Here is a 55,987-nt window from a genome sequence, read left to right as displayed (position 1 = left end):
GGCGGATGCCGAGGAGTCGGCCAGGTCCCATTCCATCATTTCGATGCCGGCGAATCCGGCTTCGGCGATCGCCTCCAATTTGTCCGGCAGAGCGCCACCCAAGGTGACCGTGCCCATGTGGTAGTCCACTTCGCTTACCTCCCGATGGCGGTACGGCACGTCACAGGAGTGAACGCATCCCCGCTGCTGAATCGAGCAGTGCAAGCCCGGCCTGAACCGGCGGTGTTCCGGCGAGCGGTTCAGGCGGTCTTTCGCAGATTCGGGAGTCATGCGCCGAGCATTTTTGATGCCGGCGGCCTATGACTCCCTCGTGCTTCCGTGGTCGGTGCATACGATCTCAACCAGGAACGGCGGGCAGGCGGAACTGCACCCAAGGATGCACCGGCCCCCGGGTCCAAGGGCGCGGGCGGGGGTCCGCGTACACCCTTGGATGCATTCGCCCTCCCGGGAGGCCCCGTCCTCGTAGCCTGAACGCCGTGACGCTGAGCTCCGGAAGAGTCCTCGCCCCCGTGTCGCGGCCCCGCGCTCCGCTGAGCCGCGGGCTCGGCCACGCGCGGCTGGGCCTGGTCGAGGCGCGGCCCGTCGTGCAGACCGTGTTCCTCCTGCGGTTCGCGGTGGGCGCCGCGCTCTCCTCCGGCGACCGGGCGAGCGGACCGAGGGTGGTGGAGGGGCTCCTCGCCTGGTGGCTGGCGGTGGTGGCGGCGTACCTCGTCAACGGCGTGCTGGACGTCAAGGAGGACCGCGCCAACGGGTCGACCCGTCCGATCGCCCGGGGTGATCTGCCGGAGCGGACCGCCGCGACGCTCACCGGGGTCGCCGCGGCGGGCTCGCTCGCGCTGTCCTGGTGGGTCCCCGGGCTGACGGTGTGGGTGGCGCTGTTCCTGCTGTTCGGCTGGCTGTACTCGGCTCCGCCGTTTCCCGCGAAGCGCTGGAGCACCAGCTGCGCCGTGGTGGTGTTCGGGCTCGGCTGGACCTCGTTCGCGGCGGGCGCCGTCGCGGCGGGCGGCGGACTGGGCGTTTCCGGAGTGGTCTTCGCGACGACGATGAGCGCGTGGATGGCCCTGGTGGGCGCGGTCGTCAAGGACCTCGGCGACGTCGAAGGGGACGCCGTGGGCGGGCGCCGCACCGTGGCCGTGCGCCACGGCGCCGCCCGGGCCCGCGCGGTCGGGGCGGCGGGCGCGCTCCTGGTCGGGGCGGGCGGGGTGTGGGCGGCGCTGGTCTGGGCTCCGCCGATGCTGGCCGGGGCGGTCCCGGTGGCGGTCGGTGCCGTCTGCGTGGTGGCGCGGATCGTCCGTACGGCGGGGGCCGGCGGCGACCGGGAGAGCCGGCGCAGCGCGTACCGGGTGTTCATGCGGACCCAGTTGGCGGCCAACGCCGCCGTGCTGCTCGTGGTCCTGCTGAGCGGGCCCGCGTGACGGGCGCCCGCGCGGCGGCGCTCGGGTCAGTGGCGGCCGAAGGCCTTGTTGACGGCGTCGATGCGGGAGACGGCGCCCAACTTGCCGTAGATGTTGTTGAGATGCCGCTTCACGGTCGCCGTGGTGATGCCGAGCCGGCGGGCGATCTGACTGTTGGTCATCGCCTGCGCCACCCCTTCGAGCACTTCCCGCTCCCGCGGCGACAACGCCTCGCCCACCCCGGCGAGCACCGGCACCGCCTCGGCGTCGCCCTCCGCGCCCCCGCCGTCGTCGGGGTGCGGCTGCGGGGTGTCGAGGGCGCGGGTGGTGACCCCGCCGTAGCCGACGGCGCCCGCGTAGAGCCGGCTTCCGGCGCTGGAGCGGAACGCGGTGCTGATCAGCAGCAGCGCGGGGGCCCGTCGCGCGGGCGCCTCGTACAGCACGGCGGCGTTGACGGTGGGCTGCATGGCGTTCCACAGGATCTCCACCGCACGCACCGACTCGGCGACCGCGATGCCCTGGTGGGCGCGGTCGGTGCCCACCAGATGCGAGTACCGCCAGGCCTCGGCCGACTCGACCGGCCCCTCGCCGGTCAGCCGCGCGACGCAGTCCTCCACGATGGCCTGCGCCTGGTCGCGGCACTTGGGCCACGCCTCCTTGCGCATGGCGAGGGGACTGCGGACCGCCCTCAGCGCCGTCTGGTACGCATGGATGACGTCGGGTATCGCGTCACGCAGAAACCGTGCCGCGGCCGGGTAACGCACAGGCCCTCCCTGCTACAGCCTTCTCTAACGAGCCGGATACGCGGTAGGACCAGGTCATAGCTCGTAGCTCAGTGTCACGACGTCCGACCGAACACGATACCGAACACCCCCACACGAGGCCCCGCCGCCCCGGTCACCCCCGCGCGCCGAACCCACGCCCGCCGAAAGGCCGCCCGCCCTGCTCCTTCGCAGGTCGGACGGCCTTTGGCCGGACGGATCAGACGTTGACGCGGAATGTCTGCGGTCTGATCCGGACCTGCGACGGAGCTCCGAGCAGGGCTCCGACCTGGGGTTTCTGGTTCGCACACGTTGACTCCCGGCAGCCGTCTACGGGTGTCCTGCGGACTGGCCGGGGATCCCGAGGCAGAGAAATCCATGGCACACGGGCGGGACCTGCAACGAGACTGCGCAGGTGAGCGACTCCTACCCGTGCCCTTGCTGCGGGCACCGCGTGCTGGACGCGATGCCCGGCTCGTACGAGATCTGCCCTGTGTGCTTCTGGGAGGACGACGGGATCCAGTTCCGCTGGCCGACCATGGGCGGCGGCGCGAACAAGGTCTCCCTGATCGAGGCCCAGCGCAACTACCAGGACTTCGGTGCCTGCGACGAGCACGGCCGCCGGTTCGTCCGCCCGCCGGCCGAAGACGAGCCGCTCGACCCCGCCTGGCGCCCCATCGACCCGACACGCGACTCCTTCGAGGACTGGGCGGCCAAAAACCGCGCCCCTTGGCCCGCCGACCGCTCGGTGCTCTGCTGGTGGCTCCCCACTTTCTGGCGCCGGGACCACCCCGCGTCATGACTTCCCACATCGAGACACTCGTCCAGCAGCTCGATGGCAAGCCCGACGAGTCATACGACGCCCGCGCGGAGCTGATCTGGATCGGCGCCGACGCCATACCCGCCGTCATCAGCGGCCTGCCTTCCCTCGGCGGCTTCGGTCAGCTGACCGCCATCGAGGTCTCCGAAGAGGTGGCGGACCCACGCTGCGGCCCCGCTCTGATCGCCGTTCTGGCAGGTGAACGCCGGCGGCACGTAAGGCGTCTCCGGCCCCGGCCTGGACTGGGAACTCGACTGGACCGCGCCCTGGGAGCACCTGGTCGAGGAGTCCCGCACGTGGTCCCTACTGGAAGCCTCCGAAGCCCCCACCGGCAGCAACATCTTCGTCGCCCCCACTTGGATCGACCGCACCGACCTGCACCCGGAAAGGTGACCGACGCCGTCCCAGCACCCCGAGAAAGTCGGCTACGGCCATGTGGTCGAGAGCTACGTGACGAGGATGTACGGCGGCCTCCCGCGCTATCTCGTACTGAACGGCGGGCGGTTCCTGGGCCCCCGGTGGTGGCACACCACACGCTTTACCCGGCACCTCATCGCTGACGCCGCCGCGATCAACGACGAGGAACTGGAAGCCCTCCTCGGGTACGAATGGCGCTCGCGTCTCACCGCCGGCTGGCTGATCGGCGTCGACCGTCGCGAACGGTTCCGAACACACATCGGCGACCTGCTCCTGGCCAGCGAGGTCTGCTACTCCGGCAGCGCCTACTGCTTCGCACTGGCCCGCTTCGGCACCCACGCCGACGCCGAGATCCTCACCACCTACCTCGACCACTACCTCCCGCGCACCGACCTCCACTACGACCAGCCCGCCGCCCTGGGCGCCCTCCTCCGCCTCGACGCCCACCTCGGCACCCGTCACGCCGACCGTTTCACGGAGCCCGATGGCCTCTGGGACGAGTGGGTCAAGGGCGTGGGACACCTCGGCTACCCCAGCCACGTCCCCGCCGAACAGCGCCGCTGGACAGACCTCCAGTGCGAGTTCGCCAACGGCTGGACCCGGCCGTAGCCGCAGCCGCCTGACTGCGGCTACGTGAAGTCCACATACGCCATGTGCTGGCCGCAAGTGCGGCACATGGAGAGGCAGGCGGTGAGCTGCAGTACGACATCCGGCTCACTGCCGCGCAGCACGCGGCAATCCGACGCGAAGGCAGGTGAGCACCCGACTCCCCTCTGTAGCATCATCTGACCAGGCGTTAGCAGCCCGCACGGAGACTGGGAGGTCGGACAAGGGATGACGAGCACGCCGAAACCAGCGCAGCCGATCAGCCCAGCCGCCTACGGAGCCCTGGCCGGCGCGCTTAAGTCGATCTTCTGGTACAAGCGCGACCTCGAACGATTCATCCGCTTGTGGGCCACAGACCACCCTTCACTGCTGGCCCACATGGACTTCAGCGGCTACAAATGGGCAACCGCAGATGAGTTCGTGGACCGGTTGATGGCAAATGAGAGCCAATACCGCGACCTTTCACTTCGAATGATGGCGGAGGTTTCTCAGCTGACGATCTTCCCTGCACTGAAACGGCACGAGAGCGCCGAATCACTGATCGCCGAGGCAAAGGAAGCAGTCGACCATCTCAGGGGACTGTTGGACCGCCAGCGCATTGCCCACGAGCAACAGTCGCAGTTCGATGACGAGCTTCTCACGTACCGCGCCGTGGTGGAGGCCCAGCATGGCTTTGAAGCTAGGCTTACCGCCCTCAAAGAACGCTTCCTCGAACTGGAGCGCATGGATAATCGCCAGAAGGCCGGCAGGCTCTTCGAGCCATTCCTGAATGACGTCTTCAGGCTGTTCGACATGGAACCGCGCCTGTCATACAGCCTGGAGTACGAGCAAATCGACGGCTCACTCACCTTCGACACGGACGACTACATCGTTGAGGCCAAGTGGTGGCAGGAGGCGATTCAGCCCCACCATCTCTACAGCTTCAACGAGAAGGTGAGGCGGAAGGGAAAAAATTCGCTTGGAATCTTTATTAGCGTAAATGGATTCACTAGCGGAGCCCGAGAAGCGTACAGGGAGAGTACACCATTCCTGACGATGGAGGGCCTAGATTTCTTCTATGTTCTCGACGGACGCCTCACGCTCGACGAACTTTTGCGACGCAAAAAGCGTCACGCGAATGAGACCGGAAGCTGCTACTTTCCGGCCACGATGTTCCCGGGCGAATAGCCGAAACAGCCCGTCGCCGTCAAGCCAGAGTCGACGGAAGGCCCTGCACCCACATTCAGGGTCCGCAACTAACGCCACCCGTCAAGTGACACCTGACAACTGCCGCGCAGGTACTGATGGAGAGCGCTGGCAGTTGTGTCGACAAAGGCGGCGGGGATGGCGTTGGCGTCGACCCAGCGGACCTTGGAGTGCTTGCGGGGTTCGCGGTTTTCGGGTTCGCCGGTCCATTCGTGGGCGGCGAAGACGACCGTGAGGAAGCCGTTGGGAGCTTCAACGCCCCAGGCGCCGTGGATGATGTGGGCGACCTTGAGGGACTCGGGCTTCACCGTGAGGCCGGTCTCCTCGTAGAGCTCGCGGACCGCGGTTTCGGTGATGGGCTCGCCCGGTTCGCTCTTGCCGACGGGGAGGTCCCACATGCCCTGGGCGAACTTGGCGTTCTCGCTGCGCTGGAGCAAGACGACGCGGTTGGTGGCCTTGTCGTGGACGATGACGGCGGCGACCAGCAGGGTCATGGATTCCAGTGCCGGCTTGAGGGCCTTCGGCTGGTCGTGGGTCTGCTGGGGCACGAGAGTTCCCTTCGTAGGGCGGGTTGTTGGGCATGTTAGGCGAGGGCCTCGCGGGCGCGGCGGGCGAGAACGGCGGCACCGGGCACTTTGCGGCGCTGGTAGAGCGCCAAGGTGGATCGGATAGACGTGATCGCCTTGCGGGTGCGGTCGGAGGTCATGCCCTCCATGAGGACCAGGGCCTGGGTCCAAGCGGCGACGGCTTCGTCGGCGCGGGCCTGGGCGGCGAGGCTGTCGCCGAGGTCTGCGTGGGTGAGGGCATGGACGCGCTTGTACTTCGCGGGGTCCCAGCGGGTGAGGGCGTCTCGGTGCTGCTGTTCGGTGCCGATGTGGTCCGCGAGGTCGGTCAGGGTGCGGGCGGTGTGGCTGGCGACGGTGCCGGCGGCCGGGCCGCTCACACGGGAGTAGCTGGGCTGAGGACCGTCGTCCCGTAGGAGGGCGTCCTCGGCGGCGAGGAGGGCGCGTGCGGCCGACGAGTTCTCGTCGATGGCGGCGTAGGCACGGGCGTGGGTGATGTGGAGGAGTGCTTCCGTCTGGCCGTCGACGTGGCCGAGGCCGCGCTTCAGGGCCCCTTCGACGAGGTCGACGCAGTGGTGGGGCTGCTTGAGGCTCAGGGCCTGGTGGGCGAGGGCGCGCATCATCCAGGCAGCGTGACCGTGGGGATCGGCTTCGCAGGCGAGCTTGTAGCCGACCTGGTAGTAGCGCTGGGCGGCGCCTTCCTGGCCGAGGTCGTGGTGCTTCCACCCTGCGAGGTAGGCGAGTTCGGCGACGGCTCCGAAGGCGGCCCGGCGTAAGGCTTCGCTGGGGAAGCGTCCGCGCAGCATGGGAGCGGCTGTGTCGGCGAGGTACGCGGTGACGGTGGTCAGGCCGTGCCCGCCGCCGAGGCGCTCGTCGGCGGCGCTGAAGGCTGCGGTGATCTGCCGTACGACGTCCACGTCCTCCGTGCCGACCATGGACGTGCCGGTGCGGGCGCGGAGCATGCGGGCGGTGGCTTCGTGGTCGTAGCCGAGCGTGGCGACGCCGGCGGTGGTGAAGGCCGCGATGGCGAGGAAGCGGCGGCGCTCGACGTCGGCGCGGCCCAGGTCGGTGGCGGCGAGGACAGGGTCGGATTCCGCCGGCGCATCGCCATCACCGGCCTGGAGGCCGATCTCGGTCTGGGTGATCGTGCGCCCCGCTCGGCGGGACAGCGCCTCGGCCAGGTACTGACCTACCCGGCCGGACGGGGCTCGGGTGCCGTTCACCCAGTGCGAGATGGCCGACTTGTTGGTCTGGAGGATCTCGCCGTTCTCGGCGGCGATGCGCCGCACGTCTCTGGCGAGGGCCTCGTAGGTGCAGTCGACCGCGTCGATGGCATCGCGCAGAGGGGAGTTGGGTTCTCTCTGCGCCGCCACGATCGCCTCCGCCCTGGAGCTGTAAACCGCGTATACCGCTTCAACTGCCTTCCACCGTACCCACTGAGCGTGACCAGCGGTTCACTTATCAGCAGCCGCCCGGAACGGCACGACCGTGATCCAGGCTCCCCCTTGGTCCGGGCGGCACCCCGAAGTTCCGTACGCCCACACCGGGCTCGGGCATTCCTGTGCCCGAGCCCGGCCGATCAGAGACGGAGACACGGTGACCACCATCGACACCACGGCCATCACGGTCGAACTGCCCGAGGCGTTCGACCCGCGCTGGAGCCGCCTGCCTGGTATCCAGGTCGACGGCCGGCGCATCACGATCGACCCGGCCGAGTACTTCTTCCGCTTCGAGTCGAACACCTGGCTCGTCGCCGACTGGGAGCTGGTCAAGTCCCAGCTCCTGGACGTGGACGCGACGACCGAGAGTGCGGTCGAGCAGCTCGCGCTCGACTTCATCAAGCAGCACAGCGAGTCCACCTCCGACGCCGCCCGCGTCGTGGCCACCGCGTACGAGGTGTACGCGTACCTCTTCCGCGAGGAGCACCTGGCCGGCCTCGGCCTGCCGCAGATCACCGCCGACCACCTGCGGATGCTCCGCGAGGCGGCCACGCTCATGGCGCTCAACAAGGTGGACCTGGACGGGCACATCTCCAACGTCGGCCCGTGCTGGTTCTTCCCCGCCGCCACCTCCGTCGTCTTCGACCTGGACGACGAGATGGGCGGGATGCTCGACGAGGTCTACCACGGCGGCTGGTTCAACGAGCACCGCCGGATCGAGTCCATCAAGGCCCACGCCGCGCTCGGCGGCCGGCTCGTGCACGGCTGCCAGTCCGTGCCGGACCAGTCCGGCGGCGTGGTCGCGCCCTACGGTGCCTCGATGGCGAACTTCCGTGACGACCTCGCCGCGTTCAAGGCGGGCTGGATCGAGCAGGTCTACGCCCACCGCGTGAACCCCGCCGCGTAACCCCACCCGATCAGGCTCCGGGGCGGGCCGGCACTCCTCGCCCGCCCCGGACGCCACCACCCATCCCCGGAGCCCTCCCGTGACCACGAACCCCAGCGCCGAACTCCTCGACAACCTGCTCACCGCGACCGGCCAGACCACCGCCGCACGGAAGGAGGTACGTGTGTGGTCCATGTCCGGCGTCGAGCGCGTGGCCTTTCCCGACGGCTCTACGGCCATCTTCAAGTACGCCAAGAAGCCCTTCGACTGCGAGGACCAGGCCCTCCGCCTGGCCCGTACCCTCGGCGTACTAGTCCCTGAGGTCCACGCCTCCGCCGTCCTGGACGGCTGGCTCGGCATGCTCATGGAGGACCTCGGACCGTCCGTACGCGAGGCCGACGACCTCGACGGTGTCGCCGCGGCCGTGATCCTGCACGGCACCCGTACGGCTCCGCCCTTGCCCGTCCTCGGCCAGGAGCGCCTGCGCGCACTTCCGGTCCGGGCGCTGGAACAGCTCGAACGGCTGCGCAAGGCCGACCGGTGGCAGGACGCCGGCGACGTCGAGGACACGCTCGACCGGATCGTCCAGGCCGCCGAGACCCGCTCGGCCGGAGCGACGCTGGAACCGTTCGGCTGGGTGCACTCCGAGTTCCACCCCACCAGCCTCCACATCGGCGAGCGCGGCTGGCGGCTCCTCGACTTCGCACGCGCCTTCACCGGCCCCGGCCTGCTCGACCTCGCCAGCTGGCACGGCACCATCGAGCCCCCACACCCCGTCCGCCTGCGCGTCTTCCTGGAGCAGTACGTCACCGCCGGCGGCACCCCCGACGCCCTCGTCCCGCGCGGCGGGCTCACCGCCGAGAACTGGGCCCTGGGCTGGCACCGCATGTGGGCCGTCGAGTGGTTCATGGAGCAGTCCATCCGCTGGATCAACGACCCGGCCACCGACCCCGCCTACCTCAAGGCCGTCCGCCGCCACCTCACCGACGTCCTCCACCTCCTGGAGATCTGACGTGCTCGCCCAGGCATCCCCCTGGCACGCCCACGCGCTCCAGCGCACCGCCGCTGGACTCGCCGAACCCCTCTCCGTACCCGCCCGGATGGAGTGGACCACGAGACCCGGCCAGGGGCCCGGGGCTGACGTCCTCGGCCCCGACCTGCGCGGCAAGCGACTCCTGGAACTCGGCTGCGGCCCCGGCCACAACGCCGCCCACCTCGCCACCCACGTCACCGGCGTCGACCTGGTCGGCCTCCAGGTCCGCCGCGCCCGCTCCCACTACGGCCGACTGAACAATCTCACCTTCGTTGCCGGCCACGCCCTGCACTACCTGCATGCCTCTGACGAGCAGTTCGACGCGATCTACTCCGTCTTCGGCGCTGTCGGCCTCGTCGCCCCCGAGCTCCTGCTCCCGGCCATCGCCCAGCGCCTCACGCCCGGCCGGGTGCTCGCCTTCTCCGTCCCGCACCCGCAGCGTGGCGGCCGAAGCCCTTCGGGTGACGACCGTCCTCGCCGCGACCACGTCACCCTTCCCGACCGCACCCGGCTCCCCATCGCCCGCTGGGAGTTCTCCACGGACCGGTGGGAGAAGCGCCTCAGCCAGGCGGGCTTCTGGCTCACTTCGGCCCAGGAGTTCCACGACCCCCGCATGGGCTACTGGCCCACCACCCTGCTGATCCGCGCCCGCAAGCTCTGACCAGCCATTCGCCCCGGCTTCCCCCGGAGGAACCGATGCGCCCGCCTTACCTGCTCCTCGACATCGACGGCGTCCTCATACCGTTCCCCAACGCGGACGGCTCGACCCCGGCCACCCACGCCCGCCACGACGTCGTCCCCACCGGCCGGAGCGCCGACAACCCGGTCACCGTCTGGCTCGACCCTGCCCACGGCCCCATGCTCATGGACGTGATCCGCACCGGCCTGATCACCCCGGTCTGGTGCACCAGCTGGCGCCAGGACGCCATCACCTTCATCGGCCCGCTCCTCGGCCTTCCAACCCTGTCGTACGTCGATCTCCCGCGCCCGCAGATCACCACCAGCCACCCCAACGGCTACCTGTGGAAGCGCGACCACGTCGACGCCTGGCTCGGCGACGCCCCCGCCGTCTGGATCGACGACGACTTCACCGGCCTCGACCATGAATGGGCGGCGGAGCGCACTGCGAAGGGAACAGCGACCCTCCTCATTCAGCCCGACCCGCGCCTCGGTCTACACCCCGAGCACCTGACCGAGGTCACGAAGTGGGTCGCGCAGTTACCCACAACCCGCGCCGCCTGACGACTGATGCCCTCGCTGCCACGAGCAGCGAGGGCATCAGAGTGTTGCTCGAGCGTGAGCCGTCTGCGGTCTGTGGCACGTATCGGCTGCGCTGATGTCGGAGTCGGCTGGAACACTGCGGCCGTGATCAACGAGACGACTCCAGACCTTCCTGATGCTCCCGCCGGCTCCCTGCCACCCAGAGCACAGGCAGAGCTCGCCAGCACCGCATGGGAGGAGCTGCCGCACGTCTGTACGGGCCAGCACAGTGTGCCTGACACACCGGACATCCTCGGCGCTGTGCTCGCCACCGACCCGGCCCGCCGGGGGCGGGCGGTGGAGGATCTGTACCGGCTGCTCCTCAATCGGGAGCAGGTGTCTCCGGCGACCGCTCCGGCGGCCTTGGTCCTCGCTCGTCTTCTCGACGATCCGCGCACCCTCGCCGAAGACCGGTGGGAGCGCAGGGCCGGTCGGCGGTCGCTTCGCGCCGAACTGCTGAACTGGCTTGCTTCGTTCGCCGACATCTCCCGTCTGGACGTCGAGGACGGCGTCGGCACGGCGCAGGATCTGGCTGCCGCCCGGACAGCGAGGCCAATACTCCACGACCGCATCGCGGATTTCTGCGACGACAACGATCCACTGGTGAGGGAGGCCGCGCTCGCGGCCACCGCCCTGCTCCTGGCCGACCCCGCCCTCGCCTCGGCCGTACCCCGGTACGCGCCCGCCGTGCGCGAGGTCCTTGCCGTAAGCGCGGACTCGTATTACCGGTGGATCGCCCGGGAACGGCTCGCTGCCTGGGGCGAGGACGTCACCGGTCTCGTCACCGCGGAGGAGGAGCGCCGCGCTGCCCTGGACCGGGCAGGCGAGTTGGCGGAGGACCCCTTCGGCGGCCAGGAGCAGGAGCAGGCGATCCGCTGGCTGGAAGGGAAACCCGAGGACACCGCGGCCCCGGAACGACTCGGCCGCCAGCGTGGGCACCGGACCGCACCCATACCGGCCGCCCTGCACGAGCCGACACCCGAGCTGCCCGTGGCCGCCCCGGGGAGCGAGGTGGGGTACCGCGGCCCGTGGCGGATCGCTCGGGAGGAGGAGCGCGCCGAGTGGACGTTCACGCCGTACGTAGGAGTCGGCCCCCTGCACTTCGGGATGACCTTGGAGGAGATCACCCGTGCTCTCGGCGAAGGACCGGCCGTCTCGTCCTACTCCCAACACGGCGAAGACCAGCAGCTCAACTACGCCGACTTCGCCGAGAGCGGGATCAGAGCCCTCTTCCACAACGGCCGCCTGGGGTGCGTCGCAGCAGACGCCCTCACCGGCCCCCAGGTGAGACTGGAAGCGGCCCCGCTGACCGGCTGCGCACCTTCCCACGTGGAGGACTGGCTCGTCCACCGCACAACACGGCCCGGCAGCCTGGCGTACAGCGTCGCCGGCGATCCGGTCTTCGCCGACCTCGGCCTGGCAATCCGCTCCCAGCGGGCCGGCGACGTCGTCCTGACCCGCCCCCTCTTCCTCCTTCACGACTGGCTCGACCTGTGGCACGCGCTACCCAGCGAGGAGTGGAACTGCTCCTGAAGCGTGGTCCGCCGGTCGGCTGGCTGCATAGGTCCTAAACGAGAGCGGTTGTTGGCGATGTTCAGGAACACTTCGTGATCACCGTCGTCTGGGATGTCGGCGAGAAGTAAGAGCACCTGCGACTGCGCACCGGGGGGCTGGATGGTGCAGAGCCTGTCAGAGCCAGGTCGCACCCTGGGCGCGTGCTGATCGATGGATACGAGGACGTCCCTCTCGTTGCGGCGGAGGATCTGCTGGCTCTGCCGGGGTTCTGGGCTGCCTACCTGCTGTGGATGTGCCAGACCGAGGAGAACGAACCGGATCCGCTGTGGTTCGGCGCTGACGAGGCCAACACGGACGCCGCGTACGAGGCCCTGACCGATGAGGAGCGCTGGCCGGTCTTCCGCATCCCGTTCGCCGACGGCCACAGCGCGCTCATCGTGGGCCGCAACTTCGCCGACGACCTGGGCACGGAGTACTTCATCTCCCACCCCGAGTGGGACCGGCACGGTCACCTGGCCACCATCGACGGGCACCAGGCCGGCCCTGGACTGTCCTGGCGCGAGCTCACGCACATCGCCGACACTCCCGACCCCAAGGCTCCCGGCGTCCACGCACCGCACACCCGCCTGCTGCTTCTGCTTCCGGCCCTCGGAGACAGCAACCTGCCCACTGCCGCGGCCACACTGATCGGCGACGCGCTCCTCCGGGTGGGCGTCGCCGAGGACCAGGCGCCTGAGGTGGCAGATGCCCTCCTCCACGACCACCCCTTGTGGGAGCCGGCGGAATGGGCCCTGCCCTCACCCTCCCCGCTCTCAGGTACCGCCCAGCACTTTCCCGGCATCCTGCACTGCGACGAGCCCCACAGCCCGCGGTGCGGAGTCCGACTCGCCCAAGGCATCACCCGCGAACACAGCGACCGGTTGGCCCGAGCACTCGGCACCTGGCCCACGCCGTAAGCACCTGCCCCGGGGCATTAGGCACGCGAGACGGAAAGAAGCAAGCATCGGCGCGCTACCAGAACTCAGCAACATGCTTCCTGTCGCCAACGGACTGTTCTCGGCGGTGACCAACAAACGCTGCTGCCTCTCGGCGACAAAGCCACTCGGCCTCACTTGAGTGCGAGGCCGACCGAAGCGACACACCTGTCCACCGGAGCGCGTGGGGAATCAGTGTGAGCAGTTTTGTGGCTGGCAAGCAGCCGGCCGTTGAATCGCCCGCATGTCCCCGCCACGACGTGTGGCGAGGACATCGGGCCGCGGTGTCAGCGGTGTCGACTGCGCTCTTCGGGCCTCGTGGCCACTGGTGTGGCCGGAGGGTGTGGCGTGGCGGACATGGGCGGCGATCCGCTGATCGTGCTTCGGCTGCGAGCCGCTTGCGTCCGCCTGTTCGGTTGAGCGGTGATGCGCCAGTTGAGGACCTCGGCGGGGTGCTCGGCGCTGTCGAGTTCCCGTTGGGTGCCCACCTCGGCCAGGAGGCGTCGGGGGCTATGGCCGGCGGTTTCGGCGTAGGCGAGGGTTGTGGTCAGGGCGGTCCAGGTGGGGTCGGCGAGGATCCGGTCGGCGTGGTCGGGGAGGGCCGCGTGAACGTCCTGTTCGAAGCGGCGGGCGGTCGCGGCTCGCGGTGCTCGGCGGGCCAGGTCGGCCAGGACGGGTGGGGCGGCCTGCTGGTAGCCCGCCTGGAGGTGGCGGAGGGCTTCCTCGGCCGCAGCGGACTGCTGCTCGTGGCCGCGCTGTTCGTGCCACTTGGCGGCGGCGCGGGCCAGGTGCACGGTGGCGAAGAGCAGGGCGATGGCGAGTCCGCCCGGCTCGTTGGAGGCGTAGGCGAGTTCCTTGGCGGCCTTGCGCAGGGCGGTGGCGGCCTCGTGGTCAGCGCGGGTGGCGGAGCGGCGGGCGCGGTTGAACGCCATCGCCGCTGAACGCAGTTCCGCCCGGTGAGGGCCGGTTGTGGCGCTGGCGATGTTGTACAGGGCGTCGCCGAAGGCGGCCAGGTGGCCCTGGGCGGCGGCATCGTCACCGGAGTCGAGGCCGGTGCGTGCCGTGTCTATGGCGGTGGTGGTGTGCCACCATGGGTCGGCAGGGTCCGCCATATGCCGGGGGCGGTCGGCCATGTCCTGGTCGGGGAGGCGTTCGCGTAGGCGGTTGATGGAAAGGTCGGGGGCGAGTTTGGAGCCGCCGTACCAGACAGGTTCGCCAGCCGCGTTGGTGTCGCCGGGGGCGGCGAGGCTGTAACCGATGACGTCGCCGGTCTCGGGGCCGAGGCGTGTTTTGACCTTGATGCCGAGAGACTGCAGCACGGTGAAGTAGTCGGCTTCGGTTCGTACCGCGGAGGCGACTGTGTACGCCTGCTCGCGCAGCCAGTGCCGTGCCGTGACCGTCTGGTACTGGCGCTCGGCCTTGGCGCGTTCGGCGCCGGTGGGGGTGCGGGGCGCGGTGAGGTCGCCGGACTTCAGGCGGCGCAGGCCGAACTCGGCCTCGATCTTGCGGCATTCGGCTTGGGCGCGCTGTCCGTCGCAGTGGGTGCGGGGACGGCGTCCGTCGGCGCGGACGGTGGTGGCCATGAGGTGGATGTGGTCGTCGGCGTGGCGAACTGCGATCCACCGGCATGCCTTGTCGTCGCCTTCGGGGGCGATGCCGGTGGCGTGAACGATGCGGCGGGCGACCTCGGCCCACTCGGTGTCGGTGAGGTAGCGGTCGCCGGGCGCGGTGCGGACCGGGCAGTGCCAGACGTGCTGGGGTGGTTTCTTGCCGCCCAGTTCGCGGGTGCGCAGGTCGACGTGGGTGTCGAGGCGCTTGGCGAGCTGGGTGTAGGTGGCTGCCGGGTCGCGGCCGGGGTCGGGGGCGCCGGCCATGTCCCAGGCGGCGACGATGTGAGGGTCGGTGTGTTCGTCGTGGCGGCCGGGGCCGAAGAGGTAGACGATCAGTCCGCGGGTGTCGGAGCCGGTGGAGACGTCAGGAACCATGCACGGTGCCTTCCGTCAGGAGCTGGTCGATCAGCCGGTAGCTGCTCTCGGCCGCTTGCTCGACGCGGTCCAGTACGGCCTCGGCGCGCTCGGGCACCGTTCCTCGGTGGATGGCTGCGGTGATCTGGTTGAGGTTGCCGCCGATGCGGTTCAGCGCGACCGTGTGCGCCTCGACGGCCTCGATCAGCGGGCGGACCGGGTCGTCCTCCGGGCTGCCGACCAGCCCCGCCTTGCCGAGGGCGACGGCGAGGGCGGCGTCGCCGACGAATCCGGCGAACTTCTGACCGCGCTGGTGAGCGGCGGCGCTGATCACACCGACCGCGGTCCGCGTGAAGCGGATGGTCTTCTCCTGGTCGCGCTTCTCCACCGTGCGCTTGCGGTTCATCAGCGCGGGCAGGACGGGGGCATCGAGGCCCCGCCAGGAAGGCTGCTCGACGGGCGGCCGGATATCGGCCGGCGGCTGAGTACGAGGGGCGACGGAGTCGGCTGCGGACGGGCAGCTGGTCTCGGCTATGCCCTCCTCCAGCTCGGGCGCCCCCTGGCGCTCGGCTTCCTCCTCCGCCACCCCTGGGGCGGGGGCAAGCGCGGACGAAGCCTCGTTAGAGGCTCGTTCGCTCCAGCTTGCTGCTGATCGGCGGGGCAGGCCGAAGAGCCCTTTGCGGCGGCGGGTGGGGGCGTTGTCGGTGCTCGGTTCGGGCATGGTGGTGCTCCGGTGGTTGTGTGGGGTGGGGCTTCGTCGCGTCCGTTGCATCCGTCCCGTAGCTGGTCAGGACAGGTACGGAGGCAGCCGCAGGTACGGAGTGATCCGTATCGGCGAGGAGCTCCGTCCCCGCGCTGACCTGCGCGGGGACGGATGCGACGGAGTGATACGGACCTGGGGGCGGTCAGCGGGTGCGTGCGGGGCCGGTTCTGCTACTGGGCGGGCCGACGGGGAGGGTGCCTGCCGACGGGGCCGGAGGCTTGCCCCATGTCGGGCGTACAGGTGGGGTGTACTGCGCCGGACCGGCAGCTGGGAGGGCGGGGTCGGGGCAGTAGCGGGCCCAGGCGTCGAGGAACTGGTTGCGGGCGTACGCCTTGGCCTGCCTGCCGTTCTCGAAGCGGTGGTTGGCCGGGCTGATGCCGAAGTCGCGCAGCAGGTTGGCCAGGTGGTAGGCGTTCAGGCCCTTCGTCCCGTACTCGGCCCACGGCGCCTCCGCGTCCTGAATGAGCGCGGCGAGCAGGTCCTGGCTGCGCAGCGCCTCCGTGTCGCCCTGTTGCTCGAACACGCGGCGGATGTCCCGCAGCAGCCGCGTCTTCAGCGTCGTCTGCTCGTCCTGGACCACCTCGTTCCGCGTCATCGCCAGGCAGGCCGCACGGGCCCGCGAGGGCCAGTGCCCGCCGGCCAGGTCGGCGACGATCACCAGGGGCTCCCAGGTGTCCGCGGCCCGGTCTTCGACCGGCATCGGTGGCACCAGGCGGTGCGCTGCCCCGCGCAGCGGGGTCAGCCATGCGGCCAGTCGGTCGCGCAGCGCGTTCAGTTCCGGGACGGAGTGCCGGGACCGGAAGGGAGCGACCTTCTCGCCGGGCTTGCGCTTCTGCATGCGGAGCACGACGGCGCGGTCCATGATCGTGTCCGGCAGGTCGCCGATGCCTGCCAGCGCAGCCATGGCGAAAGTCGGGAACGCGGTGGGCTTGTGGTCCGGGCCGGAGATCCGCCACGCGGGGCGGTTGCGCTGATGCCCGGCGTTCAGCAGACCCCGGAGGTCCTCCTTGTCCCCGGCCTTGGGGCCGAAGATGGTGTCGGCCTCGTCCACCAGCAGCGTCGGCGGGTCCTCGCCGATGATCCGGAAGACCACCGCCGGCGATGTGTTCACCGTCATCATCGGCCGGGACACGGTCTCGTGGAGCACGTCCAGGACACGCGACTTGCCGCACCCCTTGGTCGGCCCCACCACCGCCAGACGCGGCGCGTGCTGGAGAGCGGGCTGGATGTGGGAGGCCGCCACCCACAAGGTGACCGCAGTCAGTGCCTCCTCGCTCGGCAGTACGACGTACCGGCCGATCGCGGCGCGCAGCTCGTCCAGTACGGCGGTCCCGTCCTGGTCCCGGTCCGCCGTGAGGCCGGCGCGCTTGCGGTCCCCAGTTTCCGGTCCGGGTTCGGCAACCGTCCCCGCAGCACCGTGGTCCACCGGGACCGGCGGTCCGGGTTCGTCGGCCGACCGACCAGAACTCTCCGCCCGGTCCTCGGCTTCCGGACCGGGTCCACGGTCCGGGTTCCCGGTCCGGTCCGGTAGGCCGCTGAGCTGCGCGTTCTCCGCCGGTCCGGGTTCCTCGTCCGGGTTGACCGGAACTTCGGTCCGGGTTTCGGTCGCGGGTCGGTCCGGTCCCGGACCGACCGGACCAGCGGCACGGTCCGGTCGGTCACCGGTCCCCGGAGAGCCGGACCGGCCGTCCGCTCGGTCCGGACCGAACCACGGGATGCCCTGGCCGGGGACCGCAGCAGCAGGCCAGACGACCTTGTCGGATGTGTTCGAGGTGGCGGGGGACGTAGAGTCCTCCATCGACGTTCCTCTCAGGTGAGGGACGGGACGTGCAAGGTCCCGCCCTTCACCGGTTCGTTCGTTCAGGGATGGGCGACGCGCAGGGGAATCTCCGGCCCTCGGCGTTGGCGCGCCGGGGGCCGTTGTTGTGTCCGGGGCTGCCGGCGGCTCACGAGGCCAGGCCCCATTCCTCCTGGCCGTCGATCAGCGTGCGCTCGTAGCGCAGCAGCTCGGCCTCGGGGTAGAGCACCCGCTTGCCGATCTTGATGCCGCGCGGCCCCTTCTGGATGTGGCGCCAGTAGCGGACGGTGCTCTCGGCTGTGCGGTAGCGCTCGGCGACCTCGGAGGTGGTCAGGTATCGCATGCATTCCCATTCGGCTAGGTGGCGATTCGATCTGAATAGAGTTGTACCCGACGATCCCTGGTTACCCAAATCGGGAAGCCCATGTTTCAATTCGGATAGCTACGGTGGTGATGGAGGTTCGATGGCAGGCGACAGGCCCGAAGGCGGCGAGGTGCCGCTGCTCTACAGCGAGGGAAACGTGGCCGCGCGCGTGGCTCTGGAGCGCGAGGTCAGAGGATGGAGCACGACCGAACTGGCGGAGCGGGTGACCAGAGCCGGCGTCAAGATGAACCAGACAGCGGTCTGGCGCATCGAGAACGGCACCCCCCGCCGCCGTATCAACCTTGACGAGGCCCTCGCCTTCACCCGCGTCTTCGAGCTCCCCCTCGAAGAACTGATGTCGCCGCCCCTGGAGGGGCTCGACATCGCCAGCCGGCGGCTCGTCCAAGAGGCCGTCGAGGCGTTCTACGAGACCCGCGACGCCCGCGACCGCCTGCATCACGCAGTGGTCGCCATCGCCGACCACATCAAGGCCCACCCGGACAGCTCGCGGGCGATCCACGAGCAGTGCCTCCGCCTCATGGGCGACGAGCGCGACGCTCGCACGCTCAGCAACGACATCGCGGACGGCGGCCACTACTGACAACCGACACGAAGGAGAGACCACTTGGCCAACATCCAGAAGCGCCCGAACGGCAAATGGCGGGCCCGCTACCGCGACCTCGACGGCATGGAGCACGCCCGCCACTTCGACCGCAAGATCGACGCCCAGCGGTGGCTCGACGAGGTCACGGCCAGCATGGTCACCGGCCAGTACGTCGACCCGCGATCGGCGAAGAAGCCCTTCAAGGAGTACGCGGAGGAATGGCGGGCCATCCAGCCGCACCGGCCTTCCACGGCCAAGGCGGTCGCCCAGCACCTGCGCTGCTACGTCTACCCGGCCTGGGAGAAGCGGGCACTCGGCGCCATCAAGCCCGGCGACGTACAGAGCTGGGTCACCAGCCTGACCACCACGCACGGGCTGGCCGCCAGCACCTCACGGACAGTCTTCAACACGGTCAACGCCGTCTTCCGGGCGGCCGTCCGTGACCGCATGATCCCTCACAATCCGTGCGCCGAGGCGAAGCTGCCCTCGGTGCCACGGAAGAAGATCGTGCCGCTGGCCGTCGAGCAGGTGCGGACTCTGTCCGAGGAGATACCCGCCCGATACAAGGGCCTCGTGCTGCTCGGCGCGGCCACCGGGCTCCGCCCCGGCGAGCTCTTCGGCCTCCAGGTCCGCCACCTCGACCTGGTGCACGCAACGGTCTCGGTCGAGCAGCAGATCCAGCAAACCGCCAAGCACGGCGTGTACGTCTGCCCGCCCAAGACCGCGCGCTCGCACCGCACGGTCCCGCTCCCCCGCATGGCGGTGGATGCGATGAAGGCCCACCTGCGGGACTTCCCCGCCGACGGGCCCGAGAGCTGGATCTTCACGGGGCCGCAAGGCGGACCCGTGGTCTACACGCACTTCATGGACGCCTCCTGGCGGCCCGCCTGCGCGAAGGCCGGCATAGCGAAAGGCACCGGACCTCACGCCCTGCGGCATCACTACGCCAGCCTGCTGATCAAGCACGGCGAGTCCGTGAAGACGGTCTCCGAGCGCCTCGGCCATACCAACGCGGCCATGACGCTGAACATCTACACCCACCTGTGGCCCGACTCCGAGGAGCGGACCCGGGCCGCCGTCGACAAGGCGTACGCGGACTGCCCTCCAAACGGCGAGACGCTTGCCACTGAAGTGGCATAGCGGCTTCCCCCCCTCCCCCCCCCGCTGGCCGAAGCCAGCACGCTGCCGACTCGGTGCGGACGGTGAAAGCCGCCCGTCCTGCTCCGCTGCAAATTCCCCGCAGCGGAGCCTGAGACTCCCAGGACTTCGGCGACTCTAGTAGTACTCCCGGATGTATCCCAGCGCCTTCTCGAAGACTTCCTGGTCGCGGATCTTGAACTTAATGTAGAGCGCCTTGCGGAGCGCCTGTTGGACTAGGCGGTCACCTTCGTTTGTGTCCTGCCAGCCGTCAAAGCGGACGGTACGGACGACGGAGTCAACCTCGTCGACGACCTTCTCGGCGATGATCGGGGTCTCCTCGCCCTTGAGCGTCTCGAAGAGGTCGGTCAAGGCGGCCTTTCCACGCTCCTCGCGGGGCACCTCGGCGACGGCCTTCTCCGCTGCGACCGTGTCACGCGCCAGCGCGAAGAGCTCCTTGAGGAACTCCAGCGATGCCTGCTGAGAGTGGGTGTACTTCTCGCGCAGAGCATTCAACCGCTGGCCAAGCTCTACGAAGGCCGGGTTGCCGACGTGCTTGGCAATGCGGGCGGTGATCCACTTCTCGACCTCGACAGGGTCGATGTCCTTGCGGTTGCCGGTCATCAGGTCCTCGATAACCTGCGCGTCGAGGACGATGGTGTCCAGGTCGGTGCGGGGGACCTCGACGGTGACGTGCTCGTTTATGAGGTCAAGGGTCTTGGCGCCCAGCGTGTGCCAAACCAGTCGGCCGGTGACGTCCGCGGGTTGCACGGACTGGTAGACGTCGGTCAGCCAGCGGTAGTCCGCTTCGCATTCGGACAGGCTCGGGTCCGGGGACAGGGTCTCCCACAGCTGGGCAACGACGCTGTACGCGGCTCCGAAGGCGTCGCGGGACTCATCGGAGTCGATCGCGGTCTGCGCCTGGATCAGGCCCTCATAGCCGCCGACGGTGCGGTCGACACCCGGGAAGAACGCCAGAGCAGCCTCGATCGCGGGGCCGAGCTGCTCGCGGAGTACAGCGATGTTGGAGATGACCTGCTGGACAGACTTGTCGTCGAACTCGAAGGCCTTGGCGACGTCGTCGAAGATGCCTAGGTAGTCCACTATCAGGCCGTGGGTCTTCGCCGGCGGATAGACCCGATTCGTGCGGCAGATTGCTTGGAGCAGGGTGTGCTCGTACAGAGGCTTGTCAATGTACTGGGCATAGAGGATCGGGGCGTCGAAGCCGGTGAGCAGCTTCGCGGTCACAATGATGATCTTCAACGGGTCCGCCGGGTCGTTGAAGCGGGCGGTGATTCGCTCCAGCTCCTCCCGACCAGGTGTCCACTGCTTCCACGTCGGCTTGTCACCTCGGCTGGTGGACATCACGATCGTGGACGCGTCCGGGCCGAGCAGGCGGTCAAGCTCTTCCTTGTACGCCACGCAGGTGGCCTTGTCGTAGACCACGACTTGCGCCTTGAAGCCCTGCGGCTCGACCTTCGTGGTGAAGTGCCCGGCGATGTCGGCGGCGATCTTGCGGACCCGGTCGGGGGCCTTGATCAGCACCTCCAAGGAGGCGGCCTTCTTCGACAGGGTGGTGCGGTCTTCCTCAGAAAGCCCGTGGCGGTCGGCGAGCTCGGCGAAGGCCGCGTCGATCGACTCCTCGTCCAGGTGGATCTCCGAGAGGCGCGGCTCGAAGTGCAGCGGCAGGGTGGCGCCGTCCCGGATGGAGTCGGAGAAGGAGTAGCGCGAGAGATACCCGTGCTCGTCGGCCTCGTCTCCGAACCACATGAACGTGTTGCGGTCACGCTTGTTGATCGGCGTCCCGGTCAGCCCGAACAAGAACGCGTTGGGAAGCGCCTCGCGCATCTTGCGGCCGTAGTCGCCCTCCTGGGAGCGGTGAGCCTCGTCGACCATCACGATGATGTTGGCGCGCGCGTCCAACACACCGGGAACTTCGCCGAACTTGTGGATCGTGGTGATGATGATCTTCCGCGCGCCCGCAGCCAGGAGCTCCTGCAGCTCCTTGCGGGACTCCGTTGAGACGAGGTTCGGTACGTCCGAGGCATTGAACGTCGCGGTGATCTGGGTGTCCAGGTCGATCCGGTCGACCACGATGATCACCGTCGGTGAGGTCAGCCCTGCCGTTGCGCGCAACTTCTGCGCAGTGAAAACCATCAGTAGCGACTTCCCCGACCCCTGGAAGTGCCAGATCAGCCCTTGCTTGATCTGCCCGTGCAGCACCCGCTCCACGATCAGGTTGGTCGCCTGGAGTTGCTGGTACCTCGCGATCACCTTGATCTTGCGGTGCTTCTTGTCGGTCGCGAACAGCGTGAAGAACCGCAGGAAGCCCAAGATCGCGTCTGGATCCAGAACGCCCGCGACCGCCTCCTTGACCACCGAGAGGCCCACCTTCACCGGCGTGTGGTCGTCACGTGGCTCATCCGCTCGCCACGGCCCCCACAGCTCCACCGGCATCCCGACCGAGCCGTAGCGGAAGTCCTTGCCCTCGGTGGCGAAGTTGAGCACGTTCGGCACGAAGAACGCCGGCACGTTGACCTCGTAGTCCTCCTTGACCTGCGCGGCAGCGTCGATCCAGGAGTACGCCGGCCTCACCGGCGACTTCGCCTCCCCCACGACGAGGGGGAACCCGTTGCACCAGATCACTAGGTCGAAGCGCCGCTCCAGTCGCCCGACCCCGTAGGGCACCTCGGTGGAGACGATCCAGTTGTTCGCACTGTGCTCGCCGGGGTGGTCGAAGTCGATCAGCTTGACGGTCACATGCTCGCCGTCGGGCCCGAACGGCATCGACTTCTGCCCCGTGAGCCATGCCGCAAACTCCTCGTTCGCCACCACCGGATTCGGCGTGTTGCGCGCGGAGACCAGGATCGCGCGCAGCCGGTAGATCACCTCATCGGCCAGACGCGGATCCGCCTCGACGGTCGGGTTGAGGCGGATTAACGCCTCCCGCACCTGCTGCTCCAACAACACCTCATCGGTGCGCCGCGGCAGATTGCTCCCCGGCACGAACCGTACATCGACCGACTCCACCAGATCCCGAACGAAGTCCCTGACGGTGTTCGCCTCGTTGAAGGTCATTTTGCACCTCCAAATATCTCAGCAGTAAGTCCACTTCGGGATCTTGCGAGTCGAGATGCCTCAGCATTGGCACCTACGGTTGCGATGCGTCTTGCCCGGATGGCCGCGTGCAAGGGCCTGCGATCCGCAGGCCACGGAACCTCGACCTTCATGAGATCGCTCTTGTTGAGCTTACGCACGATTGTGGTGGTCTCTCGAGCCTGCAGCGCTGCACGGCCACGTGGATGAGCCAGGATGGCCTGCAGAAGTTCAGCGTCGTCGGCCGGTAGTCCAACGATGGACGTGATCTGCTGGTTTGAGATACCTGGCTCGGTAACGACCGCGGACTTGCCAAGATCGCCACCGATACATGCGACAGCGACTGCATTCTTCGACACCATCCGACCCGCTTTCGCGCCAGCGAGACTCACACGCTGCCTAGCGGACGCGATGAACTCACCATCGATCTCGGATGGCGTGTAGAAGGGAACATCCTCACTGTTCCAGTAGTCGGCGTTCGCCTTCGAAGGCGTCGAACCCGTAACACAATCGCCGATATCTCCGATGGCGAACTTGTGTTCAGCCTCCCACGCATGACGAAGCACGACGGCCGCCGCATCCCAAACACGTTCAGCTCGCTCCCGGATGCTCAACCTGTACCTCTCCAGCGCCCAGAGCAGGTCAGCAAGACGCTGCTGTTCGTCGAGGGGAGGGAGGTCGAACTCATACGCGGCCAGCTCGCCCCAGTTCAGGTAAGGGTTGACCGAGCCACGTGAGTGGGCGATCGCATACGCGTGGAACCTCTCGGCCGAGAGGACGAAAGGAAGGAACTCCTGCAGGAGCAAGTTCTCGTCGAGGGTCTCCAGTACGAAGGTCTTCTCGCCTGTGATGCCCTCGAATTCCGGGACGGCGACTTTGCGAAGATATGTTCGCCTGGAGACGTAGAGGACTTGGCCTGGCTTGAACCGCTTGTAGAACATCGGCCCTATCGGGTCGCGCCCGATAACACCCCAGTCGGCGATCGAGAGACTGCCGCTGGGAATGTGTTCGCCAGCGAGGAACCGCTCCAGACCAGAGGTCTCGGCGTCGACGCGGTCGGTGACGTGCCTGACCACATCACTAAGGGTGACACGCTTCCAAGCGGTCTTGTCGAGGTTCAGGCTCATGCCAAGGCATCCCTTCGCATCAGGGACAGGACATCGACGACGGCCACATCAGAGCTCTGAGCAGAATTACGCCAGGCAGCGAGGGCCTCGGTGAGGTCGAGCTGTTCTCCCTCGCCTCTGTCCACGGCCATTCCGACGTACGTCGGAATGGCCAGGCTAAAGCCCTTAGCCGCAATCTCATCGAGCGTAGCAACCGTCGCGAACTGCTTGAGGTCCGTGAAGCCACGGTAAGCATCGAGGATCTTCTGCTGGTGAGTATCGCGCAGGAAGGCCTGCCCTTGTTCGCGGGAGACCTCATTGAGGGCGTTAATAAAGAGAACCTTGCCTTGGCGCTCGGTGGGCTTGCGGGTCCGCAGGATGACGACGACGGCCGGCATCGGGGAGTTGTAGAACAGGCCCTCGCCGAGGCCTAGCACACACTCGACCAGGTCGGACTTGACCAGCCGCTCGCGCATGGCGGCCTCGTCACGGCGGAACAAGACCCCGTGGGGGAAGAGGATCGCGGAACGCCCAGTGGTGGGGTCCAGACTCTTGGCGATGTGCTGGAAGAAGGCGTAGTCGGCGCGCCCCTGGGGTGGTAGGCCCCACATGTTGCGCCCGTAGGGGTCCTTGGCGAACGCGTCGCGGTTCCATGCCTTGATGGAGTAGGGCGGGTTGGCCAGGACGACGTCGAAGGTTTGCGGGCCGCCGCGGGCGTTGAGGAAAGCAGGCCTGCCGAGGGTGTCGCCATGGGCGATGCGGCTGTCAGTGACACCGTGCAGGAACAGGTTCATACGGGCGATGGCAGAGGTGCCGTAGTTGAGCTCCTGGCCATACAGGCGCAGGTTTCGCCACTCCTTTCCTTGACGCCTGACCTCGGCCGCGGTGGAGATAAGCATGCCGCCGGTGCCACAGGTCGGGTCGTATACAGACTCGCCGGGCTGGGGCTCAAGCATGAGCGTCATCAGGTGCACCAGGGTGCGGTTGGTGTAGAACTCCTGGGCGGTGTGGCCGGAGTCGTCGGCGAATTTTTTGATCAGGTACTCATAGCCCTGCCCGAGCTCGTCCTCGGGCAGGTTCGCCACCGACAGCGTCTTGGTCGAGAAGTGCTCGATCAGGTCCGAGAGGGTCGAGTCGGGGAGCAGGTCCTTGTTGGTCCACTCGCCGTCGCCGAATACGCCGGGGAGGGTGTCAGGGTTGGCGGACTCGATGGCCCGCATCGCGGCCTTGAGCGCGGTGCCGACATTGCTGGTGGCCTTGCGCAGGTCCGCCCAGTGGGCGCCGTCAGGGATGGTGAAGCGGTGGTTCTCCGGGAGGTCGGCGAGTTCCTCGTCGCCATATGCCTCAAGGGCGGCGGCGTGTTCCTCGTCGTAGACGTCGGAGAGGCGCTTGAGGAACACCAGCGGGAAGATGTACTGCTTGTAGTCGCCGGCGTCGATCAGCCCTCTCAGCAGCACTGCGGCGCCCCACAAGTAGGACTCCAGTTCCCGCTGGGTGATCCGCTTCGGGCTCGTCGCGGTCATGCGCCCAGCCCCCATTTCGCCAGCTCGACCTCCAGCGCTGCGCGGGTCTCGCGGGCCTTCGCGTGGGCGGTCTCCAGGTCGGCCAAGGCCTGCTCCAGGGTGATCTGCTCGCCGGCCTCGGCCGGCTCGACGTACAGCGGGATGTTCAGGTTCCAGCCGTTGGCCTTGATGTCGTCCAAGGTCGCGACCGCGGCCAGGCCGGACTGGTCGGCGTACTCCTGATACGCCTTCAAGAGGGTCTCAGCGTGGTCGGGCTCAAGGGTGTTCTGGTTGCGGCCGCGCTTGAAGAGCGACTCTCCATTGACGAAGAGCACCTTGTCCTGCTGCTCGGCGGGGCGCTGGCGACGCAGGATCAGCACACAGGCGGCCAGGCCGGTGCCGTAGAACAGGTTGGGCGCCAGGCCGATGACGGCCTCCACGAAGCCGGTTTTGAGGACGTGCTCGCGAACGCGGCCCTCGGCGCCTTGGCGGAACAGGGCGCCCTGCGGAAGGACGACCGCGACCCTTCCTCCGGTGGGTACAGCGGAGGTGAGCATGTGCTGGGCCCAGGCCCAGTCGGCGTACCCCTTCGGCGGCACCCCGCCCAACTCATTACGGCCCCACGGGTCGGAGGCCCACTGCTCGTGGCCCCAGTTCTTCAACGAGAACGGCGGGTTGGCGATCACACAGTCGAACCTCGCCAACCGGCTGTGGTCGAAGTAGGCCGGGTCGCGCAGCGTGTCGCCGCGCTCGACGTGGAAGTCCTCCATGCCGTGCAGCAGCAGGTTCATCCGGGCGATCGCAGAGGTGGTGAGCACCTTCTCCTGGCCGTACAGCCTTCCGAGCACGGTCTTCGGGTCACCGCCGCGGGCCTTGATGTGCTGGATGACCTCGATCAGCATGCCGCCGGTGCCACAGGCCGGGTCATAGACCGTCTCCCCCTCCTGGGGGTCAAGGATGCTGACCAGTAGCGTGACCACCTCGCGCGGGGTGTAGTACTCGCCGGCCTTCTTGTTGGACTGGTCGGCGAACCGCTTGATCAAGTACTCGTACGCCTGCCCCAGCACGTCGGGAGCGGCCTGGGAGATCGAAAGGGTCTTGATCGAGAAATGCTCGATCAGGTCAATCAGCTTGCTGTCCGGCAGCTTGTCCTTATTGGTCCAGGTCGCGCCGCCGAAGATGCCGTACAGCGTGCCCTGGTTGGCCTGCTCGATACCGCGGAAGGCGGTCTTGAGGGCCTCACCGACGTTCTCGGTGCGTTCGCGCACGTCCGCCCAGTGGCAGCCATCGGGGATGCTGAACCGGTGGTTCTCCTCGAACGCCGCATACGTGTGGTCGCCACCAGACTCGTCCAGCGCTCGGACGTACTCCTCGTCGTACACATCGCTGATCCGCTTGAAGAACATCAACGGGAAGATGTACGCCTTGAAGTCCGCTTGATCGACGCTGCCCCGTAGCAGATCAGCCGCCTTCGCCAGATACGACTCCAGCTCCCCCAGCGTCAAAGGCATCGGAAGCTCCTGCTCCCCCGCACCGACTGCACTCGGCCCCACTCGATCACTGCTCGTTTCCATACTCTGCCTGGCTGGCTCGCCGTCCCGGCGACCACGTATCGGAGCGTAGCGGGATCCGCCAGGGCTGTACTGAATACACGTCAAACGTACGCTGCGGACTCCGCGCGGACCACGAAGGCCGCCTAACCCGCTCCGTCGCAGGTCAGACGGCCTTTCGCCAGACGTATTAGACGTTGAAGCGGAACTCCACCACGTCGCCGTCCTGCATGACGTACTCCTTGCCCTCCATGCGGGCCTTGCCGGCCGAGCGGGCGTCGGCTACCGAGCCCGTGGCCACCAGGTCCTCGAAGGAGATGACCTCGGCCTTGATGAAGCCCTTCTGGAAGTCGGTGTGGATCACACCGGCCGCCTCCGGGGCCGTCGCGCCCTTCTTGATGGTCCAGGCGCGGGACTCCTTCGGGCCCGCCGTCAGGTAGGTCTGCAGGCCGAGGGTGTCGAAGCCGACGCGGGCCAGGATGGCCAGGCCGGGCTCCTCGGCGCCGACGGACTGGAGGAGCTCCATGGCGTCCTCCTCGTCGAGCTCGGCGAGGTCCTGCTCCAGCTTGGCGTTGAGGAAGATCGCCTCGGCCGGGGCGACCAGGGCGCTCTGCTCCGCCTTGAAGGCGTCGTCGGTCAGCTCGTCCTCGTCGACGTTGAAGACGTAGAGGAAGGGCTTGGTGGTGAGGAGGTGGAGGTCGTGGAGGAGCTCCGCCTTCTCCGAGCCCTGGACGATGCCCTGCGAGAAGAGGGTGTCGCCCTTCTCCAGGATCGCCTGGGCGGCCTCGACCGCGGCGACCTTGGGCGCCGTGTCCTTCTTGATCCGCATCTCCTTCTGGAGGCGCGGCAGGACCTTCTCGATGGTCTGGAGGTCGGCGAGGATCAGCTCGGTGTTGATCGTCTCGATGTCGTCCTTCGGCGAGACCTTGCCGTCGACGTGCACGACGTTCTCGTCCTTGAAGGCGCGGATGACCTGGCAGATCGCGTCCGACTCGCGGATGTTCGCGAGGAACTTGTTGCCCAGGCCCTCGCCCTCGCTCGCACCGCGCACGATGCCGGCGATGTCGACGAAGTCGACGGTGGCCGGAAGGACGCGCTGGGAGCCGAAGATCTCGGCCAGCTTGGTCAGGCGGGTGTCCGGGACGCCGACGACGCCGACGTTGGGCTCGATCGTGGCGAACGGGTAGTTGGCCGCCAGCACGTCGTTCTTGGTCAGGGCGTTGAACAGGGTCGACTTGCCGACGTTCGGCAGGCCGACGATTCCGATCGTGAGCGACACGGTGGCGACTTCCCTAGAGGAGTGGAGGTGGGGCGATCCCCCAGTTTACGGGGGCACGGGAGCGGGCCCTTACGGCGCTCTTCGCGCCAAGGTCACCCGAAGGGCGTGTCCCGCACGTGGTTCCCGGCCCCTTCCGACCTACGTTGGTGGTGTGGAGCAGCACAGAACACGCAAGCCGCAGCCGAGGCGCCCCTCCGGGCGCCGGCCGGGGACCCCTCTCACGCCGCCCGGCGCACTGGTCGAGGGTGCCGCGGTCTATCGCGTCGCCGCCCGGCCGCGCCCCGCGCCGCCGATCGTCGTCGCGCTGCGCAGGCTGCCCAATCCCCGGCTGACCGGCCTGGGCGCGGGCCTCTTCGCGTCGGCCGTGATGCTGGTGCTCGGCTTCCTCGACTGGCTGCTGCTCGACAGCTCACCGCTGGCCTTCGGGCTGCTGTTCCTGCCGGTCAGCGCCCTGACGGCGCTCTGGGTCCGGACCGCGGACCTGGTCACGGCCCCGATCAGCGTCCCGATCGCCTTCGCCGTCGGCGTCGTGCCCATCTCGGGCGGTACGGGCGGCGTCGGCGGTCAGGCGATGGCGCTGGTGACGGCGCTCGCCGTGCACGCCGGCTGGCTGTACGGGGGCACCCTCGTCGCCGGTGTGATCGCGAGCGTCCGCAAGGTGCGGGACATGGGCCGGCGCCAGCGCGCCGCTGCCGCCGCCGGCCCCTCCGTACGCCCGGTGCGGCGCCCGGCCCCGGAGCGCGGTTAGCCGGCGACGGACGCGAGGGCCAGGCGTGGGCCCCTGTCCGTACCGCCCGCCCCGCCAGGCCCGTCAGCTCGCCGCGCTCGCCGCCAGCGCCGCCATCCCCGCCCCCACGATCCCCGCGTTGTTCTGCAGCTCCGCCGGGACGATCTCGGCCTCGATGCCCTCGATCAGCGGCAGGAACCTGTCCGCCTTGCGGCTGACGCCGCCGCCGATGATGAAGAGCTCCGGCGAGAACAGCATCTCGACGTGGGCCAGGTACTTCTGCACCCGCCGGGTCGCCCAGTGCTCCCAGCTGAGGTCCTCGTCCTCGCGCGCCTTCGACGAGGCGCGCTTCTCGGCGTCGTGGCCCTTGAGCTCCAGGTGGCCGAGCTCGGTGTTGGGGACGAGCTTGCCGTCGACGAAGACGGCGGAGCCGATGCCGGTGCCGAGGGTGAGCAGGATGACGGTCCCCCTGCGGCCGCGCCCCGCCCCGTACGCCATCTCCGCGACCCCGGCGGCGTCGGCGTCGTTCAGGACGGTGACCGGGAGCCCGCCGAGGCGGTCGCCGAGGAGGCGGCCCGCGTCGACGCCGATCCACGACTTGTCGACGTTGGCGGCGGTGCGGATGGTGGAGCCGGTGACCACGCCGGGGAAGGTGACGCCGACCGGGCCCCGCCAGCCGAAGTGCGCCACGACCTCCGCGACGCAGCCCGCCACGTCGTCGGGCGTGGCGGGCTGCGGGGTCAGTACCTTGTGGCGCGGCTCGGCGAGGTCGCCGCGGTCCAGGTCGACGGGGGCTCCCTTGATGCCCGAGCCGCCGATGTCCACTCCGAAGACGTTCATGCACCCAACGTTACGGGGCGGAGCCCCGCGTCACTCGTTTTCGAGCAGGGCCGCCGCCTCCGCGCGCAGGTCCTTGTTGCGGAGCTCCTTGGGAAGCGAGAAGGTCAGCGACTCGTCGGCGGTCTTGACGATCTCCACGTCGGCGTAGCCGCGCTCGGACAGCCACTCCAGGACCTCCTGGACCAGGACGTCCGGGACGGAGGCGCCGGAGGAGAGGCCGACGCTGGTGACACCCTCCAGCCAGGCCTCGTCGATCTCGCTGGCGAAGTCGACCAGGTACGCGGCGGGGACGCCGGACTGCTTGGCGACCTCGACCATGCGGATCGAGTTGGAGGAGTTCTTGGAGCCGACGACGATGACGAGCTCGGCCTGCCCGGCGAGCTCCTTGATCGCGATCTGGCGGTTCTGCGTGGCGTAGCAGATGTCGTCGGACGGCGGGGAGATGAGCTGCGGGAACTTCTCCTTCAGCGCGTCCACCGTCTCCATGGTCTCGTCGACGGAGAGCGTGGTCTGGGAGAGCCAGACGACCCGGGCGGGGTCGCGGACCTCGACCTTGGCGACGTCGGCGGGGCCGTCGACGAGCTGGATGTGGTCGGGGGCCTCGCCGGAGGTGCCGATGACCTCCTCGTGGCCCTCGTGGCCGATGAGGAGGATGTCGAAGTCCTCCTTGGCGAAGCGGACGGCCTCCTTGTGCACCTTCGTCACCAGCGGGCAGGTGGCGTCGATGGTGGCGAGCCGGCCCTGGCGGGCCTCCTCGTGCACGGTCGGGGCGACGCCGTGCGCGGAGAACATCACGATGTTGCCCGGCGGCACCTCGGTCGCCTGGTCGACGAAGATCGCGCCCTTCCGCTCCAGGGTCTGCACGACGTACTTGTTGTGGACGATCTCGTGGCGGACGTAGATCGGGGCCCCGTACTGCTCCAGGGCCTTCTCCACGGCGATCACGGCACGGTCCACGCCCGCGCAGTAGCCGCGGGGAGCGGCGAGCAGGACACGCTTCGGGCGGTTCGTCGCGGGCGTCGACGCGGGCGTTGCAGTCATACCTCCCATCGTAAGGCCGCGTCGGTCAGCGTTTGGAGCGGTGCCGTGGCCGAGACTGACGCCATGGCTGAGGATGCGCGGGGGCAGGCGGCGGCGGAGGCGGGGGGCGCCGGGCACACCGGTCTCCGGCGCGACCTCGGGTTTCGCGATCTTGTCGTGTACGGGCTGCTGTTCATCGCGCCGATGGCGCCCGTCGGCGTCTACGGCACACTCGACGCGAAATCGCAGGGCGCGGTCGCACTGGTGTACCTGGTGGCGACGGTCGCGATGGCCTTCACCGCGCTGAGCTACGCGCAGATGGTGCGGGTCGCGCCGCAGGCCGGCTCGGTCTTCACGTACGCCCGCAAGGGGCTCGGGGAGGGACCGGGGTTCATCGCCGGGTGGATGGCGATGCTGGACTACCTGCTGATTCCGGCCGTGGCGTACCTGTTCGCGGGGATCGCGATGGAGGCGCTGGTCCCGGCGGTGGACCGGTGGGTGTGGACGGCGATCGCGGTGGTGGTGACGACGCTGCTGAACCTGTGGGGGGTGCGGGCGGCGGCGCGGGTCGGCTTCGCGGTGCTGGCGATGGAGATCGTGGTCCTGCTGGTCTTCGTGATGTCGGCGCTGGTCGTGCTCGTACGGGACGGGACCCGGCGCGACTGGTGGTCGCCGCTGGTGGGCGACGCGGGCTTCTCGGCGGCGGCGGTCATCGGGGCGGTGTCGGTGGCGGTGCTGTCGTACCTGGGCTTCGACGCGATCGTCTCGTTCGCGGAGGAGGTGACGGGGGGCTCCGAGAAGGTGGCGCGGGCGGTGCTGTTCTGCCTGGCGCTGGTGGGTGTGCTGTTCGTGGCGCAGACGTGGCTGGTGGCGCTGCTGGAACCGCTGTCCTCGCAGCAGCTGGAGGCGGATCCGGAGGCGCAGGGCTCGGCGTTCTACGACGCGGTCGAGACGGCGGTGGGGGGCTGGCTGCACGATCTGGTGGCGGTGTCGAAGGCGATCGGCGCGGCGTTCGCGGCGCTGGCCGGGCAGGCGGCGGGTGCGCGGCTGCTGTTCGCGATGGGGCGCGACCGGCGGCTGCCGCGCGTGCTGGCGCGGACGGACTCGGGGGTGCCGCGGGTGGCGCTGCTGGTGGCGGCGACGGTGACGATGATCGCGGCGGTGTGGGCGGCGCGGCGGGACGAAGGGCTCGACCAGCTGGTGTCGGTGGTGGACGTGGGGGCGCTGACGGCGTTCGTGCTGCTGCACGCGAGCGTGGTGGGGTGGTTCGCGGTGCGCCGGATGGAGGGGCCGCCGCACTGGTTCCGGCATGTGGTGGGGCCGGTGCTGGGCGCGGCGATCCTGATCGCGGTGATCGTGGAGGCGGCGCCGGCGGCGCAGGTCGTGGGCGTGATCTGGCTCGGGGTGGGACTGGTGGTGCTGGCGGTGCAGGGGACGCGGCGGGGGGCCTGAGGGTACGGGGGCGGCCGGAGCCCGGAAGCGGCGCGGGTGCGCCGGGCGGGGCCGCGCGCGTCCGGGGCCGCGCGCGGGTCGGCACCCCGGCCCGCGTCCGGGTGTCCGGGTTCGCCCGCGTCCGGGTCCAGGTGTCCGAGGCGGCCGTTACGCTCGGCTCATGGCTCTGAACACGTCCGCCGAAGCGCCGCTGCCCGTCGGGGAGGTCTCCCGGCTCATCGGGGGGTGGATCGACCGGCTGGGGGCGGTCTGGGTCGAGGGGCAGATCACGCAGTTGTCGCGCCGGCCGGGAGCCGGTGTCGTCTTCCTGACGCTGCGGGACCCCTCGTACGACATCTCCATCAACGTGACCTGCTACCGCCAGGTCTTCGACGCCGTCGCCGACGTCGTCTCCGAGGGCGCGCGGGTGATCGTGCACGCGAAGCCCGAGTGGTACGCGCCGCGCGGGCAGCTCTCGCTGCGCGCGGCGGAGATCAAGCCGGTCGGGATCGGCGAGCTGCTGGCGCGGCTGGAGCAGCTGAAGCGGAGCCTCGGCGCGGAGGGCCTGTTCGCGCTCGACCGCAAGAAGCCGCTGCCGTTCCTGCCGCGGCTCGTGGGCCTGGTCTGCGGGCGGGCGTCGGCGGCCGAGCGGGACGTCCTGGAGAACGCGCGCCGCCGCTGGCCGGCCGTCCGCTTCGAGGTGCGCAACGTCGCGGTGCAGGGCGTGAAGGCCGTGCCCCAGGTGATCGGGGCCGTGCGCGAGCTCGACGCGCACGAGGAGGTGGACGTGATCGTCGTGGCGCGCGGCGGCGGCAGCGTGGAGGACCTGCTGCCGTTCTCGGACGAGCAGCTGGTCCGGGCGGTGGCCGCGTGCCGTACGCCGGTGGTGTCGGCGATCGGCCACGAGCCCGACTCCCCGCTCCTGGACCTGGTCGCGGACCTGCGGGCGTCCACGCCGACGGACGCCGCCAAGAAGGTGGTGCCGGACGTCGGCGAGGAGCTGGAGCGGGTGCGGGGGCTGCGGGACCGGGCGCTGCGCACCGTGCGCGGGCTGCTGGACCGGGAGGAGCGGGGGCTCGCGCACGCGCTGGCCCGCCCGGTCATGGAGCATCCGCAGCGGATGGTGGAGGTGCGGGAGGACGAGGTCGCGGCGCTGCTCGCGCGGGGCCGGCGCACCTTCGGGCACCTGCTGGACCGGGCCGAGTCGGAGCTGTCGCACACCCGGGCGCGGGTCCGGGCGCTGTCGCCGGCGGCGACGATGGAGCGGGGGTACGCGGTGCTCCAGCGGGCGGACGGCTCGGTGGTCCGGGACCCGGCGGAGGTCGCGGCGGACGAGGAGCTGCGGGCCCGGGTCGCGGCGGGCGACTTCACGGTGCGCAGGACCGGCACCTGAGCCCGGGCCCGGGCCGGCCGGGGGCCGGGCCGGTGCCCCGGCGGGGGCCGGCCTCCGGCTCCCGGCGCCGGATCGCGGACCCGGATCGCGGACCCGGATCGCGGCCCCCGCGTCACGGTCCGGCCGGGAAGTACAGAGGAACGTCAGAGATACGTCAGGCAACTGACAGACAAGGGTGGACGGCATGGCGGCACGCGGCGGTACGGAAGACACTGCTCTCGGCTACGAACAGGCGCGCGACGAGCTCATCGAGGTCGTCCGGCGGCTGGAGGCGGGCGGCACGACGCTTGAGGAGTCTCTGGCGCTCTGGGAGCGCGGCGAGGAGCTGGCGAAGGTCTGCCGGCATTGGCTGGAGGGCGCCCGCGCCCGCCTGGACGCCTCGCTCGCCGCCGAGCGGGCGGAGGACTCCGCGGCGGAGGGCGCCGGCTCCGGGGGCGAGTAGGCGGCGGGCGGCGGGATGCCGACGGGCGTCGCGTAGACTCGGCTGTGAAGCGGATCACTATCCGGATAGAATTGTTGAAGTTTCACCTACCTTGGGCGTACTGTCGAGCCATAGCCCCGAACACCCCGGAAGGTTCGCAGCATGTCTCTCGCCCTTGACCCCACCGCCCAGGACCTCCTCTTCCGTGAGGCCCGCACCGCCAACACGTTCACCGACGAGCCGGTGACCGAGGAGCAGGTCCAGGCGATCTACGACCTGGTCAAGTACGGCCCGACCGCCTTCAACCAGACCCCGCTGCGCATCACCCTGGTCCGCTCCCCCGAGGCCCGCGAGCGCCTGGTGAAGCACATGGCCGAGGGCAACCAGCCGAAGACCGCCGCCGCCCCGCTGGTCGCGATCCTCGCCGCCGACAACGAGTTCCACGAGGAGCTCCCGGCCCTGATGCCGCACTTCCCGCAGGCCAAGGACCTCTTCTTCTCCGAGCGTCCGGTCCGCGAGCAGTCCGCGCTGCTGAACGCCGCCCTCCAGGCCGCGTACTTCATCGTCGGCATCCGCGCCGCCGGCCTGGCCGCGGGCCCGATGACCGGTCTCGACTTCGAGGGCGTCCAGAAGGAGTTCCTCGACGCCGACCACACCCCGCTGATGGTCATCAACATCGGCAAGCCGGGCGAGGACGCCTCCCCGTTCCCGCGCCAGCCGCGCCTCGCCTACGAGGACGTCATCACCACCGTCTGACGACCACCGTCTGACGACGACCGTCCGATGACCACCGTCTGATGACGGCCGTCTGATCCCGCACGGGACGAAGAACGGTACGAAGAACCCCCGGGCACACCGTGCCCGGGGGTTCTTCCCGTTCGCGCGCCCTCCGGCGCCTACGCCTTCTTCCCCTGGAGCGCCCCCGCCATCTGCGCCAGCCGGTCGAACGACGCGGTGCCCGTCACCACGGTCGTCGCGCCGTCCTCGGTGCGCACCAGGGCGTCGTACTTGGGGCCCTCCCAGCGCTGCCAGACCTTGCCGGCGACCGTCTGGGTCCTGCCGGTGTCCTTCGCCTGCTGGGTGACGCCGGGCACGTACGTGCGCGGCGTCTCCGTCGACTGGTGGATCGCCACGTACTGGGTGTCCGGGTCCAGGAAGCCGAGCTGCCAGGCGTTGTGGTTCTCCCGCTTGTACGAGACGACCGTCGCCCTCCAGTCCTCGCCGAGGCCCTCGGGGGCCAGCACCGGGTAGGGCGCCGCCCGCTGGGCCGTCAGGAGCTCGACCCGGTAGTCCTTCGTCTTGACCGGGTTCGCCTTCTCGTCGTGCGGGATGAAGAGATACATCACACCAGCCGCGACCATGATCACCGCGAGGGACTGGAACATCCCTCGTACCGTCTGCCTGCCTCGCATACCTGCCACGCCCCCCATGGTCGCATCATGGTGTTGTGCTCATACGTGGGCCCCTCTGCTCATTTTGTCGACCTGACGATAGAGTCACAGCACCCTCTTTTTTCCGGCCGTCGCCGTACAGAAAGGTGCGCTCCGATGACCGAGCACCACCTCCCGCCCGAACTGGAGGTCTCGCCCGAGGCCCCCGACCGCAACCTCGCACTCGAACTGGTGCGCGTCACCGAGGCGGCCGCCATGGCCGCCGGCCGCTGGGTCGGCCGCGGTGACAAGATCGGCGCGGACGGCGCCGCCGTGAACGCCATGCGGACCCTGATCTCCACCGTCTCGATGAACGGCGTCGTCGTCATCGGCGAGGGGGAGAAGGACGAGGCCCCGATGCTGTTCAACGGCGAGCGGGTCGGCGACGGCACCGGCGCCGAGGTCGACATCGCGGTCGACCCGATCGACGGCACCACCCTGAACGCCAAGGGGATGCCGAACGCGATCGCCGTGCTGGCCGCCGCCGACCGAGGCACCATGTTCGACCCGTCCGCGGTCTTCTACATGGACAAGCTGGTCACCGGCCCCGAGGCCGCCGACTTCGTGGACATCAACGCCCCCGTCTCGGTCAACATCCGCCGGGTCGCCAAGGCCAAGGGCATGACGCCCGAGGACGTCACGGTCGTCATCCTGGACCGCCCCCGGCACGAGGGCATCGTCAAGGAGATCCGCGAGACCGGCGCCCGGATCAAGTTCATCTCCGACGGCGACGTGGCCGGTTCGATCATGGCCGTCCGCGAGGGCACCGGCATCGACCTGCTGATGGGCATCGGCGGCACCCCCGAGGGCATCATCTCGGCCTGCGCCATAAAGTGCCTCGGCGGCGTCATCCAGGGCAAGCTCTGGCCCAAGGACGAGGCCGAGCGCCAGAAGGCCCTCGACGCGGGCCACGACCTGGACCGGGTGCTCACCACCAACGACCTGGTCTCCGGCGAGAACGTCTTCTTCGTCGCCACCGGCATCACCGACGGCGAGATCCTGCGCGGCGTGCGCTACCGCTCCGAGACCGCGACCACCCAGTCGCTGGTCATGCGCTCGAAGTCCGGCACGATCCGCCAGATCGACTCCACGCACCGGCTCTCGAAGCTGCGCGCGTACAGCAAGATCGACTTCGACCGCGCGAAGTAGCCTCCGGGCGGCACGCGGTCGCGGACGCCACGACGAGCGACGAGCGACGAGCGACGAGCGACGACGGTACGAAGAGGGGCGCCCCCATGTGCGGTGGGGGCGCCCCTTCCCGTACGGGCGACGGACCCGTCAGCCGGCCTTGGCAATGCCCTCGGACGCGGCCTTGCGCAGCTCGACCTCGCGCCGCCGGCGGCGGGCGAGCACCACGCGGCGCTCGGCGGCGGTGAGGCCGCCCCACACCCCGTACGGCTCGGGCTGGAGCAGGGCGTGCTCGCGGCACGCGACCATCACCGGACAGCGGGCGCAGACCCGCTTGGCGGCCTCCTCGCGGGAGAGCCGGGCGGCGGTCGGCTCCTTGGACGGGGCGAAGAAGAGGCCGGCCTCGTCCCGGCGGCACACCGCCTCCGTGTGCCAGGGGCCACCCTCGTCCTCCCGCGCGGGGACGCGCTGGGACGGCACGGCGGCGACCTGGAGGGGCTGATGCGGCGTGTGCAGCACGGTCTACTCCTGACGACGGCTTCGCGAGCGAGCGACGATGCACCAGCCCTACCCGCTGTGCGCGCGCCTATGCACTGCGTGCCGCCGAGTTCCGCAGCCCGGACACCGGGCGGCGAATTCCGGTCACCTCGGCGAACGGGGCGACCGGGGCCGCCCGTTCAGCCGTCGAGGCGCTTCTTGAACTTGTCCTGGACGCGGGCCTGGAGGTCGGTGATCCACTTGCCGCGCTTGGGCTTGGCCTCCACGTTCCCGAAGACCGAGTAGCCGTTGACGACGACGAGCGGGGCCTGCGGGTCGGCGCCCTCCAGGGTCACCACCTCGAAGTTGCCGAAGATGCCGGTGCCGTTGCCGCGCAGGCTGACGTTCTCCGGGACGCGGACCTCCACGTTGCCGAAGATCGAGGTGGCGTTGATGGTGGTGAGCTGCTGGGCGAAGATCGCCTCGGTGAGGTCGATCTCGATGTTGCCGAAGAGCGCGAAGGCGTTGGTCTTGCGGCCGACCCGCCAGCGGCCCTTGCGGGTGGTGCTGGAGAAGACCGCGACGAGGTTGTCCGCGGCGCCCTCGGCGTCCTCCGGCCCGTAGATCGGGGCGGGCGCGGGCGCGGCGGTGCCCCGGGCGGCCGGCAGGTCCCGCACCAGCGGCTCCAGCTCGCCGACGGTCTTGGCGCGGTAGACGGAGTCGATCCGCTCGCCGTGCTCCTCGGCGTCGATCCGGCCCTCGGCCAGGGCGTCCCTGAGGATGTCCGCGATCCGGTCCCGGTCGGCGTCCGAGGCCCGCAGCGCCCCTTCGGGGTCCGCGTAGGCGGGCCGGGGCGCGGGGGCGGGCTCGGCGGGAGCGACCGGCTGCTGGGGCTGCTTTTCGAGGTCCACGCCCTCAGCCTAGCGAAACGCGATAGATCGCGACCAGGGGCGGTCGCCGTGTCCTGCCGCCGGGGACCGGCCGAGGGTGCGGAATGCGCCATCCCGGAGTGGTCCGGACGGCTGGTGAGCCTTACCTCACAGGATCCGGCCCGCGCCCGCGTCTTACGCTGGAGGGTGCGCCGCCAATGGAGGCGGCGCCGCTGTCTGCCGAGTGAGGAATGGCCGCCGTCATGCCCGAGTTTGCGTACTCCGATCTGCTGCCCGTGGGAGAGGACACCACGCCCTACCGCCTGGTGACCGCCGAGGGCGTCTCCACCTTCGAGGCCGACGGCCGTACGTTCCTCAAGGTCGAGCCGGAGGCGCTGCGCGCGCTGGCCGCCGAGGCGATCAAGGACATCCAGCACTTCCTGCGCCCGGCCCACCTGGCCCAGCTGCGCCGGATCATCGACGACCCGGAGGCGTCGAGCAACGACAAGTTCGTCGCGCTCGACCTGCTGAAGAACGCGAACATCGCCGCGGCGGGCGTGCTGCCGATGTGCCAGGACACCGGCACGGCGATCGTCATGGGCAAGCGCGGCCAGAACGTCCTCACCTCGGGCCGTGACGAGGAGGCCCTGTCGAAGGGCGTCTTCGACGCCTACACCCAGCTCAACCTGCGCTATTCGCAGATGGCCCCGGTGACCATGTGGGAGGAGAAGAACACCGGCTCGAACCTGCCGGCGCAGATCGAGCTGTACGCGACGGACGGCGGCGCGTACAAGTTCCTCTTCATGGCCAAGGGCGGCGGCTCGGCCAACAAGTCCTTCCTCTACCAGGAGACCAAGGCGGTCCTGAACGAGACCTCCATGATGAAGTTCCTGGAGGAGAAGATCCGTTCGCTGGGCACCGCGGCCTGCCCGCCGTACCACCTGGCGATCGTGGTCGGCGGCACGAGCGCCGAGTTCGCGCTGAAGACCGCCAAGTACGCCTCCGCGCACTACCTGGACGAGCTGCCCACCGAGGGCTCGGCCGAGACGGGCCACGGCTTCCGGGACAAGGAGCTGGAGGAGAAGGTCTTCGAGCTGACGCAGAAGATCGGCATCGGCGCGCAGTTCGGCGGCAAGTACTTCTGCCACGACGTGCGCGTGGTGCGCCTGCCCCGGCACGGCGCCTCGCTGCCGGTGGCCATCGCCGTCTCCTGCTCGGCCGACCGCCAGGCGGTCGCGAAGATCACGGCCGAGGGCGTCTTCCTGGAGCAGCTGGAGACGGACCCGGCGCGCTTCCTGCCGGAGACGGAGGACGCGCACCTGGAGGAGTCGGGCGACGTCGTCCGGATCGACCTCAACCAGCCGATGGACGAGATCCTGGCCGAGCTCACCAAGTACCCGGTGAAGACCCGGCTGTCGCTGAACGGCCCGCTGGTCGTGGCGCGCGACATCGCGCACGCCAAGATCAAGGAGCGGCTGGACGCGGGCGAGGAGATGCCGCAGTACCTGAAGGACCACCCGGTCTACTACGCGGGCCCGGCGAAGACCCCCGAGGGCTACGCCTCCGGCTCCTTCGGCCCGACGACGGCCGGCCGGATGGACTCGTACGTCGAGCAGTTCCAGGCGGCGGGCGGCTCGAAGGTCATGCTGGCCAAGGGCAACCGGAGCAAGCAGGTCACGGACGCGTGCGGGGCGCACGGCGGCTTCTACCTCGGCTCGATCGGCGGCCCGGCGGCGCGGCTGGCGCAGGACTGCATCAAGAAGGTCGAGGTCGTCGAGTACGAGGAGCTCGGCATGGAGGCGGTCTGGAAGATCGAGGTCGAGGACTTCCCGGCGTTCATCGTGGTGGACGACAAGGGCAACGACTTCTTCCAGAACCCGGCCCCGGAGCCGACCTTCACGCACATCCCGGTGCGCGGCCCGGGTCTCGGCTGATCCGTACGCCATAGGCCGTGGGCCAGGAGCCGCAAGCGGTACGCGGTAAGCAGTAAGCAGTCACGGCGGGGCTCTCGCGGCGCCCCTCGGTCCTCAGGGACCGGGGGGCGCCGTCGCGTTCCGGTGTCGGTCTCCGCTCGGAAAGTGGCTACCGACCGGTAGCCCCAGCGTCACTTACTGGTCAGTATTGGCCGCGAGCATGTCAACCATTGAGCCGGTCGACCCTCGGGAGCCCCCCATGCCCTCCACCAGCGCCCCCAAAGCCACCAGAGCCCCCAGAGCCAAGGCCGTCGCCGCCGTCGCCCTGACCACGGCCCTCCTCGTCGGCGGCGGCGCGCCCGCCGCCTCGGCCGCCGACCCGGACGGACACCTGACCTCCACCGCCGCCCTCAAGCACGTCGACTACCGGACCTGGCTCCGGGACGTGTCCGCCGTGGTGGCCGAGGCCCGCCCGTACATCGAGGAGCGGGCCGCCGACGCCGGGCGGGAACGGCAGGCGATCGTCCTCGACATCGACAACTCCTCGCTGGAGACGGACTTCCACCCGTTCTGGGAGCTGCCGCCCGCGATCGCCGACGTCCGCGCGCTCGTCCTCGACGCGCACGCGCGCGGGGTGGCCGTCTTCTTCGTGACCGCCCGCCCCGGCATCATCGAGCCGCTCACCGACTGGAACCTGAAGCGGGCCGGCTACCCGGTCGACGGGCTGTACGTGCGCTCGCTGCCCGATCTGTTCGGCGAGGTCGGCGCGTACAAGACGGCGAAGCGCGCGGAGATCGAGGCCAAGGGCTACACGATCATCGCGAACATCGGGAACTACACCGGCGACCTGGTCGGCGGCCACGCCGAGCGCACCTTCAAGCTGCCGGACTACGGCGGCAAGCTGTCGTAGCCCCCGGTGCCGCTCCCGGGCCCGGGCCCCGCCGCCGGTCAGGACTGCTGGCCGGTGGCGGCCAGGACGATCTCCCGCACCGTGACGTTCGGCGGCTGCCCGTAGGCGTACGCGACGGCCTCGGCGACCGCCTCCGGGTCCAGCGCGCCGCCCGCGGACCGCTTCCACTCCTCGTAGTCGCTCTTGATCCGCTCGTCGCTGGTGTGCGAGAGGAGTTCGGTCTCCACCGCGCCCGGGGCGATGACGACCACCCGGACGCCGCTCGCGGCGACCTCCTCGCGCAGGTTCTCCGACAGGGCGTGCACGGCGAACTTGGTGGCGACGTAGGCGGTGTGGTTCGGGAAGGTCTTGCGGCCGGCGATCGAGCTGATGTTGACGATCGTGCCGCCGCCGCGCGCGAGCATCCCGGGCAGCACCGCGCGGACGCCGTACAGCACGCCCTTGACGTTGAGGTCGATCATCCGGTCCCACTCCTCGACCGGCTGGTCGGCGACGCGGCCCAGCAGCATGGCGCCCGCGTTGTTGACGAGCGCGTCCACCGGCCCGTACCGCTCCTCCGCCTCCGCCACCGCCGCCTCGAAGGCGGTACGGGAGGTCACGTCGACCTCGCGGCACAGGGCGTCCGGCAGCCCCAGCCCCTCCAGCCGCGCGAGCCGCCGGCCGAGCAGCAGCAGCGGGTGGCCGCGCGCGGACAGCAGGCGGGCGGTGGCGGCGCCGATGCCGGAACCGGCACCGGTGACGACGATCAGGGGCTGGGGGCGGGACATGGCGGCACCGGTCCTTCGTCGAGGGTCGGGGTCGGCGGGCGGGCGCGAACGGGCAGGTGTCAGCGGGCGGGCGCGAGCGGGCAGGCGTCAGCGGGTGGCGATGTGGAACTCCATCCGGGACCAGTCGCCGTCCGGCGTCGACCGCACCCAGCCGCGCGCGTTCGCGAAGTCGCCGGTCCCGCCGGTGACCGCGATGTCCAGGGCCGGCGGCGCCTGGTCGTTCGGGTCGGTGGCGGCCAGGGTCTGGAGGGCGAGCTGTCCGCCGGGGCCGCCGTTGAGCACCACGGTGCCCGTGCACTGGAGGTCCACCGGATCGCCGGTGCGCACCACGGCGCAGACCACGCCGTCGCGGCCGACCTTGTCGCCGCTCGCGTCCTTGGTCTTGTAGAGGTCGTCGGCGAAGGCGAAGGAGTCGCCGAGCTTGGGGGCCTGGGCCTGGCCGCTCGCCATGGGGGCGGCGACCTCCTTGGCGTACAGGGTGAACTCGAAGCCGTCGCCGGTGTCGGCCGCCGCAGGGGCGACCGGGCCGAGGGCGAGGACGGCGACCGTGCAGACGCCGAGGGCGGCCTTCCTCCTGGAGCTGCGGATCATGCGCTGCCTCCCGCGAGGTGATCTTCCGGGTCTCCCGGATCTCCCGGGTTTTCAGGATCTCCCGGATCTCCCGGATCTCCCGGATCTCCCGGATCTCCCGGATCTCCCCGAGCACGCTTCACATTCTCCGACGGACGCCCCGGATCCGCCCGTCCGGGCGGACGCGCGAGGGCCCGGCCACCCTCCTCGGCGGCCGGGCCCCTTCGTGCGTACGCGCAGGTCAGACGAAGCGCTGGTTGGCCGAGCCGGCGCAGTTCTGGAGCCGGATCGCCTCCCGTGCCGCGCCCTGGGTCAGGCACAGTCCGGTCGCCGCGGCCGGGCGCAGGGTGTCGCCGTCGCGGACGAACTTCTGGTTGGCGCCGCCGTGGCAGTTCCACACGATGAGCGCGGCGCCGGCCTTGTAGTCCGCGCCGGGCACGTCCAGGCAGCGGTCCTGGGTGAGCCCGGTGTGGGCGGTGCCTCGGGCGGAGTCGTACCACCAGTCCTGGTTCCGGCCGCCGTGGCAGTCCCAGCCGAGGACGGCGGTGCCGTTCGCGGACACGGAGGAGTCGACGTCCAGACAGTTGCCGGTGGCGCCGTTCTTCAGCGGCTTGTACGCGTCGTCCCAGGCGACCGGGAAGAGCGTCGGGGTGCCGCTGGAGCCGACGTCCGCGCAGCTCGCCTCGCGCAGGCCGGAGCCGTAGATCTGGGTGAGGCAGGAGGCGAAGGCGCCGTGGCCCCGGTAGTTGGGGTGGAAGGACTGGCGGACGGAGTTCTCGTCCGGCATCCCGGGCTTGGAGAGGTCGATGTAGAGGCCCCGGGCCCAGGTGTCCTCCATGCAGACCTCGTGGCCGTGGAAGAGCCGCGAGTTGTCGAGGAAGACCGCGCCGGTGTCGGCCGCCGCCTTGCGCATCCCGCGCTCGAAGGCCGGGACGGCGGTGTTGCGGCCCCACTTGGTGTCGGAGTCGTAGCCGAGGCCGCCGCAGGCGAGCTTGCCGGGGAAGTTCGGGTTGTCGCCGAAGTCGGGGCCGATGGGGCTCGGGTAGCCCATCAGGACCAGCTTGTAGTCGGCGTCGGCGTACCCGGCGTCGCGCATGACGGTCCGCAGGTCGCGGACGGTCTGCTCGACCTTGGGGACGAGGGCGTCGACGCGGGCCTGCCAGCCGGGGGCGTACTTCGGCTCGCAGGTGCCCTGGGAGAGGATGAAGCGCTGGACGCAGTCGGTCATGACGGGGCCGAACTGCAGGTCGTCGTTGGCGCCGGCGACCAGCAGCACCATCTTGAGGCGCGTGTTGCGCGCCTTGACGGCCAGGTTGTCGCTCTGGACGAGCTCGTCGGCGTACTGCTTCGCGCCGCCGATGCGGATGTTGCCGGTGTACGCGCCGGAGCAGGCCACGTTGAACGTGAGGTCCGCGGGGATCCCGGTGCGGTGGATGGCGGCGTCGGGCGAGCGGTGACACCAGTTGCTGGGGCCGTTGGTCGGGGACTCGTAGCTGCCGACGCCCTCGCCGGAGATCTCGCTGTCGCCGAGCGAGATGAGACCGGTCTTGCGCTGCGCGAGCGGACGCTCCTCGGGGCTGCCGTAGATCTTGGTGGCCTCGGCGGCGCGGACCGCCTCCAGCTCCGGCGGGAGCGGTACGGAGGTGATCTGCGCCATTCCGGCCGTTCCGCTCGTGTCGGCCGCGCCGGCGGGGGCGGCGGCCGTCATGCTGCCGAGGGCCGCCGCAGCGGCGGCGACGACCGCGACCGGCCAGCGGAGTCTGTACCTGGTGCGCCTCATTGCGCCTCCTGGAAGTGGGGTTACCCACGGTTTTTACTGGCCGGTAGGCGACTTGGGAATACGTCGAACAAGACAAGTGCTCATGTTTTTACGGGGGGTTCGGCGGACCGCCCCCGGGGAGCACAGCCAGGAGGTTGACGAAGATGAACGACCAGCGCGGCGAGCACGACGGGGCCGGCTACCGGACCGAGCACGACTCCATGGGCGAGGTCCGCGTCCCCGCCCACGCCAAGTGGCGCGCCCAGACCCAGCGCGCGGTGGAGAACTTCCCGGTCAGCGGCCAGCGCCTGGAGCGCGCCCACATCGCCGCCCTGGCCCGGATCAAGGCCGCCGCCGCCACGGTCAACGCGGAGCTCGGGGTGCTCGACGCGGAGCGCGCGGCGGCGGTGCGCGCGGCGGCGGAGGAGGTCGCCGAGGGACGCTGGGACGAGCACTTCCCCGTCGACGTCTTCCAGACCGGCTCCGGCACCTCGTCCAACATGAACGCCAACGAGGTGATCGCCACCCTGGCGTCCGAGCGGCTCCCCGAGGACCTCGCGGTACACCCCAACGACCACGTCAACGCCTCGCAGTCGTCCAACGACGTCTTCCCGTCCTCGATCCACATCGCCGCCACCGCCGCCGTCACCCACGACCTCATTCCCGCCCTCGCCCATCTGGCGGAGTCGCTGGAGCGGAAATCGGCCGAATTCGCGGAGGTCGTGAAGTCCGGCCGCACCCACCTCATGGACGCCACCCCCGTCACCCTCGGCCAGGAGTTCGGCGGCTACGCGGCCCAGGTCCGGTACGGCGTCGAACGGCTGCGCGCCTCGCTGCCCCGGCTCGCCGAACTCCCCCTCGGCGGGACCGCGGTGGGCACCGGCATCAACACCCCGCCCGGCTTCTCCGCCGCCGTCATCGCCGAGGTCGCCCGCGCCACCGGACTGCCCCTGACCGAGGCCCGCGACCACTTCGAGGCGCAGGGCGCCCGGGACGGGCTGGTGGAGACGTCCGGGCAGCTCAGGACCATCGCGATCTCCCTCACGAAGATCGCCAACGATCTGCGCTGGATGTCCTCGGGACCGCGCACCGGCCTCGCCGAGATCAACCTCCCGGACCTCCAGCCGGGCTCCTCGATCATGCCGGGCAAGGTCAACCCGGTGATCCCCGAGGCGGTCCTGATGGTCGCCGCCCAGGTGACCGGAAACGACACCACCGTGGCGGTCGCGGGCGCCGCCGGGAACTTCGAGCTCAACGTCATGCTCCCGGTGATCGCCAAGAACCTCCTGGAGTCGGTCCGGCTGCTCGCCAACGCGTCCCGGCTGCTCGCCGACCGCACGGTCGACGGCATCACCGCCAACGTGGCGCGGGCCCGCGAGTACGCCGAGTCCTCGCCGTCCGTGGTGACCCCGCTGAACAAGTACCTCGGCTACGAGGAGGCCGCCAAGGTGGCCAAGAAGGCGCTGGCAGAACGCCGGACGATCCGCCAGGTGGTGCTGGACTCGGGGTACGTGGAGCGCGGCGACCTCACCCTGGAGCAGCTCGACGAGGCCCTCGACGTGCTGCGCATGACCCGCCCCTGAACCGCCCCCGACCGGCCCCCGACCGGCCCCCGACCGGCCCCCGGGCCCGCCCCTCGGCGGGCCCGGAGGCCGCCGTGACCCGTTCTCGCCTACCGGCGGGCCGTCCGTGACCTTCGCCGCAGCGGCGCCGGGGGCGCGCCCCTAAGATCTGCGCATGACAGGATCCGGCCGCCCCCAGCACTGGGCGCCGGGGGATCACATCCTCTGGCGCTACCGCGACAACGCCACCGGCGACGTGCACATCTGCCGGCCGGTCACCGTCGTGCGCGACACCCCCGAACTGCTCGCGGTCTGGATGGCGCCCGGCACCGAATGCGTCAAACCGGTCATGACCGACGGCACCCCGGTCCACGAGGAGCCGCTGGCCACCCGCTACACCGCGCCGCGCACCACCACCCGCGCGCACTGGTTCGGCACCGGCGTCCTCAAGCTCGCCGCGCCCGCCGACCCCTGGTCCGTCTGGCTGTTCTGGGAGCGCGGCTGGCGCTTCCGCAGCTGGTACGTCAACCTGGAGGAGCCCAGGACCCGTTGGTCCGGCGGCATCGACTCCGAGGACCACTTCCTGGACATCTCCGTCTACCCGGACCGCAGCTGGATGTGGCGGGACGAGGACGAGTTCGCGCAGGCCCGGCGGGCCGGCCTGATGGACGCCGCCGGGGCCGCCCGGGTCAGGGCGGCGGGCCGGGCGGCCGTGGAGCTGATCCGGGCCTGGGGGGCGCCGTTCTCCCAGGGCTGGGAGGACTGGCGGCCGGACCCCGCCTGGCCGGTGCCCGCGCTCCCGGCCGACTGGGATCGCACCCCGGCGCACACCGTGCCATGAGACCCTTGATGCGCCCCCCGGGTGCAACCGTAGGATCGTCCTCCGCACTTCCTTGATCACCGGACGGCGGCCACCGGACGGCGCGTCACACACTGAGCACGGCACAGGATCTGACCGTAAGTCATCCATGAGGGAGAGAGCAGTGGCGGACGTGTGCTCGGCTGGTCCCGCTGCTCGCGGCGTCTTCACATCCGCCGCCCGACGGGGGTTTAGCCCCGGCGGGAGCGCGGCATCGGCGAGAAGAGCGAGTGCATCGCACCACCGGCACGGACGGACGGAACCCCAGGCGTGACGGAGCATCCCACCTCCCACGAAGGGCGCCAGCCGCTGGCTGCCCAGCCACAGGAGCGCACCCGCCCCCGGCAGGAGGCCGCGGCGGCCGTCGCCGTGCCCGCGCCCGCCCCCGGCAGCGGCGGCGGGAACGGCACCGGGCCGGACGCCGCGGCCGCCCGGCGCGAGGGCGACCGGCTGCGGTTCGTGGGCGCCGCGACCCGGCGGATCGCCCGCGGGCTCGACCTGGACGAGATCGTGCTCGGCCTGTGCCGGGCCACCGTGCCGACCTTCTCGGACGCGATCCTGGTCTATCTCCGCGACCCGCTGCCGGTGGGCGACGAGCGCCCCGCCGAGCCCTTCGTGCTGCGGCTGCGCCGCACCGACCGGCTGCGGTTAACGGACCTGGAGGGCGAGGAGCTGGTCCTCGTCCCCGACCCGGACCCGACCCCCGCCGCCGAGCTGTGCGAGGTCCACTCGGGCAGCGCGCTGGCCGAGGTGCTGCGCGGGGTGCGGCCCGTCCCCGGCGACTCCGCGGCCGCCCGCGCGGCGCTTCCCGAGCTGCTCGGCCCGGACCACCCGGTGCCCGGCGGGCAGCGGGCCATACTCGCGCCGCTGCGCGGCCGGCGCCGGGTGATCGGCGCGGCCGTGTTCCTGCGCCGCCCCGAGCGCGGCGGCTTCGAGCCGAACGACCTGCTCGTGGCGGCCCAGCTGGCGACCCACACGGCGCTCGGCATCGACAAGGCCGTGCTGTACGGCCGCGAGGCCTACATCGCGGACGAGCTCCAGCGCACCATGCTGCCGGACTCGCTGCCGCAGCCGACCGGCGTCCGGCTGGCCTCGCGCTATCTGCCGGCGGCCGAGACCGCCCGGGTCGGCGGCGACTGGTACGACGCGATCCCGCTGCCCGGCAGCCGGGTGGCGCTGGTCGTCGGCGACGTCATGGGCCACTCCATGACCTCGGCGGCGATCATGGGCCAGCTGCGCACGACCGCGCAGACCCTGGCCGGGCTCGACCTGCCGCCGCAGGAGGTGCTGCACCACCTGGACGAGCAGGCCCAGCGGCTCGGCGAGAACCGCATGGCCACCTGCATGTACGCGGTGTACGACCCGGTCTCGCACCGGATCACGGTCGCCAACGCGGGCCACCCGCCGCCCATACTGCTGCACCTGGGCGGCCGGGCCGAGGTGCTGCGGGTGCCGCCGGGCGCCCCGATCGGCGTCGGTGGCGTGGACTTCGAGGCGGTGGAGCTGGACGCCCCGGCCGGGGCCACGCTGCTGCTGTACACCGACGGCCTGGTGGAGTCCCGGCTGCGGGACGTGTCGACCGGCATCGAGCAGCTCCGCGAGCGCCTCGCGGCGACCGCCCAGCTGACCGGCCCGGACCACTCGCCGCCGCTGGAGGCGCTCTGCGACGACGTCCTCGACATGCTGGGCCCCGGCGACCGGGACGACGACATCGCGCTGCTCGCGGCCCGCTTCGACGGGATCGCGCCGAGCGACGTGGCGTACTGGTTCCTGGAGCCGGAGGACGCCGCCCCGGGCCGGGCCCGGCGGCTCGCCCGGCGGGCCCTGGAGCGCTGGGGCCTGGAGGAGCTCTCCGACTCGGTGGAGCTGCTGATCAGCGAGGTGGTGACCAACGCCGTGCGGTACGCGGAGCGGCCGGTGACGCTGCGGCTGCTCCGCACCGACGTGCTGCGCTGCGAGGTCGGCGACGACTCGCCGCAGCTCCCCCGGCAACGCCGGGCCCGGGAGACCGACGAGGGCGGGCGCGGCCTGTTCCTGGTGAACCGGCTGGCCCGGCGGTGGGGTGCGACGCGCCTGTCGGGCGGCAAGGTGGTCTGGTTCGAGCTGGGCACGCGCTGACGCCCGTACCGGAGACGGACGGACGAGAACGGCGACGGCCGGGCCCCTGTGCGGGGGGCCCGGCCGTCGCCGTGTCTCACTGTCCCTGTGCCTGTCCCTGGCCCTGGCGTCTGCCGTCGAGGGCGCCGTTCTCGCCGTCCGGCGGCGGCTCCGTCGTCGGGCCGGTCGTGCCCCCGGTCGGGGTCGGCTCCGGCGGGGTCGTCGCCGTCGAGGTGGGCGGCCGGGGCGGCGTGGTGGCCGTCGAGGCCGGCGGCTGGGTCGGCGTGGTCGCCTCGTCGCTCGGCGTCGTGGTCGGCGTCGGAGAGCCGCTGGAGGTCCCGGTCGGCGTCGGCAGGCCGGTGTCACCGCCGGAGGTGCCGTCGGTCTTCAGGTCGAAGGGGGTGTCCGAGCCGCCGCCGAGCGCGGCGGTGGTGTAGGCGCCCCAGATCTGCGCGGGGGTGCGGCCACCGTTGGCGCGGCCGTCGTTGATGGTGTTGGTCAGGGTGACCTGGTTGCCCTTGGCGTCCTCGCCGAACAGGCCGACGGCGGTGACCAGCTCGGGGGTGTAGCCGACGAACCAGGCCGAGCGGTTGTTCTCGGAGGTGCCGGTCTTGCCGGCCGCCGCGTAGTCGCCGGCGGCCCGGAAGCCGGAGCCGGACTGGACGACGCCCTGCATGGCCTTGGTAGTGGTGTCGGCGGCCTCGCGGCTGATCACCCGGTCCCCGATCGACTTCACCGGCTCGGCCTTGCGGTCCTTGTGCTCGGCGGACTTCACCAGGGTCGGGGTGACCTTGACGCCGTGGTTGTCCAGGGTCGCGTAGACGCCGGCCATGTCCATGGTGGAGGCGCCCATGACGCCGAGGGACATCGACGGGGTGGCGCCGAAGTCGACGCCGTCCTTCATGCCGAGGCCGATCGCGGTCTGCTTGGTCTTGGTGGGGCCGACGTCGACGATCATCTGGGCGTAGACCGAGTTGATCGAGGAGTTGGTGGCCTTCTGCACGCTGACCGGGCCGTAGCTCTGGTTGTCCTCGTTCTCCGGGGCGAAGGGGATGCGGCTGCCGACGACCGGGCGCTTGCTGTCGCCGTCGTAGACCGTGCCGAGGCCGATCTTGCGCCCGTCCTGGGTCACGGAGCCGTTGTCGATCGCGGAGGCGAGGACGAGCGGCTTGAAGGTCGAGGCGGGCTGGTAGTCGCGCCGGGTGGCGTTGTTGGTCCAGTGCTCGGTGGCGCCGACGCCGCCGTACAGAGCGACGACCGCGCCGGTCTTCGGGTCGACGGAGGTCGCGCCGGCCTGGACGGTGGCCTGCTTCTTGCTGTCCTTGCGGTTCAGCTTGTCCTCAAGCTCGTCGTCGACGGCCTTGACAAGGGCCTTCTGGCGCTTCTCGTCGATGTTGAGGGTGATCGTCCAGCCGCCGGCCTTCAGGTCCTCCTCGCTGACGCCCTGGCGCATCAGCTCCTGGTTGGCGGCCTCGACGATGTAGCCGCTCTGGCCGCTCATGCCCTTGGGGGCCTTCGGCTTCTGCGGGACGGGGAACTTCATGCCCGCGCGCTTGCCCGCGTCGAGCCAGCCCTCCTCGACCATGTTGTTCAGGACGTAGTTCCAGCGCTGCTCGACGAGCTTGCGGCCCTCGGGGCTGGCGGCGGTCCAGTCGTACTGGCTGGGGGCCTGGAGCAGGGAGGCGAGGTAGGCGCCCTGGCCGGCGTCCAGCTTGCTCGCGTCGACGCCGTAGTACGCCTGCGCGGCGGCCTGGATGCCGTAGGCGTTACGGCCGTAGTAGCTGGTGTTCATGTAGCCGGCGAGGATCTCCGGCTTCTTCATGTTCTGGTCGACCTTGATCGCGATGACCATTTCCTTGAGCTTGCGCGTGGCCGTCTGGTCCTGGCTCAAGTAGTAGTTCTTCACGTACTGCTGGGTGATGGTCGAACCACCCTGCTTGCCCTTGCCGGTGAGGGTGTTCCAGGCGGCGCGGACGGTGCCCTTGATGTCGACGCCGTTGTCCTTGTAGAACGTCTTGTTCTCGGCGGCGACGAAGGCCCGCTGGACGTCCAGCGGCACCTTCTCCAGGCCCACGATCTCCCGGTTGACCTTGCCCGTGCGGGCCATGACCTTGCCGTTGGAGTACTTGTAGATGTTGCTCTGCAGCGTCGCCTCGACGTTGGCGGTCGGCACCGGGACCATGGCGTAGACCGTGTAGAAGGCGCCTATGACGAGCAGGCAGCCCACGATGAACGTGCCCAGGAGTTTCTTCCAGGTGAAGAGCCGGCGTATCCGCCCGCCCTTCTTCGCCTGGTCCTTGCCCGTTGGACCCATGTCTCCGTGCTCCGCTCGTCGTGGAATCAGCTCAGAAAGCTAACACCGCCCATGGAGACAAAGGGCGATCGATCCGTATTTTCCGGACGTGACAATCAGCACCCGCTCCCGACGGAACCGACGCTCGGGAGCGCCCGATGGTTGTGTGCCGCCGGTCACATTTCGCCTGCCCGAGGCCCCCACCTCGGTATACATCGTGCGTATACACCCCATGTACAGTGACGCTCATGTCCATCGGTCACACCCTGCTCGGACTCCTGGAGTCCGGCCCGCGCCACGGCTACGACCTCAAGCGCGCCTTCGACGAGCGGTTCGGCCACGACCGGCCGCTGCACTACGGGCAGGTCTACTCGACCATGTCCCGGCTCCTGAAGCACGGCCTCGTCGAGGTCGACGGCATCGAGGCCGGCGGCGGCCCCGAGCGCAAGCGGTACGCCATCACCGAGGCCGGCATCACCGATGTCGGCCAGTGGCTGGCCACCCCCGAGAAGCCCGAGCCCTACCTCCAGTCGACGCTCTACACCAAGGTCGTCCTCGCCCTGCTCACCGGCCGGGGCGCCGCCGAGCTCCTCGACGTGCAGCGCACCGAGCACCTGCGGCTGATGCGCGAGCTCACCCGGCGCAAGAAGGACGGCGACCTCGCCGACCAGCTCATCTGCGACCACGCCCTCTTCCACCTGGAAGCCGACCTGCGCTGGCTGGAACTGACCGCCGCGCGCCTGGACCGGCTCGCCGAGGAGGTCCGCCGATGAGCGCCGAACCGCTGCTCAGAGCGAGCGGGATCGACAAGGCGTACGGACCGACCCCCGCGCTCGCCGGGGCCGACTTCGTCCTGCGGGCCGGCGAGGTCGTCGCCGTGATGGGTCCCTCCGGCTCCGGCAAGTCGACCCTCCTGCACTGCCTCGCCGGCATCGTCCGCCCGGACGCCGGGACCATCCACTACGACGGGCGCGAGCTCACCGCCCTCACCGACGGGCAGCGCAGCGCCCTGCGCCGCGCCGACTTCGGCTTCGTCTTCCAGTTCGGCCAGCTCGTCCCCGAGCTGACCTGCGTCGAGAACGTCGCCCTTCCGCTGCGGCTGAACGGCGAGCGCCGCAAGAGCGCCGAGGAGAGGGCGCGCGGCTGGCTGGCCCGCCTGGAGGTCGAGGACGTGGCCGGAAAGCGCCCCGGCGAGATCTCCGGCGGCCAGGGCCAGCGGGTCGCGGTCGCCCGCGCGCTCGTCACCGCCCCTCGGGTGATCTTCGCCGACGAGCCGACCGGCGCGCTCGACTCGCTCAACGGCGAGCGGGTCATGAGCCTGCTCACCGACGCCTCCCGGGACACCGGCGCCGCCGTCGTCCTGGTCACCCACGAGGCCCGGGTCGCCGCCTACTCCGACCGCGAGGTCGTCGTCCGCGACGGCTCCGTACGGGACACGGAGTGGGCGGCATGAGACCGCGGAACTGGACCCGCGACCTGGCGCTCGGCGCGCGGTTCGCCGTCACCGGCGGGCGCGGCGGCTGGATCCGCACGGCCCTGACGGCGACCGGCATCGGCTTCGGCGTGGCCCTGCTGCTGGTCGCCGCCTCGCTGCCGAACATGCTCTTCCAGCGGGAGGTCCGGGAGTCCGCCCGGGTGCCCGACGCCAGCTACGAGGTCGCCAAGCCGGGACCCGACACCTTCCTGCACGTGGGCCACGAGACCGAGTTCCGCGGCCAAGCCGTCACCGGCCTGGTGCTGCGGCCCGAGGGCCCGCGCGCGGCGATCCCCCCGGGCGCCGCCGCGATCCCGCGCGCGGGCGAGATGCTGGTCTCCCCCGCCCTCGCCGAGCTGCTCGGCTCCCCCGAGGGGGCGCTGCTGCGCGACCGCCTGCCGTACAGGTCCGTCGGCACCCTGGGCGAGGCCGGACTGATCGGCCCGGCCGAACTGCGGTACGTGGCCGGCAGCGCGACCCTCACCACCGACGACAACGACGGGCGCGGCAGGACCTACGGCTGGTCGGTGCCCGAGGAGCCGAAGAACGCCTTCCTGCTCCTGCTCGTCGTCATCGGCTGCGTGGTGCTGCTGCTGCCGGTGCTGGTCTTCATCGCCACCGCCGTCCGCTTCGGCGGCGAACAGCGCGACCGGCGGCTCGCGGCCCTGCGGCTGGTCGGCGCGGACACCGCGATGACCCGGCGGATCGCGGCCGGCGAGTCCCTGGCGGGCGCCGTGCTCGGGCTCGCCGCCGGCGCCGGGTTCTTCGCCGCGGCCCGGCAGTTCGCCGGCACCGTGACGTTCTGGGACGTCAACGCCTTCCCGTCCGACGTGTCCCCGCTGCCCTGGCTGGCCGCGCTGATCGTCGGCGCGGTGCCGGTCGCCGCCGTCGCGGTCACCCTCTTCGCGCTGCGCGAGGTGGCCATCGAGCCGCTCGGCGTCGTCAGGACCGCCGCCCCGCGGCCCCGCCGGCTCGTCTGGCGGCTGGTGCTCGTGCTGGCGGGCGCGGCGCTCCTCGTCCCGTCCGTCTCGGGCGTGGAGTTCGACGAGACCCAGATCGACACGGTCTGGATCGCCGCCGGCGCCACCCTGTCCCTGATCGGCCTCACCACGCTGCTGCCCTGGCTGGTGGAGGCCCTGGTGAAGCCGCTGCACGGCGGCCCGGTGGCCTGGCAGCTCGCCGTCCGCCGGCTCCAGATCGGCAGCGGCGCCGCCGCCCGCACGGTCAGCGGCATCGTCGTCGCGGCGACCGGGGCGATCGCCCTGTCGATGCTCTTCCAGGCGATGCAGCAGGACTTCATGCGGCCCACCAACCAGGACACCGCCCGCGCCCAGATGCAGACCCGGGTGCACGCCCGGGACGGGGACACGGCCCGCCGGGCGGTGGACCGGCTGGCGAGGACCAAGGGCGTCACCGGGGTCTCCGGGGTCATCGAGTCCAACGTGTGGCAGTCCGGTCCGCGGCCGAAGGGCCAGGAGGGCGGCGGGATCACCTCGGCGTTCGTCGGCGACTGCGCCTCGCTGCGCGAGCTCGCCACCCTGCCCTCCTGCGCGGACGGCGACGTGTTCATCGCCCTCACGCACGGCGACGGCGGCCCCGAGGACGCGTGGGTGAGCTCGACCGCGAGGCCGGGCGCCGAGGTGGCGCTGGGCGAGCGGGCGCGCGGCAAGGCCGCGCCGGCCACCTGGCGCATCCCGGCCACGGCCCGCGTGGTGGACTCCCGCCTGGACCCGATGGGCATGAAGCAGTTCGGCGTCCTCGCCACCCCGAAGGCGCTCGACGCGGCCCGGCTCGACGCCCCGGTCGCCAACGTCATGATCCGGGTCGACCCGGCGGTGCCGGACGCGGCCGAGTACATCCGGAACACGGTCGCCGCCCTCGACCCGCTCACCCGGGTCGACACCCTGCGGAACACGGAGCGGGACGCGCAGTACTCCAGCGTCCGGACCGGGATCCTGGTGGGCGCCACGCTCACCATGCTGCTGGTGGCGGCGTCGCTGCTGGTCACCACCCTGGAGCAGCTGCGCGAACGGCGCCGGCTGCTGTCCTCGCTGGTCGCCTTCGGCACCCGGCGCTCCACGCTGGCCTGGTCGGTGCTGTGGCAGACGACGGTGCCGATCGTGCTCGGGCTCGCCCTCGCGGTGGCCGGCGGGCTCGCCCTCGGCGCGGCGCTGCTGCGGATGATCGGCAAGTCGGTCGAGGACTGGTGGGTCTTCCTGCCGGTGGCCGGCGTGGGCGCGGCGCTGATCGCCGCGGTGACCCTGCTGAGCCTGCCGCTGCTGTGGCGTCTGATGCGCGCGGACGGGCTCAGGACGGAGTAGCGGCCGGGACGGTACGGCGATGGGCGCGGGGTCTTCAGGTCCCCGCGCCCCGGGGCGGGCGCGGGGACCTCAGGTCGCCGCGCCCGTCACGCGTACCGGCAGCCGCCGCATCGCCTCGCGCAGCGCGTCCGCCAGCTGCGCGAACTCCGACTGGCGGGCCGCGCCCGTGCGCATGGCGAGGGCGATCCGGCGGGACGGGGCCGGGTCGGCGAAGCGGCCGGTGTGCAGGGCCGAGTCGCGGGCGGTCTCGACCTTGACGGCGGTGCGCGGCAGCAGCGTCACCCCGAGCCCGCCCGCCACCAGCTGGACCAGCGTGGACAGGCCCGCCGCGGTGGTGGTGACCGGCGTCCCTTCCGTGCGCCCGGCCTCGCGGCAGATGTCGAGGGCCTGGTCGCGCAGGCAGTGTCCCTCGTCGAGGAGCAGCAGCTTGAGCTCCTTGAGGGCCTCGCGCGGGATGTCCGTACGCCCGGCGAGCGGGTGCCCCTCGGGGGTGACCAGGACGAAGTCCTCGTCGAAGAGGGGGATCTCGGTGACGCCGGGCGCGCCGAGCGGCACCGCGAGCAGCAGCAGGTCGAGCCGCCCGGCCGCCAGCCCGTCGAGCAGCGAGGAGGTCTGCTCCTCGTGGACCTGGAGGTCGAGCGCGGGGTAGCGGGTGTGGACCAGGCGCAGCACGGTCGGCAGCAGGTAGGGGGCGACGGTGGGGATGACGCCGAGCCGGAGCACGCCGGTGAAGGGCGCCTGGGCGGCCTCGGCCTCCTCCATGAGCTCGCCGACCGCGTCGAGCACGGCGCCGGCCCGGACCGCGAGCCGCTCCCCGGCGGGCGAGAGCAGCACCTTGCGCGTCGTACGCTCAAGGAGCTGGACACCGAGTGCCTCTTCGAGAGTCGACACCGCGCCCGAGAGAGCCGGCTGGCTCATCCCGATGGCCGCCGCCGCGTCCCGGAAGTGGAGGTGCTCCGCGACCGCCGCGAAGGCTCTGAGCTGGGACAGGCTGGGTTGCTTCACGCGCCGTACGGGAATCACTGATAACCACCTTCGATCAACGTGAGCAAGTCTAGCTATTTCACTGATCAATGCACTCCGTGCCATGCTGGGGATCCGTCCAACCCCTCACGGAAGACCCCAAAAGGGACCCTTCCGAAACGCAAGGAGAGCGCGTGCTCACTGTCGGTGACCAGTTCCCCACCTACGACCTGACCGCCTGCGTGTCGCTGGAGAGCGGCAAGGAGTTCGCGCAGATCGACCACAAGTCCTACGAGGGCAAGTGGCGCGTGGTGTTCTTCTGGCCGAAGGACTTCACCTTCGTCTGCCCCACCGAGATCGCCGCCTTCGGCAAGCTGAACGACGAGTTCGCGGACCGCGACGCGCAGATCCTGGGCGTCTCCGGCGACTCCGAGTTCGTGCACCACGCCTGGCGCAAGGACCACGCCGACCTGCGTGACCTGCCCTTCCCGATGCTGGCCGACTCCAAGCACGAGCTCATGAGCGACTGCGGCGTGCGCGGCGAGGACGGCTTCGCCCAGCGCGCGGTCTTCATCGTGGACCCGAACAACGAGATCCAGTTCACCATGGTGACCGCCGGCTCCGTCGGCCGTAACCCCAAGGAGGTCCTGCGGGTGCTGGACGCCCTGCAGACCGACGAGCTGTGCCCGTGCAACTGGAACAAGGGCGAGGACACGCTGGACGCCGGCGCCCTCCTGGCCGGTGAGT

50 protein-coding genes (2 of these 50 running past the window's edge) are annotated in these 55,987 nt (G+C 70.3%); 27 read left to right on the top strand and 23 right to left on the bottom strand.

The features are described from left to right. Window positions 1-129: the 5' portion of a sugar phosphate isomerase/epimerase family protein gene (locus tag ACZ6J5_RS04150; RefSeq protein ID WP_469387368.1), read on the bottom strand. Its footprint begins 705 nt before the window's first position; only the first 129 of its 834 coding nucleotides appear in the window; it begins with the start codon at window positions 127-129; its stop codon lies beyond the left edge, outside the window. A gap of 347 nt (window positions 130-476) precedes the next feature. On the opposite strand from ACZ6J5_RS04150, the gene ACZ6J5_RS04145 reads away from it, so the two are divergent. Continuing rightward, entirely contained in the window at window positions 477-1,415 is a 939-nt protein-coding gene (locus tag ACZ6J5_RS04145) for a UbiA family prenyltransferase (protein WP_469387366.1), read from the top strand. A gap of 26 nt (window positions 1,416-1,441) precedes the next feature. On the opposite strand, the gene ACZ6J5_RS04140 is transcribed toward ACZ6J5_RS04145, so the two are convergent. Further along, window positions 1,442-2,059, bottom strand: coding sequence for a helix-turn-helix transcriptional regulator (locus ACZ6J5_RS04140; RefSeq protein WP_469387364.1), 618 nt, complete (start codon window positions 2,057-2,059; stop codon window positions 1,442-1,444). 511 nt (window positions 2,060-2,570) lie between these two features. Here ACZ6J5_RS04140 and ACZ6J5_RS04135 point away from each other — a divergent pair. The 3 genes from ACZ6J5_RS04135 (at window position 2,571) to ACZ6J5_RS04125 (ending at window position 5,165) form a co-directional block, all read left to right on the top strand. Continuing rightward, window positions 2,571-2,957 (top strand): CPCC family cysteine-rich protein, encoded by a 387-nt coding sequence (locus tag ACZ6J5_RS04135; RefSeq protein ID WP_469387362.1) that lies wholly within the window; start codon window positions 2,571-2,573, stop codon window positions 2,955-2,957. A 477-nt stretch (window positions 2,958-3,434) separates the two neighbouring features. Further along, window positions 3,435-4,001 carry a DUF6000 family protein gene (locus ACZ6J5_RS04130; RefSeq protein ID WP_469387448.1) on the top strand — a complete coding sequence of 189 codons (567 nt, stop codon included), beginning with the start codon at window positions 3,435-3,437 and terminating at the stop codon, window positions 3,999-4,001. Between the two features lie 225 nt (window positions 4,002-4,226). Further along, window positions 4,227-5,165, top strand: coding sequence for a restriction endonuclease (locus ACZ6J5_RS04125; protein ID WP_469387360.1), 939 nt, complete (start codon window positions 4,227-4,229; stop codon window positions 5,163-5,165). A 68-nt stretch (window positions 5,166-5,233) separates the two neighbouring features. Here the strand turns inward: ACZ6J5_RS04125 and ACZ6J5_RS04120 are convergent, their stop codons facing one another. Both ACZ6J5_RS04120 and ACZ6J5_RS04115 read right to left on the bottom strand, forming a co-directional pair. After that, on the bottom strand, window positions 5,234-5,731 hold the full coding sequence (locus ACZ6J5_RS04120; RefSeq protein ID WP_469387358.1) for an NUDIX domain-containing protein: 498 nt from the start codon (window positions 5,729-5,731) through the stop codon (window positions 5,234-5,236). Between the two features lie 35 nt (window positions 5,732-5,766). Then, window positions 5,767-7,119, bottom strand: a complete 1,353-nt coding sequence (locus ACZ6J5_RS04115; protein WP_469387356.1) for a tetratricopeptide repeat protein — start codon at window positions 7,117-7,119, stop codon at window positions 5,767-5,769. A gap of 223 nt (window positions 7,120-7,342) precedes the next feature. Between ACZ6J5_RS04115 and ACZ6J5_RS04110 the strand changes: the two genes are divergently transcribed. The 6 genes from ACZ6J5_RS04110 (at window position 7,343) to ACZ6J5_RS04085 (ending at window position 12,835) form a co-directional block, all read left to right on the top strand. Beyond that, complete coding sequence (locus ACZ6J5_RS04110) at window positions 7,343-8,092, top strand: hypothetical protein (RefSeq protein WP_469387354.1); 750 nt, start codon at window positions 7,343-7,345, stop codon at window positions 8,090-8,092. 79 nt (window positions 8,093-8,171) lie between these two features. Then, complete coding sequence (locus tag ACZ6J5_RS04105; RefSeq protein WP_469387352.1) at window positions 8,172-9,083, top strand: phosphotransferase family protein; 912 nt, start codon at window positions 8,172-8,174, stop codon at window positions 9,081-9,083. A gap of 1 nt (window position 9,084) precedes the next feature. Further along, entirely contained in the window at window positions 9,085-9,765 is a 681-nt protein-coding gene (locus ACZ6J5_RS04100; protein WP_469387351.1) for a class I SAM-dependent methyltransferase, read from the top strand. Window positions 9,766-9,800: 35 nt separating this feature from the next. Next, on the top strand, window positions 9,801-10,346 hold the full coding sequence (locus tag ACZ6J5_RS04095; RefSeq protein WP_469387350.1) for an HAD domain-containing protein: 546 nt from the start codon (window positions 9,801-9,803) through the stop codon (window positions 10,344-10,346). 123 nt (window positions 10,347-10,469) lie between these two features. After that, a complete protein-coding gene (locus ACZ6J5_RS04090; protein ID WP_469387348.1) occupies window positions 10,470-11,897 on the top strand; it encodes a hypothetical protein in 1,428 nt (475 codons plus the stop codon). A 182-nt stretch (window positions 11,898-12,079) separates the two neighbouring features. Continuing rightward, a complete protein-coding gene (locus tag ACZ6J5_RS04085; RefSeq protein WP_469387346.1) occupies window positions 12,080-12,835 on the top strand; it encodes a hypothetical protein in 756 nt (251 codons plus the stop codon). 305 nt (window positions 12,836-13,140) lie between these two features. On the opposite strand, the gene ACZ6J5_RS04080 is transcribed toward ACZ6J5_RS04085, so the two are convergent. The 4 genes from ACZ6J5_RS04080 to ACZ6J5_RS04065 all read right to left on the bottom strand — a co-directional run bounded on the left by ACZ6J5_RS04080 (window position 13,141) and on the right by ACZ6J5_RS04065 (window position 17,721). After that, the gene (locus tag ACZ6J5_RS04080) at window positions 13,141-14,838 is read right to left on the bottom strand and encodes a relaxase/mobilization nuclease domain-containing protein (RefSeq protein ID WP_469387344.1); all 1,698 of its coding nucleotides are present in this window, start codon (window positions 14,836-14,838) and stop codon (window positions 13,141-13,143) included. Further along, a complete protein-coding gene (locus ACZ6J5_RS04075; protein WP_469387446.1) occupies window positions 14,828-15,403 on the bottom strand; it encodes a MobC domain-containing protein in 576 nt (191 codons plus the stop codon). Before ACZ6J5_RS04075 ends, ACZ6J5_RS04080 begins: the two co-directional genes overlap by 11 nt. 319 nt (window positions 15,404-15,722) lie before the next feature. Then, window positions 15,723-17,006 (bottom strand): DUF3631 domain-containing protein, encoded by a 1,284-nt coding sequence (locus tag ACZ6J5_RS04070; RefSeq protein ID WP_469387343.1) that lies wholly within the window; start codon window positions 17,004-17,006, stop codon window positions 15,723-15,725. Between the two features lie 520 nt (window positions 17,007-17,526). Continuing rightward, window positions 17,527-17,721, bottom strand: a complete 195-nt coding sequence (locus ACZ6J5_RS04065) for a helix-turn-helix transcriptional regulator (protein WP_469387341.1) — start codon at window positions 17,719-17,721, stop codon at window positions 17,527-17,529. Window positions 17,722-17,842: 121 nt separating this feature from the next. Here ACZ6J5_RS04065 and ACZ6J5_RS04060 point away from each other — a divergent pair, with 121 nt between their 5' ends. Beyond that, entirely contained in the window at window positions 17,843-18,343 is a 501-nt protein-coding gene (locus ACZ6J5_RS04060) for a helix-turn-helix transcriptional regulator (protein ID WP_365375588.1), read from the top strand. A 24-nt stretch (window positions 18,344-18,367) separates the two neighbouring features. Beyond that, on the top strand, window positions 18,368-19,486 hold the full coding sequence (locus ACZ6J5_RS04055; protein WP_469387338.1) for a tyrosine-type recombinase/integrase: 1,119 nt from the start codon (window positions 18,368-18,370) through the stop codon (window positions 19,484-19,486). 135 nt (window positions 19,487-19,621) lie between these two features. Here ACZ6J5_RS04055 and ACZ6J5_RS04050 read toward each other — a convergent pair whose 3' ends face one another. The 5 genes from ACZ6J5_RS04050 to ychF form a co-directional block, all read right to left on the bottom strand. Then, the gene (locus ACZ6J5_RS04050) at window positions 19,622-22,561 is read right to left on the bottom strand and encodes a type I restriction endonuclease subunit R (protein WP_469387336.1); all 2,940 of its coding nucleotides are present in this window, start codon (window positions 22,559-22,561) and stop codon (window positions 19,622-19,624) included. Further along, complete coding sequence (locus ACZ6J5_RS04045; protein ID WP_469387334.1) at window positions 22,558-23,706, bottom strand: restriction endonuclease subunit S; 1,149 nt, start codon at window positions 23,704-23,706, stop codon at window positions 22,558-22,560. The genes ACZ6J5_RS04050 and ACZ6J5_RS04045 overlap by 4 nt, the downstream gene beginning before the upstream one ends. Beyond that, entirely contained in the window at window positions 23,703-25,208 is a 1,506-nt protein-coding gene (locus ACZ6J5_RS04040) for a type I restriction-modification system subunit M (protein WP_469387332.1), read from the bottom strand. The genes ACZ6J5_RS04045 and ACZ6J5_RS04040 overlap by 4 nt, the downstream gene beginning before the upstream one ends. Further along, window positions 25,205-26,698 (bottom strand): type I restriction-modification system subunit M, encoded by a 1,494-nt coding sequence (locus ACZ6J5_RS04035; protein WP_469387329.1) that lies wholly within the window; start codon window positions 26,696-26,698, stop codon window positions 25,205-25,207. The genes ACZ6J5_RS04040 and ACZ6J5_RS04035 overlap by 4 nt, the downstream gene beginning before the upstream one ends. A gap of 229 nt (window positions 26,699-26,927) precedes the next feature. After that, window positions 26,928-28,016: a redox-regulated ATPase YchF gene (gene ychF, locus ACZ6J5_RS04030; protein ID WP_469387327.1), complete on the bottom strand. Its 1,089-nt coding sequence runs from the start codon at window positions 28,014-28,016 to the stop codon at window positions 26,928-26,930. Window positions 28,017-28,167: 151 nt separating this feature from the next. Here ychF and ACZ6J5_RS04025 point away from each other — a divergent pair, with 151 nt between their 5' ends. Continuing rightward, complete coding sequence (locus ACZ6J5_RS04025) at window positions 28,168-28,764, top strand: DUF6542 domain-containing protein (RefSeq protein ID WP_469387325.1); 597 nt, start codon at window positions 28,168-28,170, stop codon at window positions 28,762-28,764. 63 nt (window positions 28,765-28,827) lie between these two features. On the opposite strand, the gene ppgK is transcribed toward ACZ6J5_RS04025, so the two are convergent. Together ppgK and ACZ6J5_RS04015 are read right to left on the bottom strand one after the other, a co-directional pair. Continuing rightward, window positions 28,828-29,583 (bottom strand): polyphosphate--glucose phosphotransferase, encoded by a 756-nt coding sequence (gene ppgK / locus ACZ6J5_RS04020; protein WP_469387323.1) that lies wholly within the window; start codon window positions 29,581-29,583, stop codon window positions 28,828-28,830. 30 nt (window positions 29,584-29,613) lie between these two features. Continuing rightward, window positions 29,614-30,633, bottom strand: a complete 1,020-nt coding sequence (locus ACZ6J5_RS04015; RefSeq protein ID WP_469387321.1) for a 4-hydroxy-3-methylbut-2-enyl diphosphate reductase — start codon at window positions 30,631-30,633, stop codon at window positions 29,614-29,616. A 54-nt stretch (window positions 30,634-30,687) separates the two neighbouring features. Between ACZ6J5_RS04015 and ACZ6J5_RS04010 the strand changes: the two genes are divergently transcribed. The 4 genes from ACZ6J5_RS04010 to ACZ6J5_RS03995 all read left to right on the top strand — a co-directional run bounded on the left by ACZ6J5_RS04010 (window position 30,688) and on the right by ACZ6J5_RS03995 (window position 34,604). Next, entirely contained in the window at window positions 30,688-32,055 is a 1,368-nt protein-coding gene (locus ACZ6J5_RS04010) for an APC family permease (RefSeq protein WP_469387319.1), read from the top strand. Window positions 32,056-32,215: 160 nt separating this feature from the next. Continuing rightward, on the top strand, window positions 32,216-33,427 hold the full coding sequence (xseA, locus tag ACZ6J5_RS04005; RefSeq protein ID WP_469387317.1) for an exodeoxyribonuclease VII large subunit: 1,212 nt from the start codon (window positions 32,216-32,218) through the stop codon (window positions 33,425-33,427). A 184-nt stretch (window positions 33,428-33,611) separates the two neighbouring features. Then, complete coding sequence (locus ACZ6J5_RS04000) at window positions 33,612-33,869, top strand: exodeoxyribonuclease VII small subunit (RefSeq protein ID WP_469387315.1); 258 nt, start codon at window positions 33,612-33,614, stop codon at window positions 33,867-33,869. A 141-nt stretch (window positions 33,870-34,010) separates the two neighbouring features. After that, window positions 34,011-34,604 carry a malonic semialdehyde reductase gene (locus ACZ6J5_RS03995; RefSeq protein ID WP_469387313.1) on the top strand — a complete coding sequence of 198 codons (594 nt, stop codon included), beginning with the start codon at window positions 34,011-34,013 and terminating at the stop codon, window positions 34,602-34,604. Between the two features lie 140 nt (window positions 34,605-34,744). Here the strand turns inward: ACZ6J5_RS03995 and ACZ6J5_RS03990 are convergent, their stop codons facing one another. Continuing rightward, window positions 34,745-35,278, bottom strand: coding sequence for a DUF4245 domain-containing protein (locus ACZ6J5_RS03990; RefSeq protein WP_469387311.1), 534 nt, complete (start codon window positions 35,276-35,278; stop codon window positions 34,745-34,747). Window positions 35,279-35,395: 117 nt separating this feature from the next. Here ACZ6J5_RS03990 and glpX point away from each other — a divergent pair, with 117 nt between their 5' ends. Further along, window positions 35,396-36,427 carry a class II fructose-bisphosphatase gene (glpX, locus tag ACZ6J5_RS03985; protein WP_469387309.1) on the top strand — a complete coding sequence of 344 codons (1,032 nt, stop codon included), beginning with the start codon at window positions 35,396-35,398 and terminating at the stop codon, window positions 36,425-36,427. Window positions 36,428-36,556: 129 nt separating this feature from the next. On the opposite strand, the gene ACZ6J5_RS03980 is transcribed toward glpX, so the two are convergent. Together ACZ6J5_RS03980 and ACZ6J5_RS03975 are read right to left on the bottom strand one after the other, a co-directional pair. Beyond that, on the bottom strand, window positions 36,557-36,925 hold the full coding sequence (locus ACZ6J5_RS03980; protein ID WP_362484704.1) for a WhiB family transcriptional regulator: 369 nt from the start codon (window positions 36,923-36,925) through the stop codon (window positions 36,557-36,559). A gap of 158 nt (window positions 36,926-37,083) precedes the next feature. Continuing rightward, window positions 37,084-37,794, bottom strand: coding sequence for a DUF1707 SHOCT-like domain-containing protein (locus ACZ6J5_RS03975; RefSeq protein WP_469387307.1), 711 nt, complete (start codon window positions 37,792-37,794; stop codon window positions 37,084-37,086). Between the two features lie 221 nt (window positions 37,795-38,015). On the opposite strand from ACZ6J5_RS03975, the gene ACZ6J5_RS03970 reads away from it, so the two are divergent. Together ACZ6J5_RS03970 and ACZ6J5_RS03965 are read left to right on the top strand one after the other, a co-directional pair. Then, window positions 38,016-39,686 carry a fumarate hydratase gene (locus ACZ6J5_RS03970; protein WP_469387305.1) on the top strand — a complete coding sequence of 557 codons (1,671 nt, stop codon included), beginning with the start codon at window positions 38,016-38,018 and terminating at the stop codon, window positions 39,684-39,686. A gap of 238 nt (window positions 39,687-39,924) precedes the next feature. Next, entirely contained in the window at window positions 39,925-40,575 is a 651-nt protein-coding gene (locus ACZ6J5_RS03965; RefSeq protein WP_469387303.1) for an HAD family acid phosphatase, read from the top strand. Window positions 40,576-40,613: 38 nt separating this feature from the next. Here the strand turns inward: ACZ6J5_RS03965 and ACZ6J5_RS03960 are convergent, their stop codons facing one another. From ACZ6J5_RS03960 to ACZ6J5_RS03950, 3 genes are all read right to left on the bottom strand, one after another. Further along, a complete protein-coding gene (locus tag ACZ6J5_RS03960; RefSeq protein ID WP_469387301.1) occupies window positions 40,614-41,342 on the bottom strand; it encodes an SDR family oxidoreductase in 729 nt (242 codons plus the stop codon). An 87-nt stretch (window positions 41,343-41,429) separates the two neighbouring features. Continuing rightward, window positions 41,430-41,933 (bottom strand): dirigent protein, encoded by a 504-nt coding sequence (locus ACZ6J5_RS03955; protein WP_469387299.1) that lies wholly within the window; start codon window positions 41,931-41,933, stop codon window positions 41,430-41,432. 220 nt (window positions 41,934-42,153) lie between these two features. Beyond that, window positions 42,154-43,692, bottom strand: a complete 1,539-nt coding sequence (locus tag ACZ6J5_RS03950) for a ricin-type beta-trefoil lectin domain protein (protein WP_469387297.1) — start codon at window positions 43,690-43,692, stop codon at window positions 42,154-42,156. A gap of 143 nt (window positions 43,693-43,835) precedes the next feature. Between ACZ6J5_RS03950 and ACZ6J5_RS03945 the strand changes: the two genes are divergently transcribed. From ACZ6J5_RS03945 to ACZ6J5_RS03935, 3 genes are all read left to right on the top strand, one after another. Further along, a complete protein-coding gene (locus tag ACZ6J5_RS03945) occupies window positions 43,836-45,254 on the top strand; it encodes a class II fumarate hydratase (RefSeq protein WP_469387295.1) in 1,419 nt (472 codons plus the stop codon). Between the two features lie 154 nt (window positions 45,255-45,408). Continuing rightward, the gene (gene fomD, locus ACZ6J5_RS03940; RefSeq protein WP_469387293.1) at window positions 45,409-46,074 is read left to right on the top strand and encodes a cytidylyl-2-hydroxypropylphosphonate hydrolase; all 666 of its coding nucleotides are present in this window, start codon (window positions 45,409-45,411) and stop codon (window positions 46,072-46,074) included. Window positions 46,075-46,362: 288 nt separating this feature from the next. Beyond that, the gene (locus tag ACZ6J5_RS03935) at window positions 46,363-48,210 is read left to right on the top strand and encodes a SpoIIE family protein phosphatase (protein WP_469387291.1); all 1,848 of its coding nucleotides are present in this window, start codon (window positions 46,363-46,365) and stop codon (window positions 48,208-48,210) included. Between the two features lie 76 nt (window positions 48,211-48,286). Here the strand turns inward: ACZ6J5_RS03935 and ACZ6J5_RS03930 are convergent, their stop codons facing one another. Beyond that, the gene (locus tag ACZ6J5_RS03930) at window positions 48,287-50,503 is read right to left on the bottom strand and encodes a transglycosylase domain-containing protein (protein ID WP_469387289.1); all 2,217 of its coding nucleotides are present in this window, start codon (window positions 50,501-50,503) and stop codon (window positions 48,287-48,289) included. A 227-nt stretch (window positions 50,504-50,730) separates the two neighbouring features. Between ACZ6J5_RS03930 and ACZ6J5_RS03925 the strand changes: the two genes are divergently transcribed. Genes ACZ6J5_RS03925 through ACZ6J5_RS03915 form a run of 3 tightly spaced genes read left to right on the top strand, consistent with a single transcriptional unit; the run spans window position 50,731 to window position 54,277 of the window. Continuing rightward, entirely contained in the window at window positions 50,731-51,255 is a 525-nt protein-coding gene (locus ACZ6J5_RS03925; protein WP_469387287.1) for a PadR family transcriptional regulator, read from the top strand. Next, window positions 51,252-51,935, top strand: coding sequence for an ABC transporter ATP-binding protein (locus ACZ6J5_RS03920; RefSeq protein ID WP_469387285.1), 684 nt, complete (start codon window positions 51,252-51,254; stop codon window positions 51,933-51,935). Before ACZ6J5_RS03925 ends, ACZ6J5_RS03920 begins: the two co-directional genes overlap by 4 nt. After that, window positions 51,932-54,277, top strand: a complete 2,346-nt coding sequence (locus ACZ6J5_RS03915; RefSeq protein WP_469387283.1) for an FtsX-like permease family protein — start codon at window positions 51,932-51,934, stop codon at window positions 54,275-54,277. The genes ACZ6J5_RS03920 and ACZ6J5_RS03915 overlap by 4 nt, the downstream gene beginning before the upstream one ends. A gap of 69 nt (window positions 54,278-54,346) precedes the next feature. Here ACZ6J5_RS03915 and ACZ6J5_RS03910 read toward each other — a convergent pair whose 3' ends face one another. Next, on the bottom strand, window positions 54,347-55,282 hold the full coding sequence (locus ACZ6J5_RS03910; RefSeq protein WP_469387281.1) for a LysR substrate-binding domain-containing protein: 936 nt from the start codon (window positions 55,280-55,282) through the stop codon (window positions 54,347-54,349). Between the two features lie 152 nt (window positions 55,283-55,434). Here ACZ6J5_RS03910 and ACZ6J5_RS03905 point away from each other — a divergent pair, with 152 nt between their 5' ends. Next, window positions 55,435-55,987 carry the 5' portion of a peroxiredoxin gene (locus ACZ6J5_RS03905; protein WP_362472773.1) on the top strand. Its footprint extends 2 nt past the window's final position, so 553 of the gene's 555 nt are visible here — the first part of the coding sequence; the start codon lies at window positions 55,435-55,437; its stop codon straddles the right edge of the window (only 1 of its three bases is visible, at window position 55,987).

Source organism: Streptomyces sp. NPDC042100 (assembly GCF_055582325.1).
Note: the sequence above shows the minus strand (reverse complement) of the source record. Positions and strands in the feature narration are given on the sequence as shown.

What these genes read in the sequence shown, in the direction of transcription:
- ACZ6J5_RS04140 (WP_469387364.1), bottom strand. Translation starts at nt 2,059, where the DNA reads ATGCGCAAGGAGGCGTGGCCCAAGTGCCGCGACCAGGCGCAGGCCATC.
- ACZ6J5_RS04130 (WP_469387448.1), top strand. Translation starts at nt 3,435, where the DNA reads ATGTACGGCGGCCTCCCGCGCTATCTCGTACTGAACGGCGGGCGGTTC.
- ACZ6J5_RS04125 (WP_469387360.1), top strand. Translation starts at nt 4,227, where the DNA reads ATGACGAGCACGCCGAAACCAGCGCAGCCGATCAGCCCAGCCGCCTAC.
- ACZ6J5_RS04095 (WP_469387350.1), top strand. Translation starts at nt 9,801, where the DNA reads ATGCGCCCGCCTTACCTGCTCCTCGACATCGACGGCGTCCTCATACCG.
- ACZ6J5_RS04080 (WP_469387344.1), bottom strand. Translation starts at nt 14,838, where the DNA reads ATGGTTCCTGACGTCTCCACCGGCTCCGACACCCGCGGACTGATCGTC.
- ACZ6J5_RS04065 (WP_469387341.1), bottom strand. Translation starts at nt 17,721, where the DNA reads ATGCGATACCTGACCACCTCCGAGGTCGCCGAGCGCTACCGCACAGCC.
- ACZ6J5_RS04060 (WP_365375588.1), top strand. Translation starts at nt 17,843, where the DNA reads ATGGCAGGCGACAGGCCCGAAGGCGGCGAGGTGCCGCTGCTCTACAGC.
- ACZ6J5_RS04050 (WP_469387336.1), bottom strand. Translation starts at nt 22,561, where the DNA reads ATGACCTTCAACGAGGCGAACACCGTCAGGGACTTCGTTCGGGATCTG.
- ACZ6J5_RS04045 (WP_469387334.1), bottom strand. Translation starts at nt 23,706, where the DNA reads ATGAGCCTGAACCTCGACAAGACCGCTTGGAAGCGTGTCACCCTTAGT.
- ACZ6J5_RS04040 (WP_469387332.1), bottom strand. Translation starts at nt 25,208, where the DNA reads ATGACCGCGACGAGCCCGAAGCGGATCACCCAGCGGGAACTGGAGTCC.
- ACZ6J5_RS04035 (WP_469387329.1), bottom strand. Translation starts at nt 26,698, where the DNA reads ATGCCTTTGACGCTGGGGGAGCTGGAGTCGTATCTGGCGAAGGCGGCT.
- ppgK (WP_469387323.1), bottom strand. Translation starts at nt 29,583, where the DNA reads ATGAACGTCTTCGGAGTGGACATCGGCGGCTCGGGCATCAAGGGAGCC.
- ACZ6J5_RS04015 (WP_469387321.1), bottom strand. Translation starts at nt 30,633, where the DNA reads ATGGGAGGTATGACTGCAACGCCCGCGTCGACGCCCGCGACGAACCGC.
- ACZ6J5_RS04010 (WP_469387319.1), top strand. Translation starts at nt 30,688, where the DNA reads ATGGCTGAGGATGCGCGGGGGCAGGCGGCGGCGGAGGCGGGGGGCGCC.
- xseA (WP_469387317.1), top strand. Translation starts at nt 32,216, where the DNA reads ATGGCTCTGAACACGTCCGCCGAAGCGCCGCTGCCCGTCGGGGAGGTC.
- ACZ6J5_RS04000 (WP_469387315.1), top strand. Translation starts at nt 33,612, where the DNA reads ATGGCGGCACGCGGCGGTACGGAAGACACTGCTCTCGGCTACGAACAG.
- ACZ6J5_RS03995 (WP_469387313.1), top strand. Translation starts at nt 34,011, where the DNA reads ATGTCTCTCGCCCTTGACCCCACCGCCCAGGACCTCCTCTTCCGTGAG.
- ACZ6J5_RS03990 (WP_469387311.1), bottom strand. Translation starts at nt 35,278, where the DNA reads ATGGGGGGCGTGGCAGGTATGCGAGGCAGGCAGACGGTACGAGGGATG.
- glpX (WP_469387309.1), top strand. Translation starts at nt 35,396, where the DNA reads ATGACCGAGCACCACCTCCCGCCCGAACTGGAGGTCTCGCCCGAGGCC.
- ACZ6J5_RS03970 (WP_469387305.1), top strand. Translation starts at nt 38,016, where the DNA reads ATGCCCGAGTTTGCGTACTCCGATCTGCTGCCCGTGGGAGAGGACACC.
- ACZ6J5_RS03965 (WP_469387303.1), top strand. Translation starts at nt 39,925, where the DNA reads ATGCCCTCCACCAGCGCCCCCAAAGCCACCAGAGCCCCCAGAGCCAAG.
- ACZ6J5_RS03960 (WP_469387301.1), bottom strand. Translation starts at nt 41,342, where the DNA reads ATGTCCCGCCCCCAGCCCCTGATCGTCGTCACCGGTGCCGGTTCCGGC.
- ACZ6J5_RS03955 (WP_469387299.1), bottom strand. Translation starts at nt 41,933, where the DNA reads ATGATCCGCAGCTCCAGGAGGAAGGCCGCCCTCGGCGTCTGCACGGTC.
- ACZ6J5_RS03950 (WP_469387297.1), bottom strand. Translation starts at nt 43,692, where the DNA reads ATGAGGCGCACCAGGTACAGACTCCGCTGGCCGGTCGCGGTCGTCGCC.
- ACZ6J5_RS03945 (WP_469387295.1), top strand. Translation starts at nt 43,836, where the DNA reads ATGAACGACCAGCGCGGCGAGCACGACGGGGCCGGCTACCGGACCGAG.
- fomD (WP_469387293.1), top strand. Translation starts at nt 45,409, where the DNA reads ATGACAGGATCCGGCCGCCCCCAGCACTGGGCGCCGGGGGATCACATC.
- ACZ6J5_RS03930 (WP_469387289.1), bottom strand. Translation starts at nt 50,503, where the DNA reads ATGGGTCCAACGGGCAAGGACCAGGCGAAGAAGGGCGGGCGGATACGC.
- ACZ6J5_RS03925 (WP_469387287.1), top strand. Translation starts at nt 50,731, where the DNA reads ATGTCCATCGGTCACACCCTGCTCGGACTCCTGGAGTCCGGCCCGCGC.
- ACZ6J5_RS03920 (WP_469387285.1), top strand. Translation starts at nt 51,252, where the DNA reads ATGAGCGCCGAACCGCTGCTCAGAGCGAGCGGGATCGACAAGGCGTAC.
- ACZ6J5_RS03915 (WP_469387283.1), top strand. Translation starts at nt 51,932, where the DNA reads ATGAGACCGCGGAACTGGACCCGCGACCTGGCGCTCGGCGCGCGGTTC.